General features: G+C 50.5%; 72 protein-coding genes and 2 pseudogenes (2 of these 74 running past the window's edge). 45 read left to right on the forward strand and 29 right to left on the reverse strand.

Annotated features, from left to right (window positions below; all coding sequences use genetic code 11):
- From GSUB_RS17285 to GSUB_RS17320, 8 genes are all read left to right on the forward strand, one after another.
- Positions 1-670: the 3' portion of an ATP-grasp domain-containing protein gene (locus GSUB_RS17285; protein WP_144402114.1), read on the forward strand. Its footprint begins 32 nt before the window's first position; the window shows 670 of its 702 coding nt (coding positions 33-702); its start codon lies beyond the left edge, outside the window; the stop codon is at positions 668-670.
- 217 nt (positions 671-887) lie between these two features.
- Positions 888-2,036: a hypothetical protein gene (locus GSUB_RS17290; RefSeq protein ID WP_040202885.1), complete on the forward strand. Its 1,149-nt coding sequence runs from the start codon at positions 888-890 to the stop codon at positions 2,034-2,036.
- A 130-nt stretch (positions 2,037-2,166) separates the two neighbouring features.
- Positions 2,167-2,553: a hypothetical protein gene (locus GSUB_RS17295; protein WP_040202887.1), complete on the forward strand. Its 387-nt coding sequence runs from the start codon at positions 2,167-2,169 to the stop codon at positions 2,551-2,553.
- A gap of 75 nt (positions 2,554-2,628) precedes the next feature.
- The gene (locus GSUB_RS17300; protein WP_040202888.1) at positions 2,629-3,033 is read left to right on the forward strand and encodes a hypothetical protein; all 405 of its coding nucleotides are present in this window, start codon (positions 2,629-2,631) and stop codon (positions 3,031-3,033) included.
- A gap of 23 nt (positions 3,034-3,056) precedes the next feature.
- Positions 3,057-3,266, forward strand: coding sequence for a hypothetical protein (locus GSUB_RS17305; RefSeq protein WP_040202890.1), 210 nt, complete (start codon positions 3,057-3,059; stop codon positions 3,264-3,266).
- Between the two features lie 328 nt (positions 3,267-3,594).
- Positions 3,595-4,077, forward strand: a complete 483-nt coding sequence (locus GSUB_RS17310; protein WP_040202892.1) for an NfeD family protein — start codon at positions 3,595-3,597, stop codon at positions 4,075-4,077.
- A gap of 3 nt (positions 4,078-4,080) precedes the next feature.
- Complete coding sequence (locus GSUB_RS17315) at positions 4,081-5,019, forward strand: SPFH domain-containing protein (RefSeq protein WP_040202893.1); 939 nt, start codon at positions 4,081-4,083, stop codon at positions 5,017-5,019.
- A 60-nt stretch (positions 5,020-5,079) separates the two neighbouring features.
- On the forward strand, positions 5,080-5,652 hold the full coding sequence (locus tag GSUB_RS17320) for a hypothetical protein (RefSeq protein WP_040202895.1): 573 nt from the start codon (positions 5,080-5,082) through the stop codon (positions 5,650-5,652).
- Positions 5,653-5,771: 119 nt separating this feature from the next.
- On the opposite strand, the gene GSUB_RS17325 is transcribed toward GSUB_RS17320, so the two are convergent.
- The 4 genes from GSUB_RS17325 to GSUB_RS19520 all read right to left on the reverse strand — a co-directional run bounded on the left by GSUB_RS17325 (position 5,772) and on the right by GSUB_RS19520 (position 8,409).
- A complete protein-coding gene (locus GSUB_RS17325; protein ID WP_040202897.1) occupies positions 5,772-6,119 on the reverse strand; it encodes a hypothetical protein in 348 nt (115 codons plus the stop codon).
- Between the two features lie 196 nt (positions 6,120-6,315).
- On the reverse strand, positions 6,316-6,702 hold the full coding sequence (locus GSUB_RS17335) for a hypothetical protein (protein ID WP_040202899.1): 387 nt from the start codon (positions 6,700-6,702) through the stop codon (positions 6,316-6,318).
- Positions 6,703-6,901: 199 nt separating this feature from the next.
- Positions 6,902-7,741, reverse strand: coding sequence for an AcrVA2 family anti-CRISPR protein (locus GSUB_RS17340; protein ID WP_052465126.1), 840 nt, complete (start codon positions 7,739-7,741; stop codon positions 6,902-6,904).
- Between the two features lie 266 nt (positions 7,742-8,007).
- Entirely contained in the window at positions 8,008-8,409 is a 402-nt protein-coding gene (locus tag GSUB_RS19520; RefSeq protein WP_158414136.1) for a hypothetical protein, read from the reverse strand.
- A gap of 192 nt (positions 8,410-8,601) precedes the next feature.
- Between GSUB_RS19520 and GSUB_RS17350 the strand changes: the two genes are divergently transcribed.
- From GSUB_RS17350 to GSUB_RS20140, 11 genes and pseudogenes are all read left to right on the forward strand, one after another.
- Positions 8,602-9,300, forward strand: coding sequence for a GGDEF domain-containing protein (locus GSUB_RS17350; protein WP_052465127.1), 699 nt, complete (start codon positions 8,602-8,604; stop codon positions 9,298-9,300).
- A 91-nt stretch (positions 9,301-9,391) separates the two neighbouring features.
- Complete coding sequence (locus GSUB_RS18360) at positions 9,392-10,018, forward strand: nucleoside triphosphate pyrophosphohydrolase family protein (RefSeq protein ID WP_052465128.1); 627 nt, start codon at positions 9,392-9,394, stop codon at positions 10,016-10,018.
- Positions 10,019-10,070: 52 nt separating this feature from the next.
- On the forward strand, positions 10,071-10,829 hold the full coding sequence (gene thyX / locus GSUB_RS17360) for an FAD-dependent thymidylate synthase (protein ID WP_052465129.1): 759 nt from the start codon (positions 10,071-10,073) through the stop codon (positions 10,827-10,829).
- On the forward strand, positions 10,799-11,170 hold the full coding sequence (locus GSUB_RS17365) for a hypothetical protein (protein WP_144402117.1): 372 nt from the start codon (positions 10,799-10,801) through the stop codon (positions 11,168-11,170). Before thyX ends, GSUB_RS17365 begins: the two co-directional genes overlap by 31 nt.
- Before the next feature lie 11 nt (positions 11,171-11,181).
- The gene (locus GSUB_RS17370; RefSeq protein WP_040202904.1) at positions 11,182-11,763 is read left to right on the forward strand and encodes a helix-turn-helix domain-containing protein; all 582 of its coding nucleotides are present in this window, start codon (positions 11,182-11,184) and stop codon (positions 11,761-11,763) included.
- A gap of 201 nt (positions 11,764-11,964) precedes the next feature.
- Positions 11,965-13,188 carry an AAA family ATPase gene (locus tag GSUB_RS17375; RefSeq protein WP_040202905.1) on the forward strand — a complete coding sequence of 408 codons (1,224 nt, stop codon included), beginning with the start codon at positions 11,965-11,967 and terminating at the stop codon, positions 13,186-13,188.
- 66 nt (positions 13,189-13,254) lie between these two features.
- Positions 13,255-13,389: pseudogene (locus GSUB_RS18885) on the forward strand (XamI family restriction endonuclease); the annotation flags it as partial.
- Complete coding sequence (locus tag GSUB_RS17380) at positions 13,386-14,966, forward strand: Eco57I restriction-modification methylase domain-containing protein (RefSeq protein WP_040202907.1); 1,581 nt, start codon at positions 13,386-13,388, stop codon at positions 14,964-14,966. The pseudogene GSUB_RS18885 and the gene GSUB_RS17380, both read left to right, overlap by 4 nt.
- A gap of 225 nt (positions 14,967-15,191) precedes the next feature.
- The gene (locus GSUB_RS17385; RefSeq protein ID WP_040202908.1) at positions 15,192-15,944 is read left to right on the forward strand and encodes a nuclease-related domain-containing protein; all 753 of its coding nucleotides are present in this window, start codon (positions 15,192-15,194) and stop codon (positions 15,942-15,944) included.
- Positions 15,945-16,004: 60 nt separating this feature from the next.
- Complete coding sequence (locus GSUB_RS17390) at positions 16,005-17,006, forward strand: DNA-methyltransferase (RefSeq protein ID WP_435051174.1); 1,002 nt, start codon at positions 16,005-16,007, stop codon at positions 17,004-17,006.
- Between the two features lie 816 nt (positions 17,007-17,822).
- The gene (locus tag GSUB_RS20140; protein WP_353740404.1) at positions 17,823-17,996 is read left to right on the forward strand and encodes an EAL domain-containing protein; all 174 of its coding nucleotides are present in this window, start codon (positions 17,823-17,825) and stop codon (positions 17,994-17,996) included.
- 9 nt (positions 17,997-18,005) lie between these two features.
- Here the strand turns inward: GSUB_RS20140 and GSUB_RS17395 are convergent, their stop codons facing one another.
- Positions 18,006-18,875: a SprT-like domain-containing protein gene (locus tag GSUB_RS17395; protein WP_040202909.1), complete on the reverse strand. Its 870-nt coding sequence runs from the start codon at positions 18,873-18,875 to the stop codon at positions 18,006-18,008.
- A 197-nt stretch (positions 18,876-19,072) separates the two neighbouring features.
- On the opposite strand from GSUB_RS17395, the gene rdgC reads away from it, so the two are divergent.
- Positions 19,073-20,263, forward strand: coding sequence for a recombination-associated protein RdgC (gene rdgC / locus GSUB_RS17400; RefSeq protein WP_040202910.1), 1,191 nt, complete (start codon positions 19,073-19,075; stop codon positions 20,261-20,263).
- A gap of 3 nt (positions 20,264-20,266) precedes the next feature.
- Entirely contained in the window at positions 20,267-20,836 is a 570-nt protein-coding gene (locus GSUB_RS17405; protein WP_052465130.1) for a lysozyme family protein, read from the forward strand.
- 30 nt (positions 20,837-20,866) lie between these two features.
- Here GSUB_RS17405 and GSUB_RS17410 read toward each other — a convergent pair whose 3' ends face one another.
- The 11 genes and pseudogenes from GSUB_RS17410 to GSUB_RS19280 form a co-directional block, all read right to left on the reverse strand.
- Positions 20,867-21,298, reverse strand: a complete 432-nt coding sequence (locus tag GSUB_RS17410; protein WP_052465131.1) for a hypothetical protein — start codon at positions 21,296-21,298, stop codon at positions 20,867-20,869.
- Between the two features lies 1 nt (position 21,299).
- A complete protein-coding gene (locus tag GSUB_RS17415) occupies positions 21,300-21,527 on the reverse strand; it encodes a hypothetical protein (protein WP_040202912.1) in 228 nt (75 codons plus the stop codon).
- Between the two features lie 17 nt (positions 21,528-21,544).
- The gene (locus tag GSUB_RS17420; RefSeq protein WP_052465132.1) at positions 21,545-21,874 is read right to left on the reverse strand and encodes a hypothetical protein; all 330 of its coding nucleotides are present in this window, start codon (positions 21,872-21,874) and stop codon (positions 21,545-21,547) included.
- A 68-nt stretch (positions 21,875-21,942) separates the two neighbouring features.
- Complete coding sequence (gene iscB / locus GSUB_RS17425; RefSeq protein ID WP_040202914.1) at positions 21,943-23,244, reverse strand: RNA-guided endonuclease IscB; 1,302 nt, start codon at positions 23,242-23,244, stop codon at positions 21,943-21,945.
- A gap of 294 nt (positions 23,245-23,538) precedes the next feature.
- The gene (locus GSUB_RS17430) at positions 23,539-23,901 is read right to left on the reverse strand and encodes a hypothetical protein (protein ID WP_040202915.1); all 363 of its coding nucleotides are present in this window, start codon (positions 23,899-23,901) and stop codon (positions 23,539-23,541) included.
- Between the two features lie 23 nt (positions 23,902-23,924).
- Positions 23,925-24,245, reverse strand: a complete 321-nt coding sequence (locus GSUB_RS17435) for a hypothetical protein (RefSeq protein ID WP_052465133.1) — start codon at positions 24,243-24,245, stop codon at positions 23,925-23,927.
- Between the two features lie 91 nt (positions 24,246-24,336).
- Positions 24,337-24,702 carry a hypothetical protein gene (locus tag GSUB_RS17440; RefSeq protein ID WP_040202916.1) on the reverse strand — a complete coding sequence of 122 codons (366 nt, stop codon included), beginning with the start codon at positions 24,700-24,702 and terminating at the stop codon, positions 24,337-24,339.
- On the reverse strand, positions 24,699-24,929 hold the full coding sequence (locus GSUB_RS17445) for a hypothetical protein (RefSeq protein ID WP_052465134.1): 231 nt from the start codon (positions 24,927-24,929) through the stop codon (positions 24,699-24,701). Before GSUB_RS17445 ends, GSUB_RS17440 begins: the two co-directional genes overlap by 4 nt.
- A gap of 25 nt (positions 24,930-24,954) precedes the next feature.
- A complete protein-coding gene (locus GSUB_RS17450; RefSeq protein WP_040202919.1) occupies positions 24,955-26,100 on the reverse strand; it encodes an RNA-guided endonuclease InsQ/TnpB family protein in 1,146 nt (381 codons plus the stop codon).
- 21 nt (positions 26,101-26,121) lie between these two features.
- Positions 26,122-26,400, reverse strand: a pseudogene (gene tnpA / locus GSUB_RS18895) (IS200/IS605 family transposase); the annotation flags it as partial.
- Positions 26,360-26,542: a hypothetical protein gene (locus GSUB_RS19280; protein ID WP_144402118.1), complete on the reverse strand. Its 183-nt coding sequence runs from the start codon at positions 26,540-26,542 to the stop codon at positions 26,360-26,362. The gene GSUB_RS19280 and the pseudogene tnpA, both read right to left, overlap by 41 nt.
- 409 nt (positions 26,543-26,951) lie before the next feature.
- On the opposite strand from GSUB_RS19280, the gene GSUB_RS17455 reads away from it, so the two are divergent.
- The 6 genes from GSUB_RS17455 to GSUB_RS17480 all read left to right on the forward strand — a co-directional run bounded on the left by GSUB_RS17455 (position 26,952) and on the right by GSUB_RS17480 (position 30,794).
- On the forward strand, positions 26,952-27,368 hold the full coding sequence (locus tag GSUB_RS17455) for a phage protein NinX family protein (RefSeq protein ID WP_040202921.1): 417 nt from the start codon (positions 26,952-26,954) through the stop codon (positions 27,366-27,368).
- A 115-nt stretch (positions 27,369-27,483) separates the two neighbouring features.
- Positions 27,484-27,966, forward strand: a complete 483-nt coding sequence (locus GSUB_RS17460) for a hypothetical protein (protein WP_040202922.1) — start codon at positions 27,484-27,486, stop codon at positions 27,964-27,966.
- On the forward strand, positions 27,941-28,669 hold the full coding sequence (locus tag GSUB_RS17465; protein ID WP_040202924.1) for a hypothetical protein: 729 nt from the start codon (positions 27,941-27,943) through the stop codon (positions 28,667-28,669). The genes GSUB_RS17460 and GSUB_RS17465 overlap by 26 nt, the downstream gene beginning before the upstream one ends.
- 137 nt (positions 28,670-28,806) lie before the next feature.
- On the forward strand, positions 28,807-29,010 hold the full coding sequence (locus GSUB_RS17470; RefSeq protein WP_040202925.1) for a hypothetical protein: 204 nt from the start codon (positions 28,807-28,809) through the stop codon (positions 29,008-29,010).
- Positions 29,007-29,267 (forward strand): hypothetical protein, encoded by a 261-nt coding sequence (locus tag GSUB_RS17475; protein ID WP_040202926.1) that lies wholly within the window; start codon positions 29,007-29,009, stop codon positions 29,265-29,267. Before GSUB_RS17470 ends, GSUB_RS17475 begins: the two co-directional genes overlap by 4 nt.
- 198 nt (positions 29,268-29,465) lie before the next feature.
- Positions 29,466-30,794 (forward strand): ISL3 family transposase, encoded by a 1,329-nt coding sequence (locus GSUB_RS17480; RefSeq protein ID WP_040202928.1) that lies wholly within the window; start codon positions 29,466-29,468, stop codon positions 30,792-30,794.
- A 338-nt stretch (positions 30,795-31,132) separates the two neighbouring features.
- Here the strand turns inward: GSUB_RS17480 and GSUB_RS17485 are convergent, their stop codons facing one another.
- Positions 31,133-34,477 (reverse strand): DEAD/DEAH box helicase family protein, encoded by a 3,345-nt coding sequence (locus GSUB_RS17485; protein ID WP_052465135.1) that lies wholly within the window; start codon positions 34,475-34,477, stop codon positions 31,133-31,135.
- 22 nt (positions 34,478-34,499) lie between these two features.
- Positions 34,500-35,087 carry a hypothetical protein gene (locus GSUB_RS17490; protein WP_040202930.1) on the reverse strand — a complete coding sequence of 196 codons (588 nt, stop codon included), beginning with the start codon at positions 35,085-35,087 and terminating at the stop codon, positions 34,500-34,502.
- Positions 35,088-35,279: 192 nt separating this feature from the next.
- On the opposite strand from GSUB_RS17490, the gene GSUB_RS19530 reads away from it, so the two are divergent.
- Entirely contained in the window at positions 35,280-35,429 is a 150-nt protein-coding gene (locus tag GSUB_RS19530; RefSeq protein ID WP_158414138.1) for a hypothetical protein, read from the forward strand.
- Between the two features lie 48 nt (positions 35,430-35,477).
- On the opposite strand, the gene tmk is transcribed toward GSUB_RS19530, so the two are convergent.
- The 3 genes from tmk to GSUB_RS17505 form a co-directional block, all read right to left on the reverse strand.
- Entirely contained in the window at positions 35,478-36,134 is a 657-nt protein-coding gene (gene tmk / locus GSUB_RS17495; RefSeq protein WP_040202931.1) for a dTMP kinase, read from the reverse strand.
- 175 nt (positions 36,135-36,309) lie between these two features.
- Complete coding sequence (locus GSUB_RS19685) at positions 36,310-37,935, reverse strand: ATP-binding protein (RefSeq protein ID WP_040202932.1); 1,626 nt, start codon at positions 37,933-37,935, stop codon at positions 36,310-36,312.
- A gap of 4 nt (positions 37,936-37,939) precedes the next feature.
- Complete coding sequence (locus GSUB_RS17505; protein WP_040202934.1) at positions 37,940-38,308, reverse strand: hypothetical protein; 369 nt, start codon at positions 38,306-38,308, stop codon at positions 37,940-37,942.
- A 235-nt stretch (positions 38,309-38,543) separates the two neighbouring features.
- Between GSUB_RS17505 and GSUB_RS17510 the strand changes: the two genes are divergently transcribed.
- The 3 genes from GSUB_RS17510 (at position 38,544) to GSUB_RS17520 (ending at position 39,839) form a co-directional block, all read left to right on the forward strand.
- Positions 38,544-38,849, forward strand: coding sequence for a helix-turn-helix domain-containing protein (locus GSUB_RS17510; RefSeq protein WP_040202935.1), 306 nt, complete (start codon positions 38,544-38,546; stop codon positions 38,847-38,849).
- Positions 38,850-39,117: 268 nt separating this feature from the next.
- Positions 39,118-39,474 carry a toxin-antitoxin system TumE family protein gene (locus GSUB_RS17515; RefSeq protein ID WP_040202936.1) on the forward strand — a complete coding sequence of 119 codons (357 nt, stop codon included), beginning with the start codon at positions 39,118-39,120 and terminating at the stop codon, positions 39,472-39,474.
- Positions 39,471-39,839 (forward strand): HVO_A0114 family putative DNA-binding protein, encoded by a 369-nt coding sequence (locus GSUB_RS17520; RefSeq protein WP_040202937.1) that lies wholly within the window; start codon positions 39,471-39,473, stop codon positions 39,837-39,839. The genes GSUB_RS17515 and GSUB_RS17520 overlap by 4 nt, the downstream gene beginning before the upstream one ends.
- Positions 39,840-39,999: 160 nt before the next feature.
- Here the strand turns inward: GSUB_RS17520 and GSUB_RS17525 are convergent, their stop codons facing one another.
- The 5 genes from GSUB_RS17525 to GSUB_RS17540 form a co-directional block, all read right to left on the reverse strand.
- Positions 40,000-40,362, reverse strand: a complete 363-nt coding sequence (locus tag GSUB_RS17525) for a hypothetical protein (protein ID WP_040202938.1) — start codon at positions 40,360-40,362, stop codon at positions 40,000-40,002.
- Between the two features lies 1 nt (position 40,363).
- Positions 40,364-40,528, reverse strand: a complete 165-nt coding sequence (locus GSUB_RS19535) for a hypothetical protein (protein WP_158414139.1) — start codon at positions 40,526-40,528, stop codon at positions 40,364-40,366.
- Between the two features lie 13 nt (positions 40,529-40,541).
- Positions 40,542-41,519, reverse strand: coding sequence for a hypothetical protein (locus GSUB_RS17530; RefSeq protein ID WP_040202940.1), 978 nt, complete (start codon positions 41,517-41,519; stop codon positions 40,542-40,544).
- On the reverse strand, positions 41,516-41,812 hold the full coding sequence (locus tag GSUB_RS17535; RefSeq protein WP_040202942.1) for a hypothetical protein: 297 nt from the start codon (positions 41,810-41,812) through the stop codon (positions 41,516-41,518). The genes GSUB_RS17530 and GSUB_RS17535 overlap by 4 nt, the downstream gene beginning before the upstream one ends.
- Positions 41,813-42,027: 215 nt before the next feature.
- Positions 42,028-43,668, reverse strand: coding sequence for an adenine nucleotide alpha hydrolase family protein (locus GSUB_RS17540; RefSeq protein WP_040202943.1), 1,641 nt, complete (start codon positions 43,666-43,668; stop codon positions 42,028-42,030).
- A gap of 351 nt (positions 43,669-44,019) precedes the next feature.
- Between GSUB_RS17540 and GSUB_RS17545 the strand changes: the two genes are divergently transcribed.
- Complete coding sequence (locus tag GSUB_RS17545) at positions 44,020-44,622, forward strand: helix-turn-helix domain-containing protein (protein WP_144402119.1); 603 nt, start codon at positions 44,020-44,022, stop codon at positions 44,620-44,622.
- Here the strand turns inward: GSUB_RS17545 and GSUB_RS18365 are convergent.
- Both GSUB_RS18365 and GSUB_RS17555 read right to left on the reverse strand, forming a co-directional pair.
- On the reverse strand, positions 44,619-44,957 hold the full coding sequence (locus GSUB_RS18365; protein WP_052465136.1) for a hypothetical protein: 339 nt from the start codon (positions 44,955-44,957) through the stop codon (positions 44,619-44,621). The two genes, GSUB_RS17545 and GSUB_RS18365, sit on opposite strands and share 4 nt — an antisense overlap.
- Before the next feature lie 51 nt (positions 44,958-45,008).
- Positions 45,009-45,653 (reverse strand): hypothetical protein, encoded by a 645-nt coding sequence (locus GSUB_RS17555; protein WP_040202945.1) that lies wholly within the window; start codon positions 45,651-45,653, stop codon positions 45,009-45,011.
- 183 nt (positions 45,654-45,836) lie between these two features.
- Here GSUB_RS17555 and GSUB_RS17560 point away from each other — a divergent pair, with 183 nt between their 5' ends.
- The 13 genes from GSUB_RS17560 (at position 45,837) to GSUB_RS17615 (ending at position 53,920) form a co-directional block, all read left to right on the forward strand.
- Positions 45,837-46,385, forward strand: coding sequence for a DUF4262 domain-containing protein (locus GSUB_RS17560; RefSeq protein WP_144402121.1), 549 nt, complete (start codon positions 45,837-45,839; stop codon positions 46,383-46,385).
- A 14-nt stretch (positions 46,386-46,399) separates the two neighbouring features.
- Complete coding sequence (locus tag GSUB_RS17565) at positions 46,400-47,134, forward strand: transglycosylase SLT domain-containing protein (protein WP_040202949.1); 735 nt, start codon at positions 46,400-46,402, stop codon at positions 47,132-47,134.
- Positions 47,135-47,221: 87 nt separating this feature from the next.
- Positions 47,222-49,015 (forward strand): ParB/RepB/Spo0J family partition protein, encoded by a 1,794-nt coding sequence (locus tag GSUB_RS17570; protein ID WP_040202951.1) that lies wholly within the window; start codon positions 47,222-47,224, stop codon positions 49,013-49,015.
- Positions 49,016-49,167: 152 nt separating this feature from the next.
- On the forward strand, positions 49,168-49,614 hold the full coding sequence (locus GSUB_RS17575; protein WP_040202952.1) for a hypothetical protein: 447 nt from the start codon (positions 49,168-49,170) through the stop codon (positions 49,612-49,614).
- A gap of 164 nt (positions 49,615-49,778) precedes the next feature.
- The gene (locus GSUB_RS17580; RefSeq protein WP_040202954.1) at positions 49,779-50,744 is read left to right on the forward strand and encodes a hypothetical protein; all 966 of its coding nucleotides are present in this window, start codon (positions 49,779-49,781) and stop codon (positions 50,742-50,744) included.
- The gene (locus GSUB_RS17585) at positions 50,728-51,399 is read left to right on the forward strand and encodes a hypothetical protein (protein ID WP_040202955.1); all 672 of its coding nucleotides are present in this window, start codon (positions 50,728-50,730) and stop codon (positions 51,397-51,399) included. Before GSUB_RS17580 ends, GSUB_RS17585 begins: the two co-directional genes overlap by 17 nt.
- Positions 51,400-51,510: 111 nt before the next feature.
- Entirely contained in the window at positions 51,511-51,645 is a 135-nt protein-coding gene (locus GSUB_RS19925; RefSeq protein WP_268747576.1) for a hypothetical protein, read from the forward strand.
- The gene (locus tag GSUB_RS17590) at positions 51,642-52,394 is read left to right on the forward strand and encodes a ThiF family adenylyltransferase (RefSeq protein WP_040202957.1); all 753 of its coding nucleotides are present in this window, start codon (positions 51,642-51,644) and stop codon (positions 52,392-52,394) included. Before GSUB_RS19925 ends, GSUB_RS17590 begins: the two co-directional genes overlap by 4 nt.
- Positions 52,391-52,606 carry a hypothetical protein gene (locus GSUB_RS17595; protein ID WP_040202958.1) on the forward strand — a complete coding sequence of 72 codons (216 nt, stop codon included), beginning with the start codon at positions 52,391-52,393 and terminating at the stop codon, positions 52,604-52,606. The genes GSUB_RS17590 and GSUB_RS17595 overlap by 4 nt, the downstream gene beginning before the upstream one ends.
- A gap of 12 nt (positions 52,607-52,618) precedes the next feature.
- Positions 52,619-53,029 carry a hypothetical protein gene (locus GSUB_RS17600; protein ID WP_040202959.1) on the forward strand — a complete coding sequence of 137 codons (411 nt, stop codon included), beginning with the start codon at positions 52,619-52,621 and terminating at the stop codon, positions 53,027-53,029.
- Between the two features lie 31 nt (positions 53,030-53,060).
- The gene (locus tag GSUB_RS17605; protein WP_040202960.1) at positions 53,061-53,258 is read left to right on the forward strand and encodes a hypothetical protein; all 198 of its coding nucleotides are present in this window, start codon (positions 53,061-53,063) and stop codon (positions 53,256-53,258) included.
- A 4-nt stretch (positions 53,259-53,262) separates the two neighbouring features.
- Complete coding sequence (locus GSUB_RS17610; protein WP_040202961.1) at positions 53,263-53,517, forward strand: hypothetical protein; 255 nt, start codon at positions 53,263-53,265, stop codon at positions 53,515-53,517.
- 100 nt (positions 53,518-53,617) lie between these two features.
- A complete protein-coding gene (locus GSUB_RS17615) occupies positions 53,618-53,920 on the forward strand; it encodes a hypothetical protein (RefSeq protein ID WP_040202962.1) in 303 nt (100 codons plus the stop codon).
- Here GSUB_RS17615 and GSUB_RS17620 read toward each other — a convergent pair.
- Positions 53,917-53,928: the 3' end of a PilZ domain-containing protein gene (locus GSUB_RS17620; RefSeq protein WP_084212251.1), read on the reverse strand. It continues 669 nt past the right edge of the window; the window shows 12 of its 681 coding nt (coding positions 670-681); the start codon falls outside the window, past its right edge; it ends in the stop codon at positions 53,917-53,919. The genes GSUB_RS17615 and GSUB_RS17620 overlap by 4 nt on opposite strands.

Below are 53,928 nucleotides of genomic sequence, written 5' to 3' on the forward strand. Positions count from 1 at the left end.
TCAACTTAAAAGCGACTTTCGTGACTGGTACGATTGTGCTTTTGACCTTCAAGGGCAGATGGTCTTCGAGCGGCTCTCTACCGCCGGGATGTCTCGCAGGCAAATGTTTGCCTTTCTGCAGAAATTAGGTCTTCGCACCCCGCGCCATGGCCTGGTTGAAGATCTCGTATCTGCCCTTACTCATGATTGTGAAGATTGGCCCAAGGACCTTCAGAGGCGTTTTCTTGATCAGGCCGTAGATGTTGTGATCTACCACGACGAACAGGCTCATTGCGGAGAAGGAAAACAGAAAATATCCGCCGGCAAAGCCCTGGATCTCTACCCCGATACTTACGCCAGCGAATTCATTCCATCAGTGGCCGGCCGGGGCAGTGTCTCGCTGAGATATCTGCAGGTAGGTCAGCGCCGTTGGTGGCTTCGGTACTGGTCGCAAGACGACTGGAGAAGCAATGCCGGAGAGGGAGACTGCGAAATCCTTTGCGAAGAAAAGCCGGGCCGGCCCCACGAAATAAACGATCCTCTTTTCGCTGTTGATTTTATTCGTGCAGGAAAAAAGCTCTATGCCATCGATTTCAACATTGCGCCAGGGCTGGCGCCCTTAAACGGTTTGCTGCTCCCGAGCGAAGTTGTCAGTCAGATTTCATCTTTTATCCAACCCCTACAGCAGTAATTTGCCGCAAACTCCTCACTATTCCTTCCCCTCGCGACCCCAACCCTCCTGTATTGCTTTCAAGTTTTTCTTTAAATAGGACAGAAAAAAGCCCTTTTTCAACAGGTTTTCCTCCTGAAAATCACGCTACCCTGAAGAGTAAAATTGATAGGCACTTAAAATTTTATCTTCAACACTCACGATCCTGTCTTATCAAGACCATAAAAAGGAGGAAACAATGAAGAGGATTTTGATTTTATTAACAATGATTGGAAGCGTTTTGCTTCTGGCGCAAGGGGTGCTGGCAGCAGCGCCGCCGACCTCTCTGGATTTTGGTTTCAATCAAGAGCTGCCGGTGACGCAGACCAACATATCTTCTGAGTACCGGCTGCAGCTCGCTAATGTTGTGGTTGAAGGCGAGGCGGGGGAATATCTTTCCCTTTATGAGTATACTGTAGAAACTTTTGATTCATCAGGAAACTTGGTTTACGGAAGTAGCACATGGAGAGACGGCAGATACCTCGAAGGAGAGACTGTCCTCTTTATATGGACACAAAATGCTCCTGGGATGCACTCCGTCAGGGTTCGCGTGAAAAACAAGGGGGCTCTGGACACTGAGTATATCGAAGCAACAAAAACCTTTGAAATCCTTCCTGCTCCGCTGCCGACCGTATTTGATTTCGGCTTCGACAAGACAAATCCCTCAATGCAGGTGGATACCTACCCAGAATACATGGTGAAATTTGCTGACGTCGTATTTACCGGGGAGGCTGGCGGAGAAAATGTTTATTATTACGAATTTTCCTACGAGACAAGAAGCCCAACAGGAGAAAAGATCGCAGGCAGCTTTGACTACTGGGAGCGCATAGAATTAATGCAGTATCGAACTGCTCTTTTACTACACGCCGATCCGGGGACATACACAATTACTGCTAGATTGAGAAATAAACTAGCTTCAGATTATGTCGAAGTCGTCAAAACTTTCGATGTTTTGGTTAGCGACTCCCCAACCGCAGCAAGCCTCTCCATAGATGGCCCGGTTTACCAGGACACTGCCACAACAGCTCAGGCGTCGGTAGAAGGCCCAGGCATCTACACTTACCGCTTCTGGCACGATTCGGGCAGCGGATACACGCTGCTTAGCGACTGGTCCAGTAGCCCGTCTGTGAGCATTCCCGCTTCGGAGACGGCAGAGGTCGGCACCAACCAGGTCAAACTCGAAGTACAGGCCCAGGATAGCGGGTCCATTACCGTGCGCACAGCGTCCTACCAGGTCGAGTTGGGCGACAATATTCCGTTTAAATTCGATCCGCCGGAGAAAGACGATCCGGCCTATGCGCCGGAACTCGGAAAAGGCCGCGTGTTTATCATGCTTGAAGCCTACTGATCAGGAGTTGTATATAAAAACCCGCTGGGAACTTTTTCGGCGGGTTTTTAGTTTAATATAAAAAATAAAAAAGATTGACAAAAAAATAAATATAAACTATAATTTACTTATAAAACAAAGGAGGTTGTTGATGCAAAACATTGAAAAGATGAATCGGGTTGTTTGTCAAAAGGTTTCCGAAGAAGCCATGAAGGCTCTTGAGAAGGTTGCGCAACAATTCGGGCTGAGCGTTGAGCAGGGCAAGGGAAGCTTTGACGATGCAGAGTTTGGCTTGAAAATTTCCTTCAAGGTGCCGGCTGCAGCCGAAGAAAAGGCTAAAAAGGAGTTTGAACAAATGGCGCCCCTTCTTGACTGCGATCCGTCTTGGTTTGGACGATCCTTTACCGAAGGTGGAGGTAAAACCATGACTGTTGCGGGGATTAATCCGCGGGCCCCGAAAAACTGCATCAGTCTCAAGGACCAAGAAGGAAAAAGCTACAAGTGCCCTCCGAGCTATGTCCGGCGCTATCTTAAATAGTTCTGCAAGAGTCTTTGTCCGGCGAAGCCAAGGCAAAGACTCTTGCCTTCAAACTTCACCGAGGAGTTATACACGATGGACAGCAAAGAGCTTCAAGAACTTATATCCCGGCTAAGCCGGTTTCGCGAAAACTTGCTCGATCATATCAACGATCAAGACCTCAACGACGACGGTGGCCCCTTCGATAACGGCACCGACGGCTATCGATGTATGCAGGAGCTGGCCGAGCTAGAAAGTGCCTTTCAACAATTCTCGGAAGCCGTCCAGGCTCCAAGGTACTACCTTCTTGAAATCGTGGATGACGTTGAGCCCGACCTGATCGGTCCCTTTGCCAGCGAAGACGAGCGAGACGACGAAGCCAAGCTGGTTCGACATGAGACTGCTGGAGAAAGCGGCGTCTTTATGTTGGACCTAATCAACAACGAACCCTCTGTGTGCCCCTACAGCGGAGGATTTTTCATGCAGGAAGAACAAGAATAGCCCGGCAAAACAGGAAATAGCCAATGTCCTCGAAAAAAGACCTCAGCCATCTGGATTGGAAACCCAGCCCAAGCGAGCTTGCCGCCTATGTCGCCAAAGGCCCTCGCGGCTCAAACTACTGCTTGATTCGCACCGACCCAAAGCCTGATCTTCTTTTTGCGGTCAACCAGAATATGCGCACCCTGCCTGGGTGGTATACCGACAAAAACGGCAGCATAGAAAAAGTGGGCTGACCTCGTGGGATGTCTGAAAAGAGAATCAATCAGATTGACCAAATAAAGTGCAATATGATAAATTTTTAACAATCATTCTGAGGGCAATCTTTGCTGCCCATTGACCGTGGTCCCCTCCTTCAGCGGTCAAGCCTCCTATACACCGATCTGGCGCTGCCGGCCCGTCACGCAAAGAAGGCCGGCAAGTTTTTGTCTAGAATCCACAATTAAAGGCATATTTTATGTTGTTTTGAATAAAAAAAATTGACATAAAAATAAGATTAAAATATCATGTTTTTTGTTTAAAAGGAAAATTTGACGAATACTCCTTTCTTGTAGCGAGGTTTTTATGAACGACTCCCTTATCTCTGCCTGGGTCATCTGGTTTGCGGCAGGCATTGGCCTGGCTTTTCTCGAACTGGTTGCCCCCGGCTTCATCTTGATTTTTTTCGCGGCCGGCTGTCTTCTGACTTCCATCGTTTTATGGATATGGCAGCCGGAACTTTCGACCCAAATGGTTATTTTTCTCACCTTCTCCCTCTCGTCGCTTTTTCTGCTGCGCGGCAAGATGACAAAGATTTTCCGCGGAGAGTCGCATCAAGACGCCGATTTGGGCGCTGGCGACAACCCCAAGGGCGAGATTGTCACCGCGGTCACCCCTATTGGCCCCAACCTCAAAGGACGCATTCGCTACCGAGGAACCGACTGGTATGCAGTTTCCGACCAAGACATAGAAACCGGGACTCTGGTTGAGATCCTGGGATATGAAAAAAGCTCAAAACAGATCTTTCGTGTCAAAGTGGCACAATCTAAATCAAACCAAGGAGATTAAAAGATGAACGAAACATTGATTGCAGTTGGATTACTTACAGTATTTATTGTTATTATTCTGCTTAAAACGGCAGTTATTGTACCTCAAAAAAGTGAATACGTGATTGAGCGTCTTGGAAAATTCAGTCGTGTTCTTGGCGCAGGGTTTCACGTTCTTGTGCCTTTTTTGGATAAGGTCGCATACAAGTATAGTCTTAAAGAAAAGGTCACAGATATCCCAAGTCAGACCTGCATAACGAAGGACAATGTTACGGTGGACATTGACGGGCTCTTATATTTGCAGGTCGTAGATAGTAAAGCTGCCGCTTATGGAATAAATGATTATGAACTTGCGGCAAGTCAACTTGCACAAACGACTCTTCGATCATGTATTGGTCGCATTGATCTGGATAAAACATTTGAGGAGCGTGAACATATCAATGCCAAGGTCGTTGAAGAAATCGACAAAGCGGCCTTGACCTGGGGGTGCAAGGTCTTGCGCTACGAAGTCAAAGACATCATTCCTCCGGTCTCGGTCAAACAAGCCATGGAAGCTCAAATGACAGCGGTGCGGCAAAAGCGCGCCGAGATTGCTCGCTCTGAAGGTGAGCGTCAAAGCACGATCAACCTGGCCGAAGGGCATCGTCAGGACGCCATCTTGCGATCGGAAGGGGAGAAGCAGCGCCGGATCAACGAGGCAGAAGGCCGGGCCCAGGAGATTTTACAGATTGCCAATGCCACAGCTGAAGGCCTGCGGGCCATCGCCAAAGAACTGCAGGCCGAAGGCGGACAGCAGGCGGCCAACCTGCGTGTAGCCGAGCAGTACGTGGGTGAGTTCGGGAAACTGGCCAAAGAATCGAACACCCTGATCCTTCCCAGCAATACCGCCGATATCGCATCGATGGTTTCAACGGCCATGAGCGCTATGAGCAAGCTGTCTCAGTCTGACAAGAAAACTGCCTAAAAACTTAGGGCTCTGGGGAACCAGGGCCCTAACTACTTCAAAAAAACAAAAGGAGGTTTTATGGAAGCAGAATACAACGAGCGCGAGGTTCATCCTGAACAAATGCCGCCAAAAGAGATGACTCCGGAAGAGAAAAGCATCGAAGCCCTGGGAGGGCATCCCTTAAAAGCAAATCTTAAAATGTCAGCGAAAATTTTCTTTCTGGCCTCGGTCGTCACGGGGGCTCTCTACTGGTTCGATGATTCAAAGATCTTTTTTATTCTGGGCGGTACTCTCATCTTTGGTTTCTGGGCACTCGTTTCTTTTTTCGGTATTCTCTCAGCCCCTCTTGAAATGAGTCGCTACAACAAAATAAAGAAACTGATCAAAGAGGGAAAGCTTGAAGTTTCTTACACGGGAGCCGGGAGCATAGTTGTTGACAAAAAGAACCGCCAAATCTATTGGGGTGGGACCCTTTATAGCTTCGATGATGTGAAGAAAGTGAACTGGCATTCTTTTACAAAAAGAAAGCATCGCCTTGAATTGCATCTGTCAAAAGGAGATAAACCGGTTTTGTGGTGCCATGCCTTTACAAGCGAGGGGGAAATAAGAACCTTCGCTGTTCGACTTTGTAACGATTTAGGGTTTAGTTGATCCTCTCAATTTAAAATCTCACGCAAAAAGCCCGACGATCTTTCGCCGGGCTTTTTGCGTATTCGGATTGTCAAAACACTTTGCGGATCAACGCTGAATTCCAAGTGCCCTATAAATCGCTACCTCGAAAACTCCTTAACCAAATTCGGATGGTCAAAAAAAGCCTGGGCGGGGATCGGCTTGCCATCAAGAAGTCTTTGCCGCAAGATCTGCTCCTCGCCACTTTTTATGCTGGCAAAATAGACCTCGCAGATCTCCGCAATCACTTCATGCCTGCTCAGTTTTGATCGTCGCAACGCAGGCCCAAGGTGCGTAAGCCAAAAAACACCTTCGGTCTTTTCAATAACAACCTTTCCTAATACCTGCAGGGCATTGTTATCGCTGATCCCATCCAAGAGACTGTCGACAAAATCTAAAGTCGGCATGCTCTCGGCCACAGAATCAAAGTAACAGCAATTCTCACGCAAGACAGCCCTCCTTTGCCGGAAGCAGGCCTAGAAGGCCAAGTCCTTGAGCAAGGCTCCAGCACTGAGCGGCCGAAATTTCAATACCACAGCTATCCTCAAATTCCAGAGGAATAGCACCAAAATGCTCGATATGGTCCCGCGCAAACTCCTCGAACTCACCTTCATTGACTGCCCCACTATTTCTTAGCATTCAGGATCACTCCACTGAAATTTCGTAGGATTCCACTTCGGCCGGACTGTCCCCGGTCAACGCCCCGTTTCCGATCTCGGTAAAGATGGCATCTTGAAGCCTTTGCCGCAGATATTCGATATCTTCGCCCTGAAGGTCGTAGAGGACATCAAGTGTCAGCCTCACTTGGCCGGCTGGCCGCTCCAACGGTTTGAATTCAATCTCTTCACCATCAGGCGGGCAAAGACCGGCTTCGTTAATCGCTTGGGAAATGCAATCAAGCGTATCTGAATTCCACTCTTTGTCGCGGTTGAAGAAAAAACCCTTTTCGGTTGCTTCCAGGTAGAGATTCTGCTGAATCTTGTCGATCAGCGCCTCCTTCTCCGCGGTACTTAAATCCGATGCTCTTTTCATATAACCTCCTTTTTGCTAAATATTACAAAAACGTAAACAAAAAGTCAAGAAAAAATATATAACAAGCAAGAAGGGGTTTAATTTTTAGCAGTGTTGACAGGTCCGCCCCGTAGTCGATCTCCTGGTCCTCGTCCGCCGTGGTCAGCATGTACCGGATAGAACTCTCCAATCTGCGGATACCATCTTTTCACAAATATTTTCAAGACTGTGCGTTCTCTGCTGCAACAAAAACGGGCGCAAGCCATTTGTAGTGAAACGTGCGCTCTCCCGTGCGAGGCCCTTTCCAATATCCATGCCAGTGAGCGCGGCGCAGGTGGGGCCGCGGCCCTTGGCGCTCAGATCCGCTGCGTGCCCTTGTGCGAGCTTGAACGATCTGCTCTCCTGCAGCAAATCCCACATTCCAGGTTCGAGAAGAGGGCGGGGCAAACAGTTTCATACCCCCTTTAACTTTTTTGGCGCGAGGGTAGGCGGGGCTGGTGCCGGGCTGTCGCGCATCATCGATCTGTGGCTCGTCCGAGCAAAGATAAAGAAGAAGGGAAATCATCGAGGAGAAAAAAGGCGCCATCCTCTTCGGCGCAAAAGGATCCTCAAACATCTCTTTACCTTCATGATTGAGGCGTTGAGCCTGACTCTGGGCTTCGCAGAGACTGCGCCTGATGGCCTCCTCGACACTCCACCTGCCAAGGTGAAGGGGGAACCCAAAAAGACCGCTTTGAACATCGATGACGATCCGAAGCTCTTTGCGGCCGCTGTTTGAATCGTGCTCAAGATGGGCAAAGAAGCCAAACATCTGCTCATCCCCAAAACAAAGTCCCGGCGTCTCGATGTAGACGCACCACTCAGGCAGTCGCAACAAGACATCAGCAGGCAGATCCCCGGAAATCTCCGTTCCGCATAAAGCCTCATAGATTTCTGGATGAAAGCGGTAGATCCCCTGGCTATATCTCCAGGCACCAAGCGCAGCCAGCCGGCCGATGTCGGCGGTTCTCTCAAGAGGAACTTCTTGACCACCGCCCACAATGGCATGCCAACCTCCCATAGGCAGAAAACACCACCGAGGCCAGTCCGGAAGATCTTTCCCTCTGTCTTGCCAAAAGCTCTGGGCCTGCTTCCAGGCATGCGGATATTTGTGCCCCAACTCACGAAGGTACTTCAGAGGTCTGGGAACTTCATTTGTCGACATAAAATTCACGATGATTTTAAGGGTTGGCGGTTTGGCGGCTTAAGAAAAACTTTTACACCCGACAATATCTTTCACCACCATACCGTCCCACATAAACAAAGTCAATAATAAAGTATGTTGACCTAAATAAAAAATAAAGATAAAATAAAAATAAAAACAAGAAAGGACATGCAATGAAAAACGTCCAGGAAATGCAAAAACACATAGAGTCTTTGTGCGACAAACATCGCATCGAGGTCTGCTCCCATTCCAGCGGCGGCAGGGCTTGGAGAAAAAAGCGCCGCATCGCAATCCGCCCGGTTAAAAGTTCTATCACCTATGCAATTGCTTTGCACGAGATCGGCCACATCCTGGGAGACCATCAAGGCGGCACACGTCTCGACAAAGAATACGGTGCCTGGTGCTGGGCCAAAAAGAATGCGGCCACATGGTCTCACACCATGGAGAATGCGATGAGAAAACGGCTGCGAAACTATATCGACCGGGCGAGAAACCATAAAACGGCCAAGTGCCCCGAAAACCATCCCATATTCTCTTTGCTTGAGGTTTGAACACTTTTTGCATGAGAGGAAAACACAAAAAAGTCTCGAATAAGGTCAAAAAAAGGCTTTATTCGCCACCTTTAACTTCTTCAGAGAAATGTATCCTGTCAAAGATCGAATAGTGTCGACCTATCATTGAGAGCAAATTCGCTTTTCACGGAAGGATTTTTGATCGTGGCGATTCTGGCCGATCTTCTGATTGCAATTGGCAGCGGGCTTTTTTTAAGCACTCTCATTCTGCTTTTTTTCTTCGGCGTCATTTTCGTCCTGGTTATCTGCTACCTCTCTGCTCGTATCACAAAAGACATCTCCAGACTCTGCCGCCTTGAACACGAAGTCATCACAAACCCCCTGACAGGGGCCGACAACCGTCGCTATGTCCGCTATATGGATGTCTGCTTGCGACAGGAAGCTGCCAAGATCCGCCGCTATAATCTCCATCTGTCCGTTCTTTTGATCGATGCTGATCACTTCAAAAAAATCAACGATACCTATGGCCACCTCGTGGGCGATCAGGTCCTTAAAAATATTGCCCAGACAGTAAAGGGAAGCGTTCGAGATTTCGACCTGGTGTTTAGATATGGGGGAGAAGAGCTTTTGGTCCTTCTTCCCTACACAAACGCTCAAGGGGCGAAAATTCTGGCCGAAAGGCTTCGTCAGTGGATCTCCGACAGACCCATGCTGAGCGAGGGGCAAGACCACCGTCATCATGACATTCGCCTAACCGTCAGCATCGGCGCCAGCTCCTTTTTACATACCCTTGAAGATGAGGCGCAGATGGTGGAACGCGCCGATCGAGCTTTATATCTGTTAAAAAAATCAGGCCGCAATACCGTAACCTATATGGATAAGGCTGTTAAAAGAATAGCCTGATATTGTATATATAAAAAATTGACAATAAATTAAATAAAGTGTATAATAGTCTGGATTTATGATGAAAGAAATAAGCAAAGGATCTCTCCCTATGGAAACGACAGCTCTTCAGGAAATTTTCGATTACCCCTCCCTCGCTCTGGGCCTTAATGTCGCTTCTCATTCTAAGGACATCTCACTTTGTCTTTATTATTTCCAGCGCCTAAGCACCCGCACTATGCGACTCTCAGCCATGGAAGAATGGACGATTGGCTTGGTTGGGGAAAGCGCAGAGGTCCTCGATTGTCTTAAGAAAGTTTTGTTTCACGACCACCCCCTGGACCAAAGTTACAAAAAAATCCTGACCGAGATAGGAGACACCCTTTGGTATCTGTCTGCAATCGCAACCGAGTTGGGGATTGATATCAACACAATCGCAGATCTTGACTCCATCTCAAAAACCTCCGAACCCATGGATGTCGGAGAATGGGCCCAGGAAACTGTTGCGCGCTGCATAAGCCTATCCAGGGACGCGAAAAAAGCAGCTCAAATCCCAACCAGCAACAATAAAATGCTGGTCCGCATGGGTATCTACGATGTTTTGGTTCGCGTTCAGATTTTATGCCTTGATCTAAATCTCGATTTCACTCAAGCCCTTGTGTTTAACGCCGAAAAGCTCCAGGAGCGCTACCCTGATGGCTTCAGCGCAAAGGCCAGCTTGTTTCGCTGCGTAAAATAAAAGTTCACACCAAGCTAAAACCTAAAAATCTCAACAAGAAAGGTCTTAAATTTTGAATCCCCAGCAACCTTCCCAATCAGCCGTCACGCTTCTGGCCTACTCGCCGGATCCGGAAAAAACTGTCGCTGCAGCTGCAAGGCTTTGCTACTCGGATTCAGATATTGCCGGGCTTGTCGCTAAATTCAAGGAAAGCGACCATGTATCCTTCCTGCAAAAAATCATGGAACTCGGCCATTTCAGTGTCCTTGAGCATATCAGTTTCACCTTTGGGGTTGAGGGCATCAGCCGCGCCTGCAGCCATCAGCTTGTCCGACACCGACTGGCAAGTTTCTCGCAGCAATCGCAGCGCTATGTCGACGCCTCGGCACAGGCTGATGATTATATCGTTCCGCAAAGCGTTATTGATGCCGGCCAGCAGCAACGATACAAGCAGGCGATGGAATCTGCCTGGGCGTATTATCGAGCGATGCGAAATGCGGGCGTGCCGGCCGAAGACGCACGTTTTGTTCTGCCCAATGCCGCGGAGACCAAGATGGTCTTGACCATGAATGCCAGAGAACTTCTGCATTTTTTCAATCTGCGCTGCTGCAACAGAGCTCAATGGGAGATTCGCGCCCTTGCCGAGAAGATGCTTGAAATTGTCCACCCAGAAGCTCCGACAATTTTCAGTTACGCAGGGCCGCCATGCTTGCATTCTGCTTGTCCCGAAGGGTCAAAAACCTGCGGCCAAGCAGCGCAGGTCAAAGAAAAATACGCCAGAAATTGGAAAAAGGAGGGAAAATGTTTTTACGCGAAAAGCTTTGGGAGATGACCTGGGAAGAATGCAAAGCCGCCGCTGCCAAAGGGTGTAACCTAAATTCCTGGGAAGGGTACACACTGGCCCGCGACAAAATCTGGATCGACAAACGCAACCAGAAAATAAACCTTGAAGACCAGGCTGTTGAGCGAAAAATCCTCCCCTTGTACCAGGACACCCTCAAGGTCGCTTACGAGCGCCGGGAAAAACACGGCATTATTTTCAGACAAGAGGTGGTCGAGGAACAATCGGCTTTCTTCAAAAAAATCGGTGCCGATATCGAACAGCTCCTAGCTCAGGCTCATCCGAAAACAGACACCCAAATGCAGCACGAAGAAGATTTTCAGGAAGAATGATGAGTCACTCTATGTCAGAACTCGGGGAATTGATACACAAGCTGCGCACGCAGGAACAGCCGGCCAGATCAATCACCGATCTGGCCCAACTCCTGGGCATCTCAGCTTCGTACCTGAGTCAAATAGAAAAGGGGCATAAATGTCCCGCTCCCGAGATTGCCGAAAAACTCTCCAAAATCTACGGCCAAACCGAAATACAGCGCCGAAAGATTTTTGAATCGCTGTTGCAACGTATCATCGTCTTTCGTTACCCCCAGGCCCAAGGGCTTTTTGCTCGCGGAGAATATCCCAATCCCCACTTTCTCAAGCGCGTCAAAAAAGACTTGGACACCTATGTGGTTCCGTTTGAGGAAATTGCTGAGAATCTGGGAGTTTCCGTCGATGCGTTTGAGGACATTCTTGAAGCTGAGCACCCGATTACCCGAGAACAGATCTTTTTGCTGGCCCGCACGCTGGGGCAAAACCCTACGGAGTATCTGCTTCTCGCCGGTTTTATGCCTTATGAGACCATGGAGGTCTTGATAGGGGCGCCCAATTTGCTCAAAACGCTTGCGGCGGCCGCCCAAATTGTGCAACAGAACAAGGAGAGTTGACATCCTCCCAGCCCTGAAGTGAGCGGGATTCCAAGGATCGACGGCGGCAGCCTCCCCTTCCAGGCGATGCCCCGCCTGGCAGGAACGCGACTACGCCGTCATCGTCGCCGTGGCCGACAAGATCCCCAACAAGGTCCTGGAAGAAGATCCCAAACTGCTCATGTGGTACGACCAGGCGGTAACAAGAATGGGAGGCGAATAATGATCGTTGGTATCTCCATTAAAAACTTTAAGGGTATTCAAAAAATTACGAATCTCCCACTATCGCGATTTCATGTGTTGGTTGGACCGAATGGCGTTGGGAAAACAACATTTCTTGATGCTATAGACTTTGTTCGTGATTGCTTGGCGCAAAGTCCTGCCATGGCCGTTGAGTCTCGCCATATAGCAGATTTTAATGACCTTACCTGGATGCGTCAGGGCGGAGCGATTGAAGTTGAACTATGGCTTGATCTTTCGGATCAGCTGTCAGCACTGGCTGAAAGTTTGGTCAATTACCGGCTTGGCATCAAACAGGATCAGAAACTAGGTGTTTGTGTAGAAAATGAGCTGCTTCAACGATATTCCAAAAGCTGGCTTCCGAGCGGTAAAACAATCGAGTTCAGCCGTAATGTAACGCCTAAGCGGTTATTGGGCAAAACTTCAAAAGGAACAGACTTTTATACACGCGAGAAAGGAACCTACCAAGACTCGTTTAATTTTGGGCTGGACAAATTGACACTCGCTCTCACACCACCGGATGAGGAGCGCTATCCGACAGCGAATGCCGTGCGGCGATTCTTGATGCAAGGTGTTCGATACATTCAACTCAATAGCCCGGCGATGCGTTTACCGTGCCCATCCACTCGTCCAACCGATTTAGAGCTGGATGGAACCAATCTGGCACGTGTCGTTGGTCGTCTTCTTGGCGCCAATGGTGGTTTGGGGCCTTACTGGGCTGAGGCTGGGACTCCGGTTTCTAACTGGGCTGAGCATTTACGTTATGCGTTGCCTGATCTGATAAACATCGGTTGGGCACGGAGACAGGCGGATAATGCCGAATATCTTATGCTCCGTTATGAAAACGGCCTTGATGCTCCAAGCTGGGTGCTATCGGATGGCACATTGAGAATGCTTGCATTGACTTTGCCAGCATTCTTGCCCCCGGAGCCTGCCATTTACATGGTTGAAGAACCGGAAAACGGCGTGCATCCGAAGGCATTGGAAATCATCCTGCGCTCACTTTCAACAGTGCCGGGTTCTCAGATGTTACTGGCAACCCATTCACTATTTGTCGTACAGCAGTGTGGCATTGAACCTCTGCTTTGCTTTAGCCGTGATGCCGACGGTGCGCATATCATTGCAGGAGCTAATCACCCCATGTTGAAGGACTGGGATGGTGCGCCTGATCTGGGAATTGTGTTTGCGGCGGGGGTACTTGAATGAAGGATTTGCTCCTCTATGCCGCCGACGCCGATGCTCAATCCTTTATGAACTCTCTCTTGAATAAACTATGGCCATAAAATCGAATTCATTTTGTTCCTGTGCGGTTACTTCGATAGCGGCTATCTCGGTTACGAGGCCGCCGAAGGCATTGATTGGGTTTGGGAACATCGAATTGAAGACTTTCTAGAGTTCGATCTATGACAGAAATTAACAAAATTGAAAAAAAACGCCTTGCGCTCCAAGCTAAACTTGATGGCGGCAAAACCCCCGAGGACCGTAATCACATGGGGCAGTTCGCGACCCCAACCACGCTTGCTAGAGAGATCCTTACTCATGGAGTCCGCCTTTTGCCCGCCAGCGAGAAGATCAGATTCTTTGACCCTGGCATTGGGACCGGTTCTTTCTATTCAGCCTTGCGCGCTGTTGTAGTCGCCGAGAGGATCGAGAGTGCCGCCGGCTTCGAAATTGACCCACACTATGGAAAACCCGCCAAAGCCTTTTGGAAAGGCACAAAATTAAATATCCGGCTAGAGGACTTTACCCAAGCCGAGCCAGAAGAGCGGCTTAAGGCTAACCTGCTAATTTGCAATCCGCCTTATGTCCGACACCACCACATGGACGCTGCCAAGAAGGCCGACCTACAGTGTCGCACGGAAAAAGCTTGTGGTGTAAAAATCAATGGCCTGTCAGGGCTTTACTGCTACTTCATGGGGCTCTCGCACAAATGGATGGAGCAGGATGGTATCGCTGGATGGCTTGTTCCAAGTGAATTCATGGGCGTAAACTACGGTAAAATGCTCAAATCCTACCTGCTTGACAAGGTAACCCTCCTGCAAGTTCACCGCTTTGATCCAGAAGACGTTCAGTTTACTGATGCGCTTGTGTCGTCGGCAGTCGTCTGGTTCAAAAACGCGCCACCTCCCTCAAATCACGACGTAATTTTCTCGTATGGCGGCACGCTGACAGAACCTGCTCTTTCGCGCAAAGTTCTAGCCTCTGAACTCGCGCATGAAGGTAAATGGACCCGTTACCCCCAAGCCGATAAAGCCACCATACGAGTTGAGATCACACTTGGAGATCTGTTCGATATCAAGCGCGGTCTCGCAACTGGAGATAACAGCTTCTTCATCATGGACCGAAAAAAGATAGAGGCTTACAATTTACCGATGGAGTGCTTCAGGCCAGTCCTGCCAGGATCACGTTATATTCCAAGTGACGAGATTAAGGCCGATAAGGACGGGCTGCCGCTAATCGACATGCAATTTTTTTTACTCCACACCAGTCTCTCGGAAAACGATATAGCGCAACGCTATCCCACGCTCAAAGCCTATCTCGACACCGGCAGGAAAGGTGAAAGGCCCGTTGCAGAGCGGTATCTTTGCCGATCACGTCGTCCGTGGTATGCCCAAGAAAACCGGCCTGCTGCACCTATTATCTGTACCTACATGGGCCGGAGCAGGAAAGGATCTAAGCCTTTTCGCTTTATTCTTAATCACTCTCAAGCGACAGCATGTAATGGATATCTGATGCTCTATCCCAAACCGCTCCTCGCACATGCAGCTGCAAAGGATCCAGAGATAATGCGCACGGTCTGGAAGTTCTTGAATGGAATTAAGGTGGACGAGTTGCTTTCACATGGCCGCGTCTATGGTGGTGGACTTCACAAGTTGGAACCTAAGGAACTCAGAGGCTTCCCGGCTGAAGGCCTCATCGCACGCATTCCAGAAATTGGGGCACTTCACAGACAGCTTAGCCTGTTCGAGAAAGCTGTCATTTAGGCCACGACGTTGAATCTTAGGCCCTGCGAACCTGATTCGCGGATGTTAGCAATCCAATGACAAGGTAGAAAACCACCCAAGCCAAGAAATTTGGATATTTGCTGCCATCATCGCCATCCTATTTTTATTAGGGGCTTTTTCGGATTTTCACGACCGACTAGACGTGTTGTAACACGGCTAATCGGCTATCTAATCTATGTTATATGAATAAAGCGAGATCGTAGAATGGGTTTTTCACAAATCGTCAGTCAAATAGTCAGTGCGCTTTGGCATCTTAAATCACCTTGGTTCAAAGGTGTTGTTGGCGAGTTTAACGTCAATTTATCAGCAAAGTTTTTACTGGATAAAGAAAAATACCATTTGATCAAGAACGTAACCCTACCAACAGAAGATGGAAGCACACAGATAGATCACATCATCGTTTCTGAATTTGGCGTTTTCGTTGTTGAAACAAAAAACATGAAAGGCTGGATATTTGGGAGCCCCAACCAGAAAACATGGACTCAGAAGATTTATAAACATTCAAACAAATTTCAGAATCCATTGCATCAGAACTATAAGCATGTAAAAACCCTTGAGTCATTGTTGGGCCTAAATGAGCAGCAAGTACATTCTGTGATTGTTTTTGTAGGTGACAGCACATTTAAAACAGAAATGCCAGAAAATGTGACCTATGGCGGTGGCTATGCGAGGTATATCAAATCAAAGAAAACGCCAGTTCTAAGCGAGTCACAAGTAATAGAAATCGTGAAACAAATAGAGCAGGGAAGGCTCACTTCATCATTTAAAACAAATCGCGAGCATGTTAGGCACGTAAAAAATATCGTGGCCGAAAAAGAAAATAGCAATGTCCCGAGTTGCCCAAAATGCGGTAGTGCAATGGTTCTGCGGGAAGCCAAGAAAGGTCAAAATGTCGGTAAGAAATTCTGGGGTTGTACAAAGTTTCCTCAATGCAGAGGAATCATAAATGGCACATAACAATCACATGCACTCGGACAACCAAAAGCGCCGCTCGGAGTGTATGGGCGAATGGCGGTCATAAATATGTTCAATCCGCTTACTCCTAACGAAATTTACCACGGAGACTCCAGAAATCTATTAAATAGAATTGAGAAAAATTCAATTGCTTTAAGTATATGGTCTCCGCCTTATTTCGTTGGAAAAGAATATGAAAAAGATTTGTCATTTGATGATTGGAAAAAACTATTAAGAGATGTTATTGCTTTGCACTTTCCAATTATCAAGCCTGGTGGATTTTTGGCGATCAATATTGCAGATATTTTATGCTTTAGGGATGAAGGTATGCCCAAAATTATGGCGGAAAACATCTCCCGAAGAAAAATTTCGCTTTCCAAGGAAGATATATTGGCAGTCAAGAAAAAACATCCTGACTGGAACAGATACAAACTCGCTGAGCACTTCGGATGTAGTGAACAAACTATTGATAGAAGGCTTAACGGAAATAACATCAGAGGTGGAAAATACCAATCGCAAACCAGAGTTTTCTTAGTTGGAGGGTTAATAGAAGAAGCAGCTTTATCCGCTGGATTCTATTTGTATGATCGTAGGATATGGGTAAAAGATGCAACATGGGAAAATTCACGGTGGCATACCATATCCTATCGCTCTGTGGACGAGTCTGAATATCTGTATATTTTTTGGAAGCCGGGGATTACTAAGGTTGATCGTTCAAGATTAACAAAGGAAGAATGGGTAAATTGGGGTTCAAGAGGTGTATGGGAAATACCATCTGTTCGTAGCAACGCAGATCACGATTCGAAATTTCCAGTTGAGCTTCCGAGAAGAGCGATAAAGATTTTTACCGAACCAGGGGAGATTGTTCTTGATTGTTTTATGGGAAGTGGAACAACTGCGGTGGCAGCCATTAGTGAAGGAAGGCAATATATTGGTATTGAGAAAGAGGAAAAATCGGTAGCAATTGCAAAAAAGGCTACAGATTCAATCAATACGTATACGAAGGAACCTGTTCAGATGGATTTAATGATCAGGGAGTTAGAAACATCATACGGCACAGAGTAACCGCACAACAAGGCGCTGCACCGGCGGCAATTCCGCTGCGCTCCATTGCCGCCGGTGAGCTTGGTCGTTGGGCGGCCTACTCTTAGATGACAGTCAAATCAACCATGATCGTTCCCCTTTTTAGTTGTTCTGGGGTCATTAAGTGACCGGGCTATGTCACCTTCAAACAGGTTTCATCACCACTACACCCGGCGATAGTGGTGCATAGGGCAGATTGCTTGCCCTTTCGTAGGGGCTGGATACCGGCGGCAATCCAGGATTGACAAAAATCCTGCTATCCGGCAGTGCCTGTCCGTGTGTGCCATCGGACAGCGCCGTGCGATACGGCCGGGTGGCGAATCCGGCGCGACTCAGGGGGAGGGCAGCCTACTGCATAAGAATGCGCCCGCGTTTCAGCGGATCGGCTTCGGCATCGTGCCGCTACTTCCCATGCCCATGGGGTTCACTGGACCGACACCCTGAGCTTTTCTAGTTGCCCAGTTTTCACTGAGCAACCTTATGCTGGTTGCTTTTAAGAGGCCAGCTACCTCTTATGTTCCTTAAAAGCGCAAGGCTTTCAAGGAACCGCTCTGATCAGGGCGCAATGCCTGAACAGAATTGATCCCTCGATGCAATACCGAGAAGATCTAACCTCTACGAACGCAATGTCATAAAGGTGAATATGGTGCAACTATAACAGAAAAATTTATTGCCAGCCCCCTAAATAAGGTCAAATTGCTGCCTTATTTATGGATTTTTTCGAAAACTTTCCCCATTTCTTCCGCTTTGGACCCGAAAACATCGATAACATGCTTGCCGGCCAGATGCCAGAATTCGGTGCGATTCGTTACTTCCATTGCTCGCAGCCTGGGCATGGTCTCGGTGGCAGAAGGCGTAGAGACCCCGGAGCAGATTGCCTTCTTGCGGCAGTGCCAGTGTGACCATTTCCAAGGTTGTTACTTTGGCCGCCCACTTGCCTCCCTGCAGTTTACCACCGACAACCTTTCCTGACCCGAAAGGTCAGCAGGCCGGCGCAAACTGAGCGTTGCACTCGACACACAGTATCTTTATCTCAGGCTTCCCCCAAACGTTGGTGCTACACTTGGGACAGCTATATTTGACCCGGTTTGATCCGTTGGTCTTTTTCTTGCCCGAGCTTTCATCGACGTCGACCACAACGCCAATCTTTCGCAGCTCCTCGAATTTCTCTTCGATATCGCGCCCCGGGTCCGTCTCAACCATCTTGCGTACTTCATCGACCGCATCACGGTCTTGCTCATCCTCAATATCAATCCCTCTGTCCTCTGCCTGCGCACGGGATCGAGACTGATGCTCCATACTCTCTATTCTGGCCTTGTTGCGCAAATCCTCCAGATACCAATCCGGAGGGAAGCGATCCATCCATGAGAGCTTGAACTTCTCCGTCAGAAGAAGACTGCATGCTTTCTCGAACTGCCCCCCTTCGAGAATATAGTGATGCACATGCTGCCCCGTGCGAGACCCTCCAGGCTCTCCGGTGGAAGAGGGCATAAGTCCCACCTCCTCCATAGCATCGGCCCATTCCTGGTTGTGGTAACCCCCGCGGCTTTTTCTCTCTCCAAAATGGTGCATCTTTTGATGGACCATCTCGTGAACCATTGTTGCAAGAATATGCTCAAGAGGTGAGATAGAAAAAAACGAGGAATTCATTGCGATCTCATCGACCATCTCCCCGATGTGATTGACGAATCGCTCTGGAGAATAATAGCCCAAGGTCCTTTTCCTTCGGGTCAAGGTGATGATGCAGGGGGGAAGCTCTCCCGAAAAAAGCTCCTTGTTGAAAAAATCGTAGGCGCGCTGCAGCTCCTCGTAAAACTCGAATGTGGGTTTTACCCCGTAGAACTCGGACACGTTGCTGTCTCCTTTTTTGTGGTGTGCAAAACAAACACTTCGTCCCCGCTGAATCCAGCGCAGGGTTTCAGGAAGACCTTAGCGGCATTTACGGTCAAAAAAGGGTCCGAAAAAGGCGAAAAAAAAGGTTTATTCAGAGGAAAGTTTGCGTTTTTTCTAAGATAGAATGCGGGCAAATCTTACAATAGGAGAAAAAAATGGGCCTTTTATCCAACACGACCAACCTCAAGCAATACCGCATTATTGACGGGCAGCTTTCCCGGGAGAGCCTCGGCTTTGTCCAGGAAAAACTCCAAAGAAATGCTTTTATCCCCATTGAGCAGACACAAGAAGAGATCTCTTGTGGCTGGACGATTCTGGGCAGCCTTGACAAAAACGACTTTGGAAACATCAATGACTGGCAGCGCGGCAACTATCTCTGTTTTACCCTGCGTATCGACCAGCGCAAGGTGCCGGCCTCAACCCTTAAGCGCCATTGCGAAAAAGAATACGAGAAATTTCTGCAGAACAACCAGGGTTTCAAACGAGTGCCGAAGACGGAGAAAGAAGCCATCCGCGAAAGGGTGCGCCTGAATCTTCTAAGCAAGACGCTGCCGGCTACCAAGGGTATTGATGTTGTCATCAATCTCGATCGGCAGGATCTTTTTGTCACTTCCCTGACTGACAAGGACTGTGACCTTGTGGAGAAGGCTTTTCAGGAAACCTTCGGGGGCATTTGCCGTTTGCGCGTAACCCCTCCGCTTGAAATGGCGATGGAGATTGCACCGGAGAATCTGCAGCACAACCTTAAAGTGCTCAACCGCGCAAGCACCGATGCGATTGTGGAGCAGATCAAGGAAAACGTCTGGCTGGGACAGGGTTTTTTGCTGTGGCTTTTGCACCGAACGATTGAAAGTGATTCGCGCTACCGACTCAATACGCCCGGCCCTCTGCTGCGAGATGGGGAATATGTCGCCTATCTCAACAATCGGTTGACGCTGACGGGCAGTGCCGAAGGCGGGACGCAGAAGGTTGCCCTCTCCGGTCCGCAATCAGGGTTTCAGGAGGCTCGTATTGCGCTGCACGGCGGCAAAGTTCTCTCTTCTGCCACCGTGTATCTGGAAGAGCAGGAAAACCTCTGGAAATATACGCTCAAATCAGACTCCTTCCATGTGGCAAGCCTTAAATGCCCGACCGTCAAACTCGAAAAGGATGTCGATGACGCCGAAGCTGAAGAGCATGCTCTTTTCTATGAGCGCATGCACTTAATCGAGTCGTTTCTGCAACTGCACAAGAGCTTGTTCCGGGAGTTTTTAATCCAGCGCCTCGATGAGAACAAGTGGACTGATCTCGAGATGAAACTTGAAAATTTCCTTGAGAATGGCCCTCTGCTTGAGGACGCGATCTAAGATATGCGGTTTTGGGCCTTTTTGATTCTGCTGCTTGCGCAGCTATGGCTTGGCAGCCTTGCCTGTGCGCAGCAGCATGAAAAAGATCCGCTCGGGCTTAAAAACTCCGTATGGGGTCAAGCCGCCCAATCTCGGCGGCTTGACCCCTATCTTCTCTACGCGATCTCTTTGGTGGAAAGTGGCAGGGTGGGGGAGGACGGCCTGGTGCGCCCGGCGCCTTATGCCGTTTACGGGGCGGGTCCGGCCATAAATCATCCAGACCATGAATCTGCCGCCCGCGACCTGCAGGAAAGGATGAAAAGGAGTAAAAATGTCAACCTGGGGGCGATGCAGATAAACCTCTACTGGCACGGCTCCCGGGTTGATACACCAGAAGACCTTCTCGATTTTAAAACCAACGTCGACATCGGCGCTCAAATTCTTGCAGAAGCTTACAGGTCTCACTCCGACAAGGATATCGCAGTGGGCCGCTACTACTCCTGGCGCACCCATCTTGCGCGTCCTTACGGTAAAAAAATTCGGGCCGTCGCCCAGAATTTAAAAGACCTTACCTTGTCGGTAGAAAACCACTGAAGCTTGGCAGGGGAAAGACAGCCCCGGAACTCAGTGGTCCCAGGGTTTGAGACAGGGTAGCCGATCGACTTTTCTGTACCGGCACGGAAAATCCGCCTGCTTGCCTTGCTGCGTCCAGATGGTGAATCGAAATTCCTTGTCGCAATCGGACTCCGGCAAAATGCGGTCTGCCTGCTTCGCCTCGATGTGAATACTGAAAGGCGAATCCGAGTGATCCTCAAAAAGAATTTCGTAGCTAAGCTTTCCCCGGAGCTGACCCAGGGTCAAGATGACCATATCGACCTTTTCGATCATATCCTTGACCATGTGCTGCAAAGCAGGCGGCACCAAAAAACGCCCGGCCCCCGCGTTAAATGAAAGATAGAAAAATCCCTCACGGGCCATTTCAAGCTCCCAGAAATTCGTCTCGACAACTTCCGGGCCGCGATTTACGATTTTGAGTAAAGAGATATCCTCTTTCAAATCAAACCTCCTCATGGCAGATCATTTTGAACTCAAAAGCCTCTTCCCGATATTTCCGGACGGACTGTTCCTTGAGACATCCAAACTCGCTAACCACAAATTCTCCCGCGCTGTTTTGCTCAACCCGCACAACGGTTGGACAAAAATCGTCTTCACCCTGACGGCACCAATAGTACCCATCCTCTTTGACCTGGGTCGGACAGATCCATGCGGGGCTAGAGTTAGCCATGATCCATTCTCCTTTTTTCAGTTATCCAAAAACTTGCGCGCCACAGTCAAAAGCTTGGGATCGCCTTGCTGCAGGACTTCAAGCAAAAGCGATTTTTCCTTCAGGTACACTTTGGCAAAGCCGGGGTCGCGCTCCACAATGGATCGGCTGTTATCGATCAGATCCGCCAGCTTGATCGTTTGGGCCTGCGGACTTGCTTTTGCCGTATGTGCCCGGTCTATGGCTTTTCGTGTGGCGCGGTTGCCATCGCCAGGCCGGCTGACATCGGTAAGCATCTCGACAAGGGAGGCGACCTCGAAGCCAAAAACCCGCTCTACCTCATCGAGCGTTGCCGGGGTGTCCTCCACAACATCATCAGATTCTCCGGCGTGGATACCCCTGTCTTCAAACCTGGGGAGGAAACGCCGCTCCGCCGTCAGGCGGAAGGCTTGTTCGTGTAGCCGTACCCGTCGGCCCGGTGCAGACGGCGGCAATATTTGTGCGAAATACCCTGAATCGTTCCGGCGGCGGTGGTGACATTGAAACTGCCGGTGGAACGCACCGCGACTCGGCCAAGATGCGTGCCGGTCTTCTTCCCGGCGGGAACGACGGCTTTCACCAGATCCCCGGTGCGAAAGCCTTTCACGAAGCGAGCGCCTTTCGGCCCGGTACGGGGAAACCCGTATTTGTCCATCCGGCACATCTGGCGGCTACCCCGTCCCGATGCGACCACGGAGAAAGGTTGCAGCTTCGGATCGAGCTTCACCGCCGCTCCCGTTTCGCCCACGCAGGCCGCGTCGATCCAATGGGCTTTTGGATAATGCTGGCCGGTGCGGTTGAACTTGGTCCGGCCACCGGACCAGAACGATACCGGCAGGCCCAGGGATTTCAGCGCACCGCCGAGAGCATACCGGGCGGCGTTGACAACGGCGGCATCGTGCAGAGGCCGTTTCAGCCCGGCGAGGATTTTCTTCAGAAGCTCCGGCTTGGTTGCCAAAAATTCCCGGATCGGGCCGTTGCCTTTCTTTTCGTTACAGTCCCGGCACGCCAGCGTCAGATTGCTCTCCCGATTGGAGCCGCCCTTGGAGCGAGGCACCACATGTTCGATTTCGAGCGGGACATTTTCGGCTCCGCAGTACGCGCAGCGCCGACCCCATTTCTCCAGCAGATACTCCCGCAGTTCGTACCCGGCGAGCGTTCCTTGTTGGTATTCGACGCCGGAAATATCCGGGTTCTCCATTTGCTGCATGTCGAACCGGGCCGTCTCGACAGCAACCGTCGTGATGGGACACAGACGACGGAGCCGCTTCGCCCAGGTCAGGCTGTTGTCGACCCGCGACTGGATGGACGGCGGCAGCCAGCCGTTTCTCCGTGTCCGGTTGTCGAACCGGGGAGCGCGGTAGCGGGTCTTGCGAGCGCGTCGATTCCGACGAAACATCCGCCGGTCAAGCAGGACTTTCTTGATGGCCGCTCCCCGGTGGTTCAGCTCGGCGGCGAAGACGGCAACCTTGCCGGTCTTGACTTCCGCGATCAGGGCGATCCCGGTGGTCTTACTCCCCGGATCGAGTTTGAGTTCGACCGGCTGTGTTTCGCCGCCGGTGCGGTTTTTGAGAATGATCGTGAACGGAAACCGGCGATAGACCGCCGCCTTTCCTTCACGCAACAGCATTCTCGCCCGTGCTGGTAAGCACGGGGAAAGGGGTTGTTTCTGGTTATCGAGAACGAAGATGCGGTTCACGGTGTTCCCTTTTTAAGGTGCCGGGCTACCCCGGCGGTTCTCGCCTTTCGGCGGTCATGTCTCCCTCGGCAATGTTGCGAAGAGGTTTGATGTGACCGGCACCGACGCTGAAACCCCGGAACGTCTTTTAACCGGCCACCGCAGAGCTTGGAACTGGGAGGGCATTCCAAGGTGCCTATGTATTCGCTTCCAACGTAGCCCCGTCGACGATTTCTCGTCGGTGGCTGTGCCTGGTCAACCTGGGCTTGATGTTCTCAAGCCCCGGATTTATCCGTGGGGTGATTGACTTCTGAGTTAGGCTGCATCCTGTTTTGCCGCGACAACCCCTTGCTCGTAGTAAACCGTCTCCATCTTGGTGGTCCCTACGTGCAAGGTACTGGTTTCCGCAACCTTTGCCGCGGCGAATTTTTCTTCCAGATTGGAGTAGAGCCGAGGATCAAACTCTTCTCGCGAACATTCCTGGTAAAAATCGTCATCGAGTCCAACTATGACCATCTGCTGCTCGGCGACAAGATGTTTTTGCCGCCGGGAGTCGGGGAAGAAAAAGCGGTTGATGGTGCGCGTGTTACCTGAGCGCGTATAAAACTCCTCAACCCTTTCTTCACGATACTTGCTCGTGGTCGTTTTCAACTCACAAAGAGCGCCAAACTCAGACATAGGATAAAACCCTTTCTCTGTTTTCAAACGGGACAGATCCATACAACGACATGGCTATCATGCTGACCAAATTGTGGATTTGAGCGTACCGCTTCGACAATCTGCTCCCAGATATGTTCAGGCATATCGGAGTCTGACCCCTCGCCATCTGAAGCAGGGTCGACCGCCACGAAAACATCGCTGAACTCACCCGGCTCAGGCTCTGCGGCGCGATGCCATGATGCCAGACCTTCACCGCTGTTCTCCTCCAGATACTTTGCAAACGCGGGATCTGAAAACCAATGCGGCGCACTGATTCTCAGCGCAGGACAAGCTTCCACAGAAATTTTTTCATCACACGCCATAACGACTCCTTTGCTCTGAAATTTAAACTACTATACCATTGTTTAAATAAAAAAGAAAGAAAAAAAATAAATAAATAATGACGCAAACACGCTAATCGCTAAAAACAATTTCTCGCCCGAATCTCTCTTCGAGATCGAATACTCTCTGGCGAAACTTACGGATCGACCCTTCGAACACACATCGGGGACCGTCCCATACGCTTACATGCTCTGAACGTCTCACTGCGACCAGAGAATTTCCGCAAAGAACGCGGCGTTTTTGCTCTTCGCTCTTGACCTTCTCCATCGAAGGCTTAACCACCTCAAGATGGTGCCTCAAGGCCGCGCTGCCCGTATCGAATCCATCATGGGCACCTGTCGCGTAAAAATAGCGACGATGTGTCCGGCTGTAATAACGCTCGACAATTCCTTCTTTAAGAGCCTGGCTGACGGTCATCGAAAGACGTTTTCTGCTCAAAGATTCACCTCCAAATCCCACGGGCCATAATGCCCATACTCTGTCATGCACAGTATCGCCTCGCCGATCCGGTAACGAACAAGCTTTTGAGGCTCATCCCGGATCTGGCCTGCCGCATAATAAAGCCCCTGCGGCAAACAGGCATCATGCCCGTTGGAAACATCGCGGCACCAGATAATGCCTGCATCTTCAAATTCAACCCAGGCATGACCTTGACATACTCCCACGACTAAAGTTCGTGGGATTCTGGATTCAAACAGCAACGGCGGGTGCCAGCACCCGTCTTACATCACCTAGCCCACTGGAAGATGCCCCTTCCAGAAGAATATTAATCGCGGCGTTGCGGTCCCGATCGTGGGATACGCCGCAGTCGCAGGCCCAGCTGCGGACCCGCAGGTCGAGTTTGTCGTTCAGAAAGCCGCAGGAGCTGCACAGTTTGGTCGACGGGAAATAGCGGCCCACAGTACCAATCCGGCTGCCGGCTTTTGCCGTCATGTGCCCAAGAATCTGCATAAACGACCAGAAGCCCAGATCGGAGACCTTGCGGCCCCACAACGCTTTCATGCCGACAAGGTTGAGATCTTCAAAGAACAGAAAGTCGTACTCATCCGACAATTCTTTGGCTTTCTTGAAGTGCCAGTCCTTTCGCTGGTTGGCGATTTTCTTATGCACCCTTGCTAGTTGTCTTACGGCTTTCTTACGATTGTTCGAGCCGCGTTTCTTGCTGGAAACCCGGCGTTGGGCCTGCGCCAGCTTGCGCTGGCCCTGGCGATAAAACAGCGGCATCTCGATCTGCTTGCCGTCGCTTGCGACCAGAAAGGTTTTCAACCCGAAATCAAAACCTGCGATTTTACCCGTCATGATTCTGGTGGGCTGAACATCCGGAAGCTCGCACGAGAAGTAGAGATAGATATCGCCGAGAGCGTCCCGTTTGATCGTGAGGGTTTTAATACGCCCTTCGATCTCCTGGGACTTGAAATACCGGAAGGTACGTTTTCCGATGCGGATTCGGTTATCGTAGAGCAGCTTGTAGCCGGTCTGCTTGAGCGTGATCGATTTATATTTGATGCGTTTACGAAACGACGGTGGTGCGACCCTGCGCCGGCTCTCTGCTTTAAGGTTGCGGAAAAACAACTGGTACCCGTGCTCGATGCGTTCTGAAATATTCTGGATGGCTTGTGCATCCAATACCCGCCAGCTCTGGTATTTCTGCAGCTTTTTCAGCTTGGCAATATGCTTCTGCATCGTATAAAGGCTGATGTGTTTTCCACTGCGCCTGTAGTATCTTTTATGCAAAGCGATGCAGTGGTTATAGATCTGTGACGCCAAATCGATCTGGTCGTGCAGATGCCGGTTACGTTTGTTCTTGTACAACTTGAAGCAGTAGGTCCTGCGCATGGTTTCACCTCCTCTCTTTATCTATTTATTCTTCTGATCGTCTATGTACCTACGAACAGTTTCTTCGGATATGTGTCCTACGGACTCGCAGAAATAACTACGAGTCCAGAGTGTCGGTATGCGACTTTTAAGCTTCGGGAAATCATCCCTAAGTACTCGTGACGAGTACCCCTTTAGTTGTTGGATGATATAGTGCGGACTATTAACGGGGGATGACTTCACAAACAAGTGAACGTGGTCAGGCATAACCTCCATATTCTCAATAATAATTTCCAGTTGTTGGGCCTTCTCCAGGAGAAGCTATTTCGCTACGAGATACCTCGCCATGGACCAGTACGGCTCCCGGCAAATTGCGGCCCTCAGTTTCAAAAAAACGAATCGCCGCCTCATAGCAATTTCCTTCAACACTGTATCCTCGCCTTTTTACGTCTTCGCGGGTCATACTAAAGCCTCCTTTTGAAGTGAAACAATTATACAACAAAGAGAATAAAAAAGAAAGAAAAAATATATAAAAATGCGACCAAAAAGAATTAAACTTAGACCTCCGGTTTTCCTGCGTCCTATTGCGACAAGAAAACCAGCACAGACTTGAACCGTTAAATAATGGGGTCAAACACCCCGGAGGTGAAGTGAGGAAATATAAAAAATGTAGGTAAAAACAGACACTTATAGGCCGAAAAGGATGGCGCGAAACAGTAGGCTGAATGTGTTGCCGGCAACAACAAAACAGTTTCGACACGTTCAACGCTTTCGGAAAGGCTATCCGGATTATGTGATTGATTTTTGCGGGATATAATGTTATAGTAAAAACGGATTGAATGATTGTTTTAATCACCTGATGGAGCAATGTTATGACTGAGATTCCCGAACAAGAGTATCTGCTGATCGAGGTTGATCTTTTAAGTGGCACTGCTCTGGATTGGGCGGTAGCGATTACAAACAAAATGAACCCTAGCGTCCATCGTCTTTCAGGGTCTTGTAGCGTGATTGTGCCCTTTGAAGGAGGACTAAACGCCTCCTTTTGCCCGTCCTCTCGCTGGTCTGATGGTGGCCCACTTATCGAAGGGGGGAAGATTTCGCTTCGCAGTGAAGGTCCTAACGACGAGGGGTGGTATGCCGTAACGGCAACAGGAACGAAAGCGTTTAACACCTGTGACTGTTTTGATGCTGGCGGCGATACTGCTCTTGAGGCGGCGATGCGCTGCTACGTCAAGAAGTTTGGGGCGGAGACTGTCGAGGTTCCTGAAATCCTTGTTTCCTTGGGGTGATAGATATGCGTATGACTAAAACAATCAAACAAGAACCGTTGTTCGGGTGTTGTTAGTGTTACGAGGAATTTAGCTGGCCAGCCCGCGACCTCCGGATTATTGATGGGGAGTTGTGGTGCGAAAACTGCTGGTGTCGCAAGCAGACTTCGAACCAGCACTGGATTTCAAGGAGTACCCGGCCTTTGTCCCGGATTACCTGCTTGGCACTTACAGGTCGCTTAAGGAAGCGATTGCTGCCGCAGAAATTGAGGTCGAGAATCGCGCAGGAAAGTATGAATATGAAGCCGTTGGGTTCAATGATGATGGCGAAGAATTTGAGCGCCACAGCTATGTCGATATTGATGATGCTCAGATCTCCGAGTGGTCGGCGCAGCAAGTTAATCGCGTACTCCGTGGGGCGCTGGCGGATGCCTTGTCTGTGTTGACATCCTCTACCGTTGAATTGGAAAAACAGGCCGATGCTATTACGAAAGCACGACGAGCTCTTGGAATGGTGGATGCGAAAGTTACTCCTGCCGAAACGGGGAAGCTGTCTGCATCTTCCATAATATATTTTTTCAAAGAGGGTTTCGATGGAAAACGAAAAATCCTTATGTGAAAGCTGTAACGACCCACTAGAGGGACTGGAAGCAGAACGGCGACGAGCCGATCAGATCGATGTGAATTTCAAATGGGTCTTTGATTATGTCGAAAAAATGCACGAGATACTGTGTCCTCGTCGTACTGGGACATGGCAGATGCGTGTCGAAGCCGCACGTAACGAGGTAGAAAAAATCAAGTTGGCTCTGCCAGATGATTATTCTGAATCTAAGGAATGGAAAGCGGGAGGCCCGGTTGAGAGAATCGATTGGCTCAAGTTTTTCGTCAAGCAGTATCGGGAAGAAAATGAGCGATTATGGAAAGACGATAACGAACTGCTCGGAATGTCGCAGAAAGATCAATGGGAGCAAGATCGGAAACTGATGCTGCATTATCGCCAAGCACTGGGGAAAATAGCGAAGTTTTGCGATGGAGAGGCTGATCAAATTGCGCGGGATGCTTTGTCGGAATGTTTTATCGATGATAGTGAGAATAACCAGCTACGTGACGAACTTGAAGCCGAAAAACAGAGATATAGGAGTGTGATGGACAAAGAGGTTATGGCTGTGCTGAAGGCGGCAGAAGGATATTATGAGGAAAGAAACGACAGCCTGAAGGGAGTGAACCTGGCTCGCAACTACATCGAAGCCAGAGACCAATTTTTTGAAACAGTGCGTGAATGGAAAAAGAAAGGAGAAACCTTATGCACAAAAGACAGCTGAGAGCACTGATCGAAAGAGTCCTCGATGAGGCGCCGGCACGGCACCTGGCCTGAACGATCCGCGCGCGGTTGAATTGCTGATGCTCCCTGCCGCTGAGCCCAAGGAGCTGGCCCCATTTCGCTCGAAAGGTGATCTTTATGCAAGAGACTGTCATGGCTCCCGGTGTCGCACTTGACGGAACTGGCCGCCCGGTTCAGGTTTTGTCCAAGGGGCGGGTCCGGTTTCTCACCAAGGTTGAACTGGAAGAAATTCCGCTCAATTGCTGGCACAAATACTGCCAGCACCGCTTGTCGATGTCGCATGAGCAGGCCATTTCAAAATTCGGGAGAAACACAGTATGAGCCGCCGCTACCTTGTCACCGCAAATGTTTCGTTTTTCGTTGATCTGCCATACCCTGAGAATATGGCAGATGATCAGGACCTCCAGGACCTCGTATGCTGCGACCCGCAGGGCGAGATGACCGATGCTGAAGCCGTGGAAAGCGCCGTCACGACTGCCATCAGATACTGCGAAGTGTTTGTTTACGGCGAAGACGTTGAACCCGCTCAATGTCGTGTTGACGATATCGATATGCGGATTGAGGGGTTCGAGGACTAGGACCATAGACCTAATTGGACGAGGATGAATAGTCACACTCCCCGCCCAGCCAAACACATTCACGCCGCTGGAAGGCTCCATCCCAATGCTGCGCGGGTTTTTCGCCCACCTCGAATGGGACGCAAAGACCGAGCGGCACGAGTTGCGTCTGGTCCTCGATATGGACACCCCATTCCGGTAGGTGCGGAGTAGAGCGTCTTGTCATACAATATCCTTAACTTCCCCGAATACAGGATTGCCAATATTGAGGAGTACGAGCACGACTATCGGATTCACGCCTCGATCAATATCGCACCAGATCGTTGTCCCGAATGTCACAAGACCGACCTCGTAGGCTTCGGGAAGCGCGAGGAAACGATTCTCGATACCCCGATCCACGGGAAGCGTGTTGGGATCAGCATCACCAGAAGGCGTTTCCGCTGTCAGAATTCTGTTTGTGGCCGCACGTTCTATGAGAATATTCCGCACCGCGATGATAAACGTTTAGCGACCAAGCGACTGATCGCCTACATCGAGAAACAATCCCTTTCCAGAACTTTTGCCAGTCTCGCGGAAGAAACCGGTCTTGATGAAAAGACGATTAGAAATATCTTTCGTGACTACATTAACCGTCTTGAAAAACACGTCCGATTCGAGACCCCTCGTTGCCTTGGTATCGATGAAATACATATCATTCGCAAGCCTCGCTGCGTCATTAGCAACATTGAGCAGCGCACTATCGTTGATCTCCTGACGAATCGGAATAAAGAGACTGTTGCTGAATATCTTTCAGGATTGCCTGGAACGAATAAAGTGCAACTTGTTGCCATCGATATGTGGCGACCCTACAAAGATGCAGTCAACGATCTGATCCCACATGCCAAGATCGTTATTGATAAGTTTCATGTTGTCAGGATGGCAAATGTAGCAATGGAGAGCGCCAGAAAGGCCGTCAGGGCTGATCTGTCACCAAAACACAGACGAGGCCTTATTCATGACCGGTTCGTGCTTCTGAAACGTCGTGGCGAACTGACTATGCCGGAAGAAATATCTTTCAGCACATGGACGAAGAACTTTCCGGTGTTGGGGATGGCGTATGAGGCCAAAGAAGCATTTTTTGAGTTGTGGAATCACACAAACAGAGCGGATGCCGAAAAGGGGTATCATGACTGGGCTGCTAATCTGCCAATGGAGATCATTCCTCACTTTGAGCCTATCATTACTGCCGTTCGCAACTGGCACCATGAGATATTCAACTACTTCGACAGTCCTATTACCAACGCCTACACCGAATCGCTCAACAGATTGATCCGCATCATAAACCGACTTGGACGTGGTTACTCTTTTGAGGCGTTAAGAACAAAGGTACTTTTCACGGAAGGTGTGCAGAAGATCAAGCGTCAATCATACAGAAGCAGAATATCTGCTCGTGATGATTTTGCAATGGGCTACGCGACCGGGAGAGAGTTTTACCCCCAGATAAAGGAGCAGAATTTCGGTGCTGACATATCAACACTCATAGAGAAGATCGAAGCAGGTGATTTTTAGCCCATTTCAATCATAAAATCAGGAAACCTATTCTTTTCAATCTGTTGGAGAAGGAAGCAAAGATAGAAACTCTGGCAAGAATGTGGGATCAGGGAAAAATCATGGAAATTTTTCTAAACCCAGGGCGGGATAAACCCTGGCTCAAAAAACGCCACAATTTTTCAAATCGCACCCACACGCAACGATGATAGAGAAGATGGGAGTGCAAAGGCTTGATGAAGAAGCCGAAAAGATCGGCCTGCCTCCAACGCCTTCTTTCACCCAATTCTAAAGAACAAAACCGCCTTTCCCCTCCCCGTTAGGCAAGAACCTTTTGGGGAGGGGAAAGCTGGAAAAACTTACGCCGCCCTGGAATCAGAGAAAAGATCCATCTGTTGCGGCTTGCAAAACTGAATCTTTCTCTGCTCCACGCTCTGCGGTCCGTCTAGGACATCAAAAAACGAGACCTGCTCCCTGCTTGTGTCCTCCTGCAGATCTTCTGCAGGGGCCTTCTTCTTTTCGTTCGCAATTTTGTCTTTCGTATCGCCTGAATCGGCCACAATATTTTTTTTATCAATCCGGCTGTTTTCGGCCTGAGTCATTTTTTTCAGCAATACGCTGGGATCGGTGTAGTCAAATTCCCCGGTACGAAGGGCACGAGTCAGCATGGCATGAAAACTCTGGTCTCCCTCGGCCCCGCACTCTGAAGGGTCAATCAGCGGCACCTCGCCCTCGGCCAAAGCCGATGTCATCTGCTTCTCCAGCGTGTAGCTCAACTGCATTTCCTGAGCCGGGCCAGAAACAAGATAGCGGTAACGACAGGGACGCACAGCGCCAAAGGTTTTTCTGTGCCATGCCGCAGAAACCACCCGGCGGTTGCGCCCATCGCCCTGTGTCGCCCGGCGCGTCTCATGGGTGTAGTCGAACCAGAGAATATTGATAAACTCGATGAGATCCAGGCCCGTTCCGGCGCGTTTATACGGTACGACCACGACATCGGCGGTAGTCTCTTTAAACCACTTGACCACGTTTTTCGCACTCACCTTGTCATGCAGAACGTCGACCTGTGCGCAAGTCCCCTTGCGAATCGCGTTGGCGATGACCGGGCGCATATCAACCTTCTGGGTGTTTCCGGTATAGACAATCAGCCGCTCCCCGCGATCAACGCACTGCTGAGCGAATTTCACCGTATAGTCGATTTTTCCAAGGACCTCGGAGCCGATCCCGCGACGAGCCACCGTGCCCAACGGCTCGCCCCTTAGAGTCAATTCCTGGTTGAAGAAGCAGAAGACATCAGGGGTACGCAGGTAGGCTGCGTTGCGAATAGCACTGGCAACAAGGCGATCTTCCTGATCAATGTCTTCACTGGTGATTTTGTCAACCTGCGCCATGGCCTCTTTGGCCTTTTCGTGCAGATCAAACCGAACCACTTCGCGATCTACCGGCGGCATGTCGGTAAAGTCGTTGGAATCCACCACGGCAAACCGGGGCAGGGTGTAAGCCAGAACCGCAGGGGAAATCCCTGCCGTATCATGCGTCGTAACACGACTGCCCGAACGATGACGGTTGCCCTCATCGCATTTTCTGACCTGCTTGAAAGCTCCAAACTGCCCTTGAAACTCCGCAGGACTGCTGCGATCCCATCCTTGCTCCGACATGACCTCCGGGGCAATCCCCCACAGCAGGTTGTAAAAGGAGGAGGTATAGCCGTTGCTGATTGTGGCCGTCAGGGTCAGCACCCTGCTCGATGAGGCCGCAAGCCGGATAAAAGCTGAACCCTGGTTGGAGTTGCCGTTGCTTGCGTTGTGGCATTCATCAAAAATAGCCAGATCAAAGCCCACCTGCTTAAGAAGTCGGACGTAGGGAAGATTGCTGTTGTCGCAACAAGACACAGAAACCTTGCCCTCTTGCTCAATCTTTGAAATCCAGCGCCCAAAGCCTCCAATCTGCTTCTGCCTGCCATCGGCGCGGTAGGCGTAAAGAGGGCTTTGGCACCAGGGGCATTTGTCTTTGGCGCTTTTTCGTGGGCGCTTCTCGATAAACCCGAAGCAATCCGGGCAGACAAAGCCACTTTCGCGGGTATTTTCCCCCGCAGCGTTTTTGACCACTCGCTCTTTAGGGATGACCACCGGAAAAAAGGCCGGGTGCATCCGCAGGCGCGAATAGCTGATCAAATAAAGCCCTTCAGGCTTTTCGGTGCAAAGGCGCTTGCAGCTCTTCCAGGAATCGATGACATGAACCGCAAACTCGGCCTGGGCGTACTCGGCGCGGATCTGCTCAACCAGGTGCGGCTCGGTGACCATAATCGAGCGCTTGGCGCCGAAGCGCTTTTGCATAACCACCTTGACAGCTCGCGCCATCCAGGTTTTGCCGGTTCCGGTGTTTGCGCGAAGCCCAAGCCCTTTGTAACCATACTCATATCCCTTGACAAGAGACTTGACCGCCTCTCGCTGCGGCGGCATAAGCCCGATGGAATCAAGCTCCTCGCGCAGAAAATCCTCGTCGCTGCCGGTTTCGTGCAAAGGTTTGTAGTCGCGGTTGAGTTTTTGGAGCAAAACCCCTGAAAGGTGCGAATTGAGTTCAAAATAATCAAATCCGCACTCTTTGGCTTTTCTGACACCCCCTGAAGAATCCATCAAGAAACACTCGACCTTGGGCTTGTAGACCATGGTTTCAGTGCTTGTCTCAGGGTCTTTGTAGGACTCTGGCTCCGTGGTCAGCATGTATTTAGCCAAATAGCTGCTGCCGTTGATCGCCACCGACTCGACCGAGCTGTTCATTGCAGCCAACTGCACCGCATGGGCTGTGCGCAGCGTTCCAAGAGGACGGATGGATGTGTCAAAATTGGCCGGATATGTGCGCTCAAGCACTTTTGCGGCCATATCCTCGGCTCGCTTGTCGCACGCGCAATAAAGCGGCTCCAGGTCACGGCACGACAGCAAGGGGAGAGCTGCTGAAGATGCCGGAGAAATCTCTACGGAAAAACCCGGCTTGTCTTTAAGCATCTGCGAGATGGTCGGATAGTCGCTGTCCTCGAAGTTGCTCTGGGTCATTCGGGCATAGAAAGGCAGGGTTCGCCGGTTGTCCTGGCCCTTGCTGAGAAAAACCACCAACTGCTTGAAGCGGTCATGCTTTTCACTTCGGAAAACATGAATAAAGCGAAAGTTCGCATCAACGTACTCGCGCATCTCTTTGCGATGCCATTCATATTCCGGGATGATAAAGACAAGAGCCCCGCGATAGGTCAAAAGATCCTGCGCGCGCTTTAGCCACAGCAAACATTGATCATCCTGACGGTTGTAGGGCGGGTTGAGAAGGATTAGCTGAAAACCTCCTTCGCTTTTCACGTCGAAAAAAGAGCCGGCAATCTTCTGGGTACACCCGCGCATTTTACCAAAACGCGCCTCATCCAGCTCGATTCCGAAAGAGGCGATTTCACAAGGCTGGTATCGGTCTTTGTCCTCCCCGAAGTCTTTGACGATCTTTCTCTTGATCGCCGAAAGAAATCGCCCCTCGCCCGCACAAGGGTCAAGGATCGCCAGATGATTATGGCTGTTGCCGCGGTGAGAATAGCTAAAATCGACCGAAAGGACACTGGAGATCGACTTTACATCCTCGGCAAAGGTCGGATAATACCCCTTTGCCAACTCGTTTGCGACTGTGCGGCTAAATGTTGTCGTCTTAAGACTTCCGTCAACCTGCATATTCTCTCCCTCTTCTTATCCCTTAAGCGGCCTGTTCCTGCTGCACGTTGCCCTCTTTTACCTCCAGCTCGATTGAGGCGGCAGGGCAGGGCATGACAAGCTCTCCGCTTTTGATGCCTGCATAAACCTCTTTTTCGATATTGAGATAATTTTGCAGGCAAACCATGTGTCCAACCCGCGTCTTGACTTCAACCGGCTGAATCAGAAGCCGCTCAAACATCCAGTCGTACCAATCGGGGTGAACAAAATGGTTCTGATCAAGGATGCGATAGAAAATCTCCCGGCACTGCTCCTGGCTCACCCCCGCGATATATTGCGTATCTTCAGGCGCAACACAGATCGCAAAATGACTCTCTCCGACACTGGTAAAGCGCACGTTGTAGAGGCTTTGCGCCTCAAACATACCGACCACTTCAGTACCATCGGCGCTGCGCCCTTCAAGCCTGGCCTTGCCCAGATTGAGAAGATGCGAAAAAGCACGCACCTCCTGGGCCGGGCCAAAACCTGTCATGTAAACAATTTTGCTGCGCCCGGTCGTTACAAGGTTCGTGCAAACAATCCGCGCTCCAGCCTTTTTCCCTTCGAGAGTCAAAACGATCCGCTCTGTCATGAAACCTCCTTTGAATAAAGAAAATATAGCAAAACAAAAATAAAAAGTAAAGAAAAAAAATAAAAGAAATTCAGGGGAATATATTCATTCAGGAGAAGCCGCGCCACCACCCTATTCCCAAAATGCCTTGTCATGTTTGTTATACAGTGCTAATCTTGTGACAGGAATGAACTCGGCAGAAAGGATGAGAACATGAAAGAGAATGCGCCGCAAAAAGAGGCAGATCGCTGGGCAGATCTGACGTTTGGCGAGAAGGTGGAGACGGTTCTGGGCCTGGTCGTAATGATTGGGACCGGGTACTTCCTTCTAAAGCACAACCGAACCGATATTGCAGGGCGATGACACAGCTAAGCCCCTACCATGTGTGAAGCAGCGGTAGGGGCTTCTATTTTACACAGCCCTGTCGCGGGGAACCTTCATTGCGCCCAGGATCTTCTTCATTGTGGCCTCAAATACGCCTTCGGGCGAAAGGCGCGCATCGATCATGAACATACGCCTTGGCTCGCGCGCTGCAAGCTGCCAATACCCGAATCGAACCCGGTGATGAAAGCGCAGCGATTCACGCTCAAAGCGTCCCTCCTTGCCGCTGGCTGTCTCAACGCGACTCAGAGCACGCCCAAGGCCGATCTCCGGCGGCAAATCGAGTAGAAAGGTTGTCTGCGGGTAAATCCCGCCTGTGGCGATCTGATTAAGTTCCCGAATGAGTGTCAGATCAAGACCGCGACCATAGCCCTGATAGGCTTCGGTGGAGTCGCAGTAGCGGTCGCAGAGCACCACCGCTCCACGCTCAAGAGCAGGCACAATGACTTCTTCGACATGCTGGGCTCTGCCCGCCGCATAAAGCAAAAGCTCGGCCCTCGATACGATCTCGCTGTTTCGGGCATCCAGTAGTATCTCGCGCACCTTCTGGCCGATGGGACAACCCCCCGGCTCTCGCGTCAAGACGACCTCAATGCCTTTTACCCGCAAGGCTTCAGCTACCTTGAGAATAAGTGTCGATTTGCCCGACCCCTCGCCACCTTCAAATGAAAACAGATTCCTCCCCATGACCTCTCCTTGAATTTTGTGAACTGATTATCTCATAAATTATATAAAAATACAAGAAAATAAAATAAGAAATACATTGGTGGGATTTTTTGTTTTTTGTGAGACTTTGCGACACGAAAAAAGGCCAGAGCAAAGTGCCCTGGCCCTCAGATGAAAGTTCACAGTGACCCATAAATCAGGCCGCAAGCTCTATGCACGCCTCTCCCTTCTCCGAAATCGTCACCAGCAGTTTTTTGCCCTCAAGGGCCGGGAAATCTCCAATTCGCGCCACCCCGTCAAGAACGCTTTTGAGCATTTGCGCGGGATCGCTGTTGCGAAGATTGGCGACCATGGCAGAAAACTTGTCGTAATCACTATCGGCATCGTCCTCGCAGAACAAATCGCACTCATCGCGGTAATTGCAGGCTTGGCGCACCACCTGTCCAGTTTTCTCGCCGGCAGGGACAACAAACCCTTCAGCACAAACCATGGCGTGGGCGGTAAAGGTGACAGGCTCAAGCCCCGGTGCCTTAAGGGTAAAACTTTCACACAAGATGATCTTGCCGTAAACCCACTTGCCCCAGAAATTCTGCTCACCCTGCTCGTTGTTGATTTCAAGCTCCCACTCTTTCTGGTCGAGATTCACCAGATACTTGTTGGCCCAGTGACCTTCAGGGAGACTTCGGCGCAGTACGGGCATCTTGGTATCGAAAAGATACATCCACTCAAAAGCTCCTTCGCCTTCCAGACAAATATCATTCATAATTGAGGCGAGACACACCTGGCCGCTTTCAACCTGCTCGCGGTAGACAGGTTTAGATAAGACTCTCGTCCCATCTTCCCATTCCTGAAAGATCAGAGGGTAGCTCTCTGCCACCTCAAGATAGCTTGCGGGGATAAAGGGCAGGTCGTTGAGCATCTTTACCGCATATTGCTCCACCGCTCGCAGATAGGTGTTTGCGAATTCTTCAGGGCTAAGTCGTGCAAACTCTTCCTCAAGATGTTTTTTCCACACCTCGGCAAGAGCATCCCTGACCTGACAAGCAGCACCTTCCGGGTCGATAAGGCTGTCACGGTCGGGAATACGCGCAAAAAATCGGCGCGGGTCAAGATGGACAATATCGGCCCTGTCCGATCCTGAATAATATCCGCGCTCATCCAAAACCTTGACCCCTTGCAAATAAAATATGCGCCTGCTGCTGGAGAGATCCCCTTTGACCCCGGCGTGCAAGCCGACCAGACTTACATATCCGATCGGCGTTTTTTCAAAAGTGCGGCCGCCATCAAGAGCGCAGGGGCGTGCGATCTCCTCGCCGTTGAAAAAGACCGGGATCGGAAAACCCTTGGCATAAGCCCCAATCTGCTTTGAAAGCTCCTTTGAATCAACATCAAAGCCTTCAAGATCGACCTCGGTTCCAACCCTCGGTGCGTGAATACACGGCTCAACGACAACCGACTCTCCCGCCAGCACATCCTCTGTCACCAGATTGGAACGAAGCCCACCGGATTTAACCGTCACCGTAGGACAGCAAAACAGGGCCGCCAAAAAGCCCATACCGAAAGGCGTATCCTGCCGCTGTATGTTTTCATCCCAGCCGGATTCAGCCACCGAGAGAAGATTCTGAAAATCCCCCACCCCGCAACCGTCATCCTTGACCTGGAGAACCTTTTGCTCCTCAAAATACCGAAAAGAAACATAGCTTGCCCCGGCCCGGCGAGCATTTTGGGCAAGCTCGCCAATAACTTTGAATTTATTGCTGAACGCATAGCGCAAATTGGACATCAGGCGTGACTGATTGATTTTAAGAGAAATTTCGCTCATAGACTTAACCCTCCTGGCTGTTGAGATCATCGTTAGACACAAACCCCCACATCTCGACAAACACCCCTTCATCGGTACGCGCTGCACGCGCATCGTCATCCACCTCGACAGGGTGAGTCGAATCCTCATCGGCATAAAACTTTCGGGCCAGAGCGATCTCTTTTGACCCCGCCCACGCCTTCTGGTCGACCTCTACCCCGGCTTCGACAAGAAGCGCATCCGTTTTTGCGAACCTGGCCTCCACGACGATCTTGCCGTTGCGAAGCGGGGCCGCCTCGTCGTCCCGGCGGTCGATAATCACCACCTCCGGCGTGCGGTGATGCGAATACGCTCTCACCGAACCATCTTCTGCAATCTCAACAACAATCTGCATAAAACCTCCGTAAAAACTCCCGCCGCGAGGAGTTCGATGAATTCCCCTGGTGCGGCAAGTCAGGGGAAGGGGAAAGAGATACCTCTATCAACTATGGTAAGCGCAAAGGAGTAATGACAGAATATAACGAAATATATAAAAAGTCAATATAAAAAATATAATTGACAACCAGAACCTAGAACATTAACATCCTGCTTGAAATGATTGACATATCCAACAAAAGGGGGACACTCCTATGAACAATCCACTAGGGGAGTATCTAAAGAAAATTCGATTGGAAAAAGACATAGGGTTGCGCGAGTTGTGCGACCTTATCGAAAAAGATCCTCGGTGTGGTGTTTCGGTTTCCCCTTCTTACTATTCGCAAATTGAAACGGGGAACAATCTCAGGCTGGAAAAGATCACCTTCGACAAAATATGGGCGATCGCAATAGTATTGGGTATTGACCCGATAGGACTGTTCATTCTCAGTCGGCCCCAAATTCCACAATACCTGGCGAAAAAAAGAAATCGCCATCGACTGTTTCCTGCCGAACTTTAAGACCAAGCAGAAGAAGCTATGAAGACGGGTTGAGGCATTGAGGCCGCCACCGAAGATCAGGTGCTTCGAGACAGCCTCATCATGGGCTGTCACCACCTCGAATCCCACAAAAATCCACCCGCTCCAGGCGTAGCTTGGTCGCTGGAGCGATGAGCTTGATCTATCGGAATATCTGCGGGTCGAACCTTCAATGTATCAGTAAGACGAGGTAGAAATTCGGAAAGTTTGACGGGAAAAACTGCATCGTGTAATATCATCAGGTGATAATATGATTGATAACGAACTGAATTGCCTTCTGGATCTTGACAGAGAAACGTTCCACATGGAGAGGGGATTTTGGGTCAAGTTCGATGTGCGGCAGGTTGAGTCTTCAAGGCAGATCCCTCATGGCATCCGTTATTCTGCGAGCCTTCACGACTCGAGAAACAGGCGAATTCTTGGCTTCGACAATGCCCATGGGTATGATTTTGGAGGGCGAAATCGATACCGAGCACGCAAGGTGACCTGGGATCATATCCATCGTGAAGATCGTGTCGAGGAGTATGAATTTGCCTCTGCGGCGCAGCTTCTCGAAGATTTCTGGCGGGAAGCCAGGGAAATAATAGATGGGGGTAAAAACGAATGAGAAAAAAAATCATCAAGGTCGGGATCATGCCTCGGGACCAGTATATTCAGCGCACAATTGACATCGCCAGCGGTCAATACAAGCCGAAAAAGACAGAGCCGAAAATTTGGTTCGACTCCCTCAAAAGCTTGGGAGAGGTATTGAGTAGGGAAAATCAGGATCTCCTTAAAACAATCCTGGAGTACAACCCCCACAGCATCAAGGAACTCGAAGTAATCACGGGCAGAAAAAGCTCGAACCTCTCGCGCACGCTCAGAACAATGGAGCAGCACGGCCTGGTGGACCTCGAACCTGGTCCGGGGCACACGACCCGACCCAAGGTCAAGGGTACGAATTTCCAAGTCGAATTCGGCTTGATACAGTAACCTGTCTCGAACCGAGCGAAAGGATATTTTCAGACCGAAAAAGGCCGCACCTCGGAAAAAAAGGTGCGGCCTTTTTCGGGCCTGAAGTGGCCGCTCGGGTTTTACGGTGCGACTGCCAAGGGACGTGTAGACACCATTCAATTGAGCAGAGGAGCGAAACTTACCAGCTTGCGGCCTCGACTTCTTCACGAAGTTTCTTCATGGCCTTAGCGTCTTCTCGAAGAGTGAGCGTATTTGTTGAAACAACCTGCATTATCATTTGCCGAAGCATTTGCTCAACAAGATCGGAAACTGGAGAGCGAAGGTTGTGTGCTTTTTCTTTGAGACTTCCCCAGAGTCCGGCTGGGACATGAATCTTTCGAGTCTTTGTTTCGGACTGCCGCGACAACAGAGTGCAGGTCTTAAGCGGGTCGATCTCCGCAATCCGTAAGATTTCCGCCGGCAGAAGGTCGAAGCTCTCCTCCAGAAGATCGAGCCATCGCCAAAGCTGCGGGCTTAGTCGTACTTCGACATTTTTCCCCACATCATCCTCCCGCCAAAGACAAAAACTTCTCGGCCAAGACGGGGGAGGCCAGCGACCAGAAACTGCAGGTCACACCCCACGCTTTCTCAAAAAAAACAAAAGCTCGCTCCATATTGACCGCCAGAAAACCTCCGGCAAAAATTCCGATCAGTGCCTTGAACATCATCTTCTCTCCTTTCTCAAAAACCAAGGGCCATCTGAAGTGGCCTTGGATCTTTGCTCGCGCCTTTTCGCCTGATGCGCCGAGGCCCTTGCCGAACTCCCGCCGCAGCGCCGAAGGCAAATGCTGTCTGGGTATCGGGTATCCCCTGCGCAAGCTCTCTTCCCGCTATGGCGACAAGGGCACGGGTGCGCGCTTGCGGCCGTGCCTCGAGAGTTCGCTGCGCTGCCATCGCCGCCGGCCACACGGCTGGGATCTGGGTCAGAAGACCGCGATAGGACGGATCGTTCTCATCGATCAGGTAGCCCAACTCGCAGCCATAGCTTATCCCCAGAAAATCCTCTCTGTCGCACTCGGACTCGCTTTGCGAGGCCTTGACCCATGCCTGAATCTCAGCCCGCTCGCGCCGACCAAAGAGCTTGGCCAGTGCCCGCGCTTCGTTTGGCTCAAGAAATCCCGGCGTGTTGCAAAGGTCAAACTGCAACTCGGTCTCGTCGGCGCCCAAAAAGACATCGGATAGAATTGCGGCTTCAGCGCGACAGAGCCCGCGGCCTTGAAGGTAGTGTCTCAAATATCGCTGGCAGGATCGCTCATAGACCGTGCGCAGCCTTTGCGAGACCTCCCTGGTCAGCACCCGGCCCTTGCCCGCCCAGGCCCGGATCCTGTTCGAGTCGCAGTAGATAGCTGTTGTCGGACAAACGCTCCAGATCGCCTCGGCGGTTCTGGTGATACGTTTTTGGCCGATACCGAACAGATGAATCGAGGCCGGGCGCACAAGACGCACCAGCTCGGCGACATCTTTTGCGCCCCAGGCCATTTTGTTGAAGGCGAATCCGGGGATGATCGTGCGGATTTCGCTTCCAAGACAGCCGAGATAAGAGACGTACTCAACCCGCTTCCAGCCAATCTGAAGAGGAGCGATGATGCGTGCGCCGCGATCACTTAGCTCTCGAATCTGCTCGATGTGTCTCCACTGAAGCCTGGCCGTCTCGTTCATGTCGCCGATGACATCCGGGCAACCAGGTGCAACAGCTCAGGGCGCTCGCAGGCATCGACCAAGCGAGCGTATTTATCGAGAACGGCATCGAAATCAACCCGGCGGCCCTTGGTAAATGCCGTATAAGCCCCCGAATCGACAAAGATCTGCACGCCGTTTCTGTTGGCCTCGACCATCGCGGCAAAAACCCCGGCGCCAATCTCCTGAACGACAACCCCAACAGGATGTCCGGCCCTGGCGAAACCTTTGAAATCGGCCGGGGCGCTGGCCCCAGACCCAAATGCCGTGATCAAATACAGCCTCCTCCGTAAAAAGTTTTTCGATAAGGGTTTAGGGAGCGCCCGCCGCGCTTTTATTGCTCCCGGTTGCTGGCCGGGTGGCGGGCCTCCCAAGGACAGGTGCTGGCGGGCTCAGCCTGTCCACGCTTCCCCGCACCTCATGTGAGGCCGGTGCCCGTCTTGCGACTCGTTGCACCCAGAGTCAGCCTTAAATGGCTATCTCGCAAAGTTTAAAATCCTGACGCTTCGCCCCAAAGGTCAAGCTGAACCTGCCTGGCCGGATTGCCTGATTTTGGCAAGATGGCGACGTGGCGTTTCGCCTCGCGTTCAATCTCTTCGCCAGAGGAATCAGACTGCGCCGCCAGCTGATCTTCCATCTCCTTTTTGCTCACGGTTTTTTTCAGCAGATCTTTAAGGTCAAAGGCACCCTCGCACAGCCCGACTCGCTCCTTAAATGTTGTCCGACGAAGAATGTTGTCCACAATCCCTGCCTGAGCCCCTTTTGCCAAAGTCAGCGTCCCAAGCCCGACATAGCGCCGGTAAGCTGCGGTAACAACCTGCTCCTTGCCGAAATCATCGATCAGGTGGTCAAGCTCAAAGCCAAAGACATAGCCTGCTGCCTCCTCGTCAACCTCGAACAACGGCCCCTCATTGGCCTGCATAACCACTCGTCCATCCTTAAGGGTGCGCACTCCCATGCACTGGCTGTTTTCATCCAGACTCTCCAGCACAACATCACGCAGGCCGCAGAACTGATACTCATTGCCGGGCTCAAGCCACCCGTCGCCCACATAGAGATAGCGCTTGGACGGCATCTTGAGCGTTTGCGGTTTTTGAGTTTCGGGGATTTCGTAGCGCTCGCCGCGATAATAGATGTCGCGGAAAATACGAAGCGCCCGGTGCCCGCCCCAGAGACCCTGAAGGCTCCAGAGCGCATCGATGGCGATTAGTGCCTGGGCGGAAACCAACTCGAAGCGCGGTTCAATGCCAAGCTGTGCTGCCTTTTCCTTCTCACGCACATCGATCGTCAGACAAATCTGCAGCAACCTCTCACACATCTGCGGCGAGTAAACATCCGGGGTAATGGTGATATAGCCGTTGTTGATCGTGCGCCCAATCCAGGTACGACTGGAGAAATCGTACTGAGTGTTGACCAGATACTTCTGAAGGCGAAGCAACTCCCCCATATAGCCGTAGCGCTCAGGGTCGGTTTCAAGCAGTTTTTCCAGCGAGTGGTCGCGCCCGACCGTGCAGACCGAACATCCGAAGCGACATTTGTAGACTTCGCAACCATTTTGCGTGCGGGTTTCCCGGGACGCATCCCGGTAGAGCCTGATCAGGTTGCCGAAATCGGAAAAAGCCTCCTGCTCACCCTTGTTGCACGCCTTGAGATAGCCCCAGATGTCTGCATCGAGCCAGTCAGCCACAAGACTCAAAACCATGCGGCCCTTCTCGTCTTGCCACAGCCCAGCGACTTCTCCACGCCCCTCCATGCGGCTCTTGCGCCCCGCCGATTCGTCAAAACGAGTTCCCACAACGGTCACAGGAGCAATCTCCCCGTCCAGTTGCGCCAGCACTTTTTTGGCCAACCGCTCCTGCGGGACGACCTTCAAATCTACCGTGCAGTCGCGTTGCGACTTGTTAGCGAATACAGGCAGGGCCCGTCCACCAAGAACCTTGACCACCCACTGGCTACCCAGAGCCGGGGTTGCAACCTCGATTCGCACATCCAGATCGTAACGTGCGGCATAAGCCTTGATGCGCTCCATCTCCCGTCGGGCATGAAGCGCCATCTCAGGGTTCTCGATCAGAGGGTCCGCATGCGTTACAACAATAAAAGGCTTGATGGCTCCGGCACTTTGCTCGACCACCTCTCGCGCCGTGGTTAAGACAAGATTAAGAGTTGTCGTTGAGTCTTTGCCCGAACTCCACGCACAAATTGCTGGGTGTCCTGCGTTAAATACTTCGCGCAACACCTCGCGTGCCCGAGCGACCAGATCCGGCCACGCTGGTCGTGGTCCCGCTTCTTGTTCAAATAAATCCTGCGAAGACAAAGACTCCATAAAACCTCCTATGAAACACATTTTATAAAAAATAAAATAAAAAATCAAGAAAAAAAGAATAGAGAAAAGGGTGATAGTTTATTGTAAAAGCTTGCAATTAAAAATATTGTCTAAAAAGATATATTAAAAAAATTGACTTTTTGTTAAAAATGATATAGTTTGATCTTGAAAGGATTGGGCATGGAAGACATAAAACGTATCAGAAAAAAGCATGGGAAACCTTTTAAGGCTGTTGTTGTCGAGCTGGCATCGAAGGGAATGTCCCGACACGAAGCCGCACAGACACTTGGAATGGCAAGAACGACCTTCTATACATACTGTTCGCGTTACGGTCTGGACTGCTTTTTTGAAAAATCGCCCAAGCTCAGACAGATTGAAGAAGAGTACGGGGAGTCCTTCGAGGAGGTCGTTAAAGGGTTTGCAGAGATGAGATATTCCCGCAGGCGTGTAGCATCGATCCTGGGTCTTAACCTTAGCTACTTCCGCAGTCTGCTTGAAAAATACGATCTATCCGGGCACTTCCTGCCGCAAAAAGAGATGCGCTCTGATTGCAAGGGCCATGGCCCGGGCTGGCCCAAAGGAAAACCGCGGCCTCGCCCGCCGCGCTACAACGATGCTCAAATCCTTGAGCAAGTACGCAAATACCCAAACATGAGCATGTTTAAGGTGTTCGCAGACATTGACATCACCACCGTCTACCGGCGATTCGGGTCCTTCGCCCAGGCCAGAGAAAAGGTCTTTCCGACACCCAAGGAGAATTAATTCTGATCGGGGCTTTTTCGAGTCTCTTCTCGGGACGTCTCTGCGGGCAGACCTGATCTTTCACCAACCCCGTATCTTTCTATCTGGTCCAACTTCGACCGCAGAGATCCAATCCCCCGCTCCCTGTCGACCCTTGCCGCGATAGACCACCATGCCTGATCGTATTCGGGCCAATCAGACTCAATACAAACGCACTCAAACGGACCCCTGCCATCAGCTTTTCTGCCGGCTTCAACTTTCTTGCCGAGTTCCAGCACCAGACGCCGCTCTTCTTCGTTTAAATACTTAAGCATGTCTTTGTTTTTGAGAACAAAATACCGAAATTCGCGCTCCATTCTTGACTCCTTGCTCAACGGTGTGGAGATGAAAAACCAAAAACAACCTGGTTAGCAAGCTTTGCCGAGAAGCGATCTTCCCATAAGTTCATCCCAGTCAAAGGCGTTGCCCAAGGCTTCTTGAATAGAAATTGTCTGCGGCGAGTAACCATGGACCTTGTTGTTAAGAAGGTAGACTGCTTCCGGAACGCTTGTTTTGCCCTCGACAAAGAGAGTGCCTTTTTCGGTCAACCGCCACAGCCCGGCACCTCCGCGCCGACCACCCTGCTGATAGGGCTCAAGCAGACCGAAATGACGCAAGATAGCGTAGTCGGTTCCGGTAAGATCCTTGACTGCATCACGGATATGAAGCCATCCCCCTTCGGAATCACGAACCGAGACCTCGCTGTAGACACGCACCAGAAGCGCGGCCAGCCCACTGTTGAGCTTGCGGCGGTAGCGCTTAACGAATTGATCGCAACAAGGGCACTGCGTCCCTCGATCCATTGCTGCCGCAAGTTGACTGCGGGCCTGCTCGACACTGATCGACTCCCCCCTGTCGCAGCGGTACTCCGGCGCCAACTCCCCGCCAGGGGTTGCGATCCCTGCACCCATTAAAAATTGCAGCGCCTGCTCTTTGCTCCATCCGCGTGTTTGCATAAACCGACGCATACGCTCTGCCAACTCCTCCACGCTTTGCTGCTGGTTGCGTTCCATCCGCGAACCTCCTTTCCTAATGGTTTTTGATTCTTTCGAGAATACCTCGGGGAAAAGCCAGAAATAGCGTTGAAAAAGCTCCGATTTCAGCCTTTTTCAATGTCTTTTTTGCATGTCCGGCTAAGACTAAGGGGGAACTTTCAATGAAAAAAGGATTTGGCGTAACAGATATTTTAAAAAAACTTGACTTTTTATAAAATAAAAAATAAGATAGGTGTAAAAGAGAAAGGAGGAATAATGGATAAGCGACAAGAAGACTTCTTCAGACAGCGTGAGAATAAAATCAAGAAGAAGATTGTCTCCGACATCGAAAATGTGGGCTGGAGCGTCATCGGTGTATTTGGTGATATCGAAAAAAACGAGCCTCCATTTAGCTACTCTGTGGGATTCAGCCGGATGGGAAAACCGGAGATCATCGTTGTGGGGCTCCCCTTGGAAATTGCTCAAAGCATTATCAACGAAATCGGCCAGAGGTTTAAGAAAACAGGCGTTTTCCCTGTGGCAGGAGATATCAGGGATGATCTGGCGAATCTGCCCTGCACCTTTATTGCGCTCTCGGAGCAGGCGGTCAAAGAAAGACTCAGGGCAGCTACCGCTCTTATGGACCCGCCCGTAGAAGCCCTGCAGCTTATCTGGCCGGATCGGCAAGGAAAGTTTCCCTGGGATGAAGGCTTTGATGAGAGCATGCGAGCCGCACAGCCTCTGCTTGGCACCCCGCCCCTTAAACATTGAAAAAGGAGTTTTCAGTGAATTTGGGATCAAGAGTTTTATCATTTGTTTGTCGTCAATACAGGGAAGGTCTGCACCGGCCCCGTATTCTGCTGGCCATTTTTCTCTGCGCGGCGATCTCTTTCGGAGCAGGCTTTTTCTTCTCGGCCCTGGAGAGTTCGGCGCAACGGATTGCTGTGCTGGAAGCGCAAAAAGAGCGATTTAAAATGCTGACAGAGCAGAGAAGGGAAACGATAGCCGACCTTCGTCGCCAGATTGAAGATGCAAGGGTGCGCATCGAGGCTATGGAGGCAAAAAGAAGATACCACGCCTCACTTGTTGATCGCATCATGGAGTCTTACTACTACCTGGACAAAGAATATGTGGAGCAGATCGTCTCTGCGGCGATCAGCACAGGAGAGCCGGAACTGGTTCTTTCGGTCGCCATGGCAGAAAGCTCTTTGCGCCACGACATCGTAAGCCACAAAGGCGCAATTGGGCTCACAGGCATTATTCCCAGGTACTGGAACGATGAACTTCAAAAGGCAGGCATTATCGAGAAGCCGTCCGACTACTACTCCCCGGCCAAAAACCTTGCCGCCTGCAAGCACATTCTCGACCTTCTGCGCCAGCGCTTCGATGGCGATCTGGTCAAAGCCCTGCGCTACTACAACGGCGGCTCCCCAGGGGTTCACAGGTATGCCCAATGTCTTGCCTACGCTCAGAAAGTCATCTCTCACAAGGAAACTTTTTTGACTTTAGCCGCATTGTGATTTGCGTTAAAATTAATATAAAAAAGATTGACAAAAAATATAAATAAAGGTATTGTATATCTATAAACAAAAAGGAGGAATGACCGCATGGAAGCAAGTATTGCTCAACTCAAAACCCCTGAAATTCCCTTAAGCCTGTTGTGTCTCAACTCTTACAATGCGCGCAAATTTGAAAACCCCTCACCGGAACGAAAAGCAGCCCTTGATGAACTGGCCGCATCGATTGCCGCCAAGGGCATCATTCAACCGCTTCTGGTGCGGCAGGTCGAAGGGGATAAGTTTGAGATCATTGCAGGCGAAAGGCGCTATCGCGCAGCGCAGATCGCCGCCGAGGCCAAAGGACTCTCTGTCGATGATTTCATGGTTCCTGTCACCCTGTCCGAGAGTGACGACCAGGATGCTTACGAGAAGATGCTGATTGAGAACGATCAGCGCGAGGGGCTGACCCCTTTCGAGAGGGCTCAGTCCTACCAACGCTATCTTGACGAACGGGGCAATACCCTCGATTCGCTCAATTTTCTTTCCGAAACCACAGGTGTTCCCGTTCATGCAATCCGGCGAAGTGTCGCCTTGCTGAGTCTGCCTCAAGCCGTTCTCGATAAATGGCAAAGCGGCCAGATCTCTCAGGGCCACGTTGAGCAATTCACCCGTTTGAGCGGCGAGGAGACACAGCTTAAAGCCTTGACCGCTTGTCTCCAGAACAACTGGACGGTCAAAGAGCTTCGCACCGCGATTGAAAACAGCTCCCCCGCCCTGGAGATCGCCCGGTTCGATCAAAGCGAATGCAAGACCTGCCAGCACAATTCCTCGCTGATGTCGTCCTTGTTTGCAGACGGCTCCGAGCAGGGCAAGTGTCTGGCCCCCAAGTGCTTTGAAAAAAAACAGGGTGAGCATTTCACCAACAACTGGAGCAAGGGAAAGCAGTTGTTCGGCACCAACGGTTTTCGTTTTGCCCACAGGCTTACAGCCCCTGAGCGCGAAGTTTTGGCCGAAGATCAGAAAAGCGCCGAGCGCTGCCTGTCGTGTCCCGAGTTCGTCAGCATTGTGGATCTCTCCGGCAAGGTTGCAGATGGCGCAAACCGAGCCTGTGTCGGGGCTAAAAAATGCTTTGAAGAACTCTACCTCAAGGTTGAAAAAAAGCCGGAAGAAGCACCTGTCGCACAGCCGCAGGAAGATACGGTTGATACCGACACCGCGTCCAAGAAGGACTGCGAACAAAAAAAACAGGGCAATGCCGCCAAAGCCTCAAGCTCTTTGAGTGAGGACGAAAAAGCCAAGCGAGCCCAGGCTAAATCACAGAAACGCTGCCTTGAGGCGCGAGAGGCCTTCTATGCCGAGGCGATCAAAGAGCGCATTGATGCGCTTGATTCCAATTCGGCCCAGGTTCTGCGTCTGGCTCTCTTGTGTCTGGCCCTTTCCTCCTCCGAAGCCAAGTCCTGCATTAAGAGCAAGATCGGCCTCGATAACTATTGCCGGTCGGAGAAAAAAACCATTGCAGAAAAACTCCAGCAGACCCCCGATGATCAACTCACGCAGATTCTGCAGGCCTCGCTGACAGAGCCCCTTCTCAAAAACGATTCCTGGCAGGGGGAAGCAATGCCCGAAGTGCGCCGTGTCGTTGGTTCAATTCTTGGGATTGATCTGCAAAGCGAGTGGACGCTTAGCGAAAACTATCTCAAAAAGCTCTCCCAGGCCGAAATTGTGGCCTTCGGAGAAGAAGATGGCGTTAAGCTTTGGGAAGATGAAAAGGTTCTGGCCTACAAGGAAAAGCATTATCCCAAAAAAGGCTGGATGTCTCTCAAAAAGGGTGAAATTCTCGACTGCATCCTCAAGTCAGGGGCCGATCTCAAAGGTAAGACCCCCAAGGAAATGCTTGGCTGACCTGTTCCCTAAAATGCGTACCTCAAAAGCCCCGGCCCTGCGGTTGGGGCTTTTTTCTTTGAATAGGAGCAAAAAAGGCAACCTTTTCGGCATAAACCCATAGCTCCTTCTGGCGTAATATGAGATAAAACCACCGACAAGGAGCTTTCTCTATGCCTGAAAAGCCGCAGAAAACCAACCACCCCTCGATGCCTTATACTACCCCGGCCAATAACAAAAACCTTGTTGATCTTGCACAGTGCGAGACGATTGAATCCCAAATGCCGATAAAATTTGAGCGTACAGGGCGCATCATGAACCGCTTTGAGGGCGAGTGCATTGAGTGCGGCGAGCCACTTGACGCAGCCTTTATCAAGGGCAGAGTCAATACCTACTTTGCAGGGGTAGCGATTATCGAAGCCGCAGGGATCTGCCCGCAATGCAATCACCTCTCGGATCTCAGTACCCGTATTCGGGAAGACGGAAGTTTTGCCATAAGAGATGAAAGTGGCAACTGGCAAGAAATCCGGTTTACCCCCGCCCTGGTGCTTTTCGCCTTTGTCTTGAAAGCCGCCGCCATTACCAAAAAATGGGGCAAGCGTCTCTTGTTCAAGCCGTAGCCCCAACATTTCTTGCTGCTTTGCCGGCCTGTGTCCGACCCCGACAAGGGCACAAGGCTGTTGCCATGATTGAACAAAAAAGATTGACAAAATAATAAAAAATAGATATTGTTTGGTTTATGAAAAACATCATTGGTCAAAGAATTTCTCAAGAGATCGCCCAAATGACCCCGTATTCGGCGGTCAAATATGAGGACGTTACGCTTCGCACGATCATCGAGCGCCCTTACCAGGAGGTCTTTGGTCCTATCCGCGACAATGCGCCAGGATCTTTTTGCTCGCCCTATAGTCGCACCCCCAAGATTGCGGCCACAGCAAGAAAAAGCCCCCGCCGCAGGCAAAAGCCTCATCCGAAACAGCCGGTTGAATACAAGATAAGCCCAGGGTTGTGGCAGTCGGTAAAGGCGGTGTGGGATTTCTACCAGAAACGTCCCTCAGTGGCACAGGATGCCTCACTGCTTGATCTTTCCTTCAGCAACGACTCCTTGCTTAAATTTCTCCAGCCCTTGGGAGAGGTCTTTAACGAAAACAATTTTTGCTACGATTGGATTGAATCTCTCCTCTACGCAGAAGATCTGATAAGGCTCGACACCCTCTGGTTCGATCTGCCCTGCATCCCTTGGGATGGGGAGGAAACTGAATTCTATGAAGGACTTTTTTTCTCCCCCGCATCCTTTGGCCAGGTTCTGCAGGCCACTTTTGAGCAAGCAGATCTGGAGCAATGCCTGAGCAAAGAGAGCAGGGCGCTGGTCGAACGTGTGGGACTTTCTGTTGCCGCAGAAGTTTATGCGGAAGCAAACGATAGCGAGAAAGTGCTTGAACTCAAACAGTTCAGCGAATTTCCGGGTCTGTATAAGACCGTCAACGACAAATACCCTGACCTTATGGAAAAATACTGCCCCGTAACGATAGGCGACTCCCCCACCCAGGTCGAATTTGTCGATAAAGACCATATCGATTTCGCCATTGAGTTCACCAAATGCTTTACAAACATCCTCGATATGGCTCCTGACCCCTGGGCCATCCTTGAAGGAGGGGATGAAGCAATCGCTCTGGTTGAAGATATGTGCCGGGTTTACCGAGAGAACAAGGATGACAAAGGAGGAAAAAATCTTGCAGACGCAGCCTGAATCAAGTCTTTATCAGCGACACCTTTACTCCATCGACATCTACGATGAAGATACGGTACTGACCGATTACACCGAAGAAGCCCACAAGCGCTATTTAGTGGAAAAGGATCAGTTGATGAAGTTTTTTCGCTCCAACATCTGCTTTAAGCCCGAAAAGGGGTTGATCCAGGTCGAAACAGACGGCATAAAAAGCATCTATATCTACGACCTGGCTCCCCAAACGCGCACCATCATGGTGCTTGCAAGAAACGCAAAAGAGCCACAGGCTTTTGAAGTTGAAGTTCCAGGCCTGATCGTCAAGGCATCTATCTCTGAATCAAACCAGGGCTTCACGGTTCATTCGCTCAACCTCGCCTGCTATGCCGGTCGTAAATGGACAGACAAAAAACCACTCTACGAGCTGGCCCTTCCCAATATCTCAGATACCTCTTTGTGCCTGGGCTCTGGAGCCTCGGACATTGAGGCCAGAACTGCGCGTGAGGCCATCGAATTTGCAATCTTTGAAACGCCTTTCAATACGCACAACAATATCTGCGGAAAAGCCAATTTGTCGTTTCAGGCGTTTCACCAGAAACATCAGGGTCGTTTTCCCTTCTCACAACTCAACCGCGTTGACTGGAACCCGCTGGAAAAAGAAGCCAGAGATTTTTATTGACTCCAATAAAACAAAAAAGATTGACAAAAAATATAAAACAATATACACTTATATTGCTTTTAAAGCATAGCCGGACTTTGAAACAAAAACTCTTTTCCTGCGGAGAACAATATGGCTTACGACCCACAAATCAAATGCCCCGGTTGCGGTATCAGTGTTCCCGATGTCCCTGAAGGTGCGGACAAAGAGGAGATGCTCTGCAATTGCTGCTACGCCCTTGAGTGCGAAGGGGAGAAAGACTCTTGAGCCGCAGCCCGAAGATCATGAAAACAAAAAACTTCATCGCCCCAAGTTTCTCCAAGATTTACTTGGTCGGCTGTGGCGGAACGGGCGGTTATCTGGCGACCGGCCTTGCCAAGATAATTGCGGGTTACGAGATCAACGCAGAGCTTATCCTTGTCGATCACGACACGGTAGAGCAGGGCAATCTCTCGCGCCAGGAATTTATGCCCTGGGAGACAGGGGAGAATAAAGCCATTGCGCTGGCCGAAAGACTCAACGAGCGATATGGCCTTAAAATCGCAGCCATTGACCGGCGGTGGGGCAAAAATCAAAGATCAACTCATGATTCCCTGGTGATTTCCTGCGTTGATAACGTAGCATCCAGAAAGGAGATGAAAGATCTCGGGTTCTGGCTCGATCTTGGCAACGGACGCGATCAGGGGCAGGCTATTTTTGGAACAACTCCTCACAAAACGCCGGTCAAAAAGGAAGTGCAACAATGGGATAAAACACCTGTGGTTGCCTCTTTACCCAATGCGTATCTTGTGGCAGGCATGAAAAACTTAAAAGACCGCAAACAGCAGCCTTCCTGCGCCCAAACTCCCTTTGACGAACAAGGGGTCTTAATCAACCAGTGGGCCGCTCAAGCAGGCCTTGCCATCCTGCATCAACTTCTTGTCCTGCGAGAAGTCTCAACCCCGTCGATTTATTTCGACACAACCAAGGCCCGGATGCTTCCGGCAAGCATCACCCCTGAGTATTTGAAAGTATGAAGAAAAAGCCTGCAAAAAAGTTAATCGAAGGCTATATCTATGCTCAGGGGAGCCTCTGTCCGGCATGTCAGAGCAACCAACTCGATACGGGCTTTCCGCAACCAGACCAAGGGGCGCTGCTGATGCCGATTCGCTGCCAGATGTGTGAAGCGCAATGGGTGGAAATCTACACCTTGACCGGCATAAAGGATCTAAAGACCAAAGAAGAATAAAAGACAAGGCATTTGTATATAAAAAAGATTGACAAAAAATTTAAAACGAGATATATTGAACAAAAAAACGGAGGAAAGACGATGGCAAAAGAGAGAGTTCAGGTGTCCTTTCATTTCAACATTGATCCTGCCGAGATGATGATTGGGCAGATCAGTCTCCCTGAGACAATCATGAAAACGGTGGCAGTGGGTGAAAGCGAGCCTGTTGTAAGCAAGGTCAACTCCAGCGAGTTGAGTGATCAGGACCGGGCCAAGCTCATTGACATGATCGAGCAGCGCGTAATCAAGGCAGGCAAAAAGGCCAAATCGGTCAAATCTTCCGCCGATGCCTTTGCTTCCCCCGCGCCCTCAAAGAACAACTCGGGTACGTCCACGGAAGAAAAGACACAGCCTTCCAGTGAGCCAACCCTGGATCTTTTTTAAGCCTTTCTCAAATAAAACGTAAGGAGTATTTATGCCTGAATCCACGCAAAATACCGATATGGTCATTAAATTCAAGTCCAAGCAGTTTCATGTTCCCGAAGGTTTCACTGCCGAGGAATATGTCGAAAGTCTCGCCATGATCTACCCGCAGGAAGCCGCCAACGCCAAGCTGATCGAGGAGTCCGATGGTGTATTCGTCCTCAAGCCGCTCTACCACGAAAAGGGGTGATCCCATGCACAGAGTCCAACCTGGACAAAAAGCCAAAATTCTCACCCTGCAGGTCGCGGTTGACGCTGAAGCGGACGAAGCTTTTGTTGCCGATGAGATAAGCGCCCTTCTTACCGAGGGCGCATTGGCGCAAAAAGACTCATCCATTCTGGATTGGAGATACCACCGGGATTTCTCGAACGCACCGATCACCCAAGCTTCAAGCGATCCCCAGAAGGGAGAAATTTTTGAAGGGCCGAGTTCGTCTGAAGACCTGTAAATAAAGCAGAAAAAACCTCTTTTTCAGCATAAGCAAAAAAGCCTTGGCAGGAGATAATGTCTCTGCCGAGGCTTTTTCTTTTTGCAAAAGGAGGCAATGGATGATGACTCTAAAAGAGATCAATGGCTGGCTTAAACGCCTGGAGGTCGGAGAAAAGAGTTCTTGCTGTGGGATCTTTGTCTGGAGAACCTCTAAACAAAGGTGGGCGGTCGGTTCAATTTCAAGCGAGATGAACGAAAGTGATGCCGCCTGCGCGATTAGCAATCGCATTTCAGACAAATTGATTCTGGCGCAAAAGAGTAAAAAGCCCGCCAAAGTGTGCATGGTCGCAAGCGACCAGAGGCATGGCAGGCGTGTCGAAAGAAAGAATACATCAGAGAGAGAAAGATTGGCAACGAACTAAAAAACGAC

Origin of the sequence: Geoalkalibacter subterraneus, assembly GCF_000827125.1 — a bacterium.
GTDB lineage: Bacteria > Desulfobacterota > Desulfuromonadia > Desulfuromonadales > Geoalkalibacteraceae > Geoalkalibacter_A > Geoalkalibacter_A subterraneus.

What these genes read in the sequence shown, in the direction of transcription:
- GSUB_RS17300 (WP_040202888.1), top strand. Translation starts at nt 2,629, where the DNA reads ATGGACAGCAAAGAGCTTCAAGAACTTATATCCCGGCTAAGCCGGTTT.
- tmk (WP_040202931.1), bottom strand. Translation starts at nt 36,134, where the DNA reads ATGGGGAGGAATCTGTTTTCATTTGAAGGTGGCGAGGGGTCGGGCAAA.
- GSUB_RS17295 (WP_040202887.1), top strand. Translation starts at nt 2,167, where the DNA reads ATGCAAAACATTGAAAAGATGAATCGGGTTGTTTGTCAAAAGGTTTCC.
- GSUB_RS17580 (WP_040202954.1), top strand. Translation starts at nt 49,779, where the DNA reads ATGACCCCGTATTCGGCGGTCAAATATGAGGACGTTACGCTTCGCACG.
- GSUB_RS17570 (WP_040202951.1), top strand. Translation starts at nt 47,222, where the DNA reads ATGGAAGCAAGTATTGCTCAACTCAAAACCCCTGAAATTCCCTTAAGC.
- GSUB_RS17380 (WP_040202907.1), top strand. Translation starts at nt 13,386, where the DNA reads ATGACAGAAATTAACAAAATTGAAAAAAAACGCCTTGCGCTCCAAGCT.
- GSUB_RS17470 (WP_040202925.1), top strand. Translation starts at nt 28,807, where the DNA reads ATGCAAGAGACTGTCATGGCTCCCGGTGTCGCACTTGACGGAACTGGC.
- GSUB_RS17530 (WP_040202940.1), bottom strand. Translation starts at nt 41,519, where the DNA reads ATGAACGAGACGGCCAGGCTTCAGTGGAGACACATCGAGCAGATTCGA.
- GSUB_RS17505 (WP_040202934.1), bottom strand. Translation starts at nt 38,308, where the DNA reads ATGCAGATTGTTGTTGAGATTGCAGAAGATGGTTCGGTGAGAGCGTAT.
- GSUB_RS17490 (WP_040202930.1), bottom strand. Translation starts at nt 35,087, where the DNA reads ATGACAGAGCGGATCGTTTTGACTCTCGAAGGGAAAAAGGCTGGAGCG.
- GSUB_RS17375 (WP_040202905.1), top strand. Translation starts at nt 11,965, where the DNA reads ATGATCGTTGGTATCTCCATTAAAAACTTTAAGGGTATTCAAAAAATT.
- GSUB_RS17520 (WP_040202937.1), top strand. Translation starts at nt 39,471, where the DNA reads ATGAGAAAAAAAATCATCAAGGTCGGGATCATGCCTCGGGACCAGTAT.
- GSUB_RS17405 (WP_052465130.1), top strand. Translation starts at nt 20,267, where the DNA reads ATGCGGTTTTGGGCCTTTTTGATTCTGCTGCTTGCGCAGCTATGGCTT.
- GSUB_RS17305 (WP_040202890.1), top strand. Translation starts at nt 3,057, where the DNA reads ATGTCCTCGAAAAAAGACCTCAGCCATCTGGATTGGAAACCCAGCCCA.
- GSUB_RS17310 (WP_040202892.1), top strand. Translation starts at nt 3,595, where the DNA reads ATGAACGACTCCCTTATCTCTGCCTGGGTCATCTGGTTTGCGGCAGGC.
- GSUB_RS17385 (WP_040202908.1), top strand. Translation starts at nt 15,192, where the DNA reads ATGGGTTTTTCACAAATCGTCAGTCAAATAGTCAGTGCGCTTTGGCAT.
- GSUB_RS19685 (WP_040202932.1), bottom strand. Translation starts at nt 37,935, where the DNA reads ATGAGCGAAATTTCTCTTAAAATCAATCAGTCACGCCTGATGTCCAAT.
- GSUB_RS17615 (WP_040202962.1), top strand. Translation starts at nt 53,618, where the DNA reads ATGATGACTCTAAAAGAGATCAATGGCTGGCTTAAACGCCTGGAGGTC.
- GSUB_RS17290 (WP_040202885.1), top strand. Translation starts at nt 888, where the DNA reads ATGAAGAGGATTTTGATTTTATTAACAATGATTGGAAGCGTTTTGCTT.
- GSUB_RS19520 (WP_158414136.1), bottom strand. Translation starts at nt 8,409, where the DNA reads ATGGTTTTCGGGGCACTTGGCCGTTTTATGGTTTCTCGCCCGGTCGAT.
- GSUB_RS17435 (WP_052465133.1), bottom strand. Translation starts at nt 24,245, where the DNA reads ATGGCGTGTGATGAAAAAATTTCTGTGGAAGCTTGTCCTGCGCTGAGA.
- GSUB_RS18365 (WP_052465136.1), bottom strand. Translation starts at nt 44,957, where the DNA reads ATGGAGCGCGAATTTCGGTATTTTGTTCTCAAAAACAAAGACATGCTT.
- GSUB_RS19280 (WP_144402118.1), bottom strand. Translation starts at nt 26,542, where the DNA reads ATGACCCGCGAAGACGTAAAAAGGCGAGGATACAGTGTTGAAGGAAAT.
- GSUB_RS17320 (WP_040202895.1), top strand. Translation starts at nt 5,080, where the DNA reads ATGGAAGCAGAATACAACGAGCGCGAGGTTCATCCTGAACAAATGCCG.
- GSUB_RS17610 (WP_040202961.1), top strand. Translation starts at nt 53,263, where the DNA reads ATGCACAGAGTCCAACCTGGACAAAAAGCCAAAATTCTCACCCTGCAG.
- GSUB_RS17365 (WP_144402117.1), top strand. Translation starts at nt 10,799, where the DNA reads ATGTTTTTACGCGAAAAGCTTTGGGAGATGACCTGGGAAGAATGCAAA.
- rdgC (WP_040202910.1), top strand. Translation starts at nt 19,073, where the DNA reads ATGGGCCTTTTATCCAACACGACCAACCTCAAGCAATACCGCATTATT.
- GSUB_RS19530 (WP_158414138.1), top strand. Translation starts at nt 35,280, where the DNA reads ATGAAAGAGAATGCGCCGCAAAAAGAGGCAGATCGCTGGGCAGATCTG.
- GSUB_RS17430 (WP_040202915.1), bottom strand. Translation starts at nt 23,901, where the DNA reads ATGTCTGAGTTTGGCGCTCTTTGTGAGTTGAAAACGACCACGAGCAAG.
- GSUB_RS17510 (WP_040202935.1), top strand. Translation starts at nt 38,544, where the DNA reads ATGAACAATCCACTAGGGGAGTATCTAAAGAAAATTCGATTGGAAAAA.
- GSUB_RS17475 (WP_040202926.1), top strand. Translation starts at nt 29,007, where the DNA reads ATGAGCCGCCGCTACCTTGTCACCGCAAATGTTTCGTTTTTCGTTGAT.
- GSUB_RS17315 (WP_040202893.1), top strand. Translation starts at nt 4,081, where the DNA reads ATGAACGAAACATTGATTGCAGTTGGATTACTTACAGTATTTATTGTT.
- GSUB_RS17555 (WP_040202945.1), bottom strand. Translation starts at nt 45,653, where the DNA reads ATGGAACGCAACCAGCAGCAAAGCGTGGAGGAGTTGGCAGAGCGTATG.
- GSUB_RS17335 (WP_040202899.1), bottom strand. Translation starts at nt 6,702, where the DNA reads ATGAAAAGAGCATCGGATTTAAGTACCGCGGAGAAGGAGGCGCTGATC.
- GSUB_RS17450 (WP_040202919.1), bottom strand. Translation starts at nt 26,100, where the DNA reads ATGCGCAGGACCTACTGCTTCAAGTTGTACAAGAACAAACGTAACCGG.
- GSUB_RS17370 (WP_040202904.1), top strand. Translation starts at nt 11,182, where the DNA reads ATGTCAGAACTCGGGGAATTGATACACAAGCTGCGCACGCAGGAACAG.
- GSUB_RS19535 (WP_158414139.1), bottom strand. Translation starts at nt 40,528, where the DNA reads ATGATGTTCAAGGCACTGATCGGAATTTTTGCCGGAGGTTTTCTGGCG.
- GSUB_RS18360 (WP_052465128.1), top strand. Translation starts at nt 9,392, where the DNA reads ATGGAAACGACAGCTCTTCAGGAAATTTTCGATTACCCCTCCCTCGCT.
- GSUB_RS17465 (WP_040202924.1), top strand. Translation starts at nt 27,941, where the DNA reads ATGGAAAACGAAAAATCCTTATGTGAAAGCTGTAACGACCCACTAGAG.
- GSUB_RS17605 (WP_040202960.1), top strand. Translation starts at nt 53,061, where the DNA reads ATGCCTGAATCCACGCAAAATACCGATATGGTCATTAAATTCAAGTCC.
- GSUB_RS17515 (WP_040202936.1), top strand. Translation starts at nt 39,118, where the DNA reads ATGATTGATAACGAACTGAATTGCCTTCTGGATCTTGACAGAGAAACG.
- GSUB_RS17595 (WP_040202958.1), top strand. Translation starts at nt 52,391, where the DNA reads ATGAAGAAAAAGCCTGCAAAAAAGTTAATCGAAGGCTATATCTATGCT.
- GSUB_RS17455 (WP_040202921.1), top strand. Translation starts at nt 26,952, where the DNA reads ATGACTGAGATTCCCGAACAAGAGTATCTGCTGATCGAGGTTGATCTT.
- GSUB_RS17575 (WP_040202952.1), top strand. Translation starts at nt 49,168, where the DNA reads ATGCCTGAAAAGCCGCAGAAAACCAACCACCCCTCGATGCCTTATACT.
- GSUB_RS19925 (WP_268747576.1), top strand. Translation starts at nt 51,511, where the DNA reads ATGGCTTACGACCCACAAATCAAATGCCCCGGTTGCGGTATCAGTGTT.
- GSUB_RS17485 (WP_052465135.1), bottom strand. Translation starts at nt 34,477, where the DNA reads ATGCAGGTTGACGGAAGTCTTAAGACGACAACATTTAGCCGCACAGTC.
- GSUB_RS17340 (WP_052465126.1), bottom strand. Translation starts at nt 7,741, where the DNA reads ATGGGAGGTTGGCATGCCATTGTGGGCGGTGGTCAAGAAGTTCCTCTT.
- GSUB_RS17415 (WP_040202912.1), bottom strand. Translation starts at nt 21,527, where the DNA reads ATGGCTAACTCTAGCCCCGCATGGATCTGTCCGACCCAGGTCAAAGAG.